The sequence below is a fragment of the Streptomyces sp. NPDC002623 genome (assembly GCF_053592635.1).
On the sequence record NZ_JBSFWB010000008.1, the window covers coordinates 171,532 to 228,353 of the forward strand.

Sequence of the window (56,822 nt, forward strand, 5' to 3'; positions counted from 1 at the left end):
CGGCGGCTCGTCGACATACCGCAGGTCGACGGCCTCGCGCGCCTCCAGGAACTTCTCGACGATCTCGGGGGCGAGATGGCCGTAGCCGCGCAGCCGCTCCTCCGAGGTGGGGAGGGTGGCCGGGTCCGGGGCGGGCGGCATGGGGGCCTGGTGCTCGAAGCCCTCCTCGTGCCGCTGGAAGGAGGCGGACAGCGCGAAGATCGGCTGTCCGTGCTGGACCGCGAGGACCCGGCGCGCGGTGAACGAACGGCCGTCGTTCATCCGGTCGACCGTGTAGACGATCGGCGCGCCCGGGTCGCCGGGGCGCAGGAAGTACGCGTGCAGGGAGTGGGCGAGACGGTCCTCGGGGACCGTCCGTCCGGCTGCGACCAGCGCCTGCGCCGCGACCTGCCCGCCGAAGACGCGCGGGACGACGGCGGAGCGGGACCGGCCGCGGAAAATGTTCTCCTCGATCTGCTCGAGGTCGAGCAGATCGAGGAGATCCTGAAGTGCCTGGCTCATGCAGCCATTTCTACTGGTCAGTAATTACCGGGACCTTACAGGCCCATGTCCTTACAGGCCCATGTCCTTCGCGATGATCGACTTCATGATCTCGCTGGTGCCGCCGTAGATGCGGTTGACGCGATTGTCCGCGTACAGGCGGGCGATCGGGTACTCGTTCATGAAACCGTACCCGCCGTGCAGCTGGAGGCAGCGGTCGATCACCCGGTGGGCGACCTCGGTGCAGAACAGCTTGGCGCTGGCGGCCTCGGCCGGGGTCAGCTCACCGGCGTCGAGCGCCTCCGTGGCACGGTCGGCGACGGCCTCGGCCGCGTCCACCTCGGCCTGGCAGGCGGCCAGCTCGAACTTGGTGTTCTGGAAGGACGCGACGGTCTGACCGAAGACGGTGCGCTCCTGCACGTACTGCTTGGCGAACCGGACGGCGGCCTTGGCCTGCGCGTACGCGCCGTAGGCGATGCCCCAGCGCTCGGAGGCGAGGTTGTGGCCGAGGTAGTAGAAGCCCTTGTTCTCCTCGCCGAGGAGGTCCTCGACGGGCACCTTGACGTCGACGAACGCCAGCTCGGCGGTGTCGGAGGTCTTCAGGCCGAGCTTGTCCAGCTTGCGGCCGACGGAGTAGCCCTCGGCCTTGGTGTCCACGACGAAGAGGGAGATGCCGTGGCGGCGGTCCTCGGCGGTGGGCGCGGAGGTGCGGGCGCAGACGATCATGCGGTCGGCGTGCACGCCGCCGGTGATGAAGGTCTTGGAGCCGTTGAGGACGTAGTGCGTGCCGTCCTCGGAGAGCTTGGCGGTGGACTTCATGCCCGCGAGGTCGGAGCCGGTGCCCGGCTCGGTCATCGCGATCGCCCACATCTCCTCGCCGGAGACGAACTTCGGCAGGAAGCGCTTCTTCTGCTCGTCGGTGGCGAGCAGCTTGATGTAGGGCAGACCGAGCAGCACGTGCACGCCGGAGCCGCCGAAGGAGACGCCCGCGCGGGCGGTCTCCTCGTAGAGGACGGCCTCGAACTTGTAGGAGTCGATGCCGGCGCCGCCGTGCTCCTCGTCGACGCGGATGCCGAAGACGCCCAGCTCGGCGAGCTTGTAGTAGAAGTCGCGCGGCGCCTGGCCGGCCGCGAACCACTCGTCGTAGACCGGGACGACCTCGGCCTCGATGAAGGCCCGCAGGGTCTCCCGGAACGCCTCGTGATCCTCGTTGAACACCGTACGGCGCACCGCCGCCACCTCCACCTGGCTCAAGGGTCCATATCTAAGCGCTTGCTCAGAGTTTCACCGTACCGGCGGGTAGGGAGGGGCGTCCAGAGGGATCGGTCCGTAACGCTCGTCACTCCCCGGCCGCCGCGAAGGCCCCCCGCGCCATCCGGTGCAGCAGTCGGGCGGTGGCCGCACGGCCCGGCAGGGAACCCGGTCGGCCGAGGTGCGGGGTGGAGTTCAGCAGGCCGAAGACGGAGTGCACCGCGGAGCGGGCCGCGGGCTCGGCGAGGCCCGGGTAGACGGCGCGCAGGGCCTCCACCCACAGCTCGACGTACTGCCGCTGGAGCTGGCGGACCAGCTTGCGGTCGCTCTCGCGCAGGCGGTCCAGCTCGCGGTCGTGCAGGGTGATCAGGGGACGGTCGTCGAGCGCGAAGTCGATGTGCCCCTCGATGAGCGAGTCGAGGACCGCCGCCGCAGGCCCCCCGTCGGCCTCCGCCAGACGGCGCTTCGCGCCCGTCAGGAGCTGGCCGCTGATGCCGACCAGCAGCTCCGCGAGCATCGCGTCCTTGCCCGGGAAGTGCCGGTAGAGCCCGGGGCCGCTGATGCCGACCGCGGCTCCTATCTCGTCGACCCCGACCCCGTGGAACCCGCGCTCGGCGAAGAGCCGCGCGGCCTCCTTGAGGATCTGCTCGCGGCGGGTGGGGGCGTCGGTTCTCGTGGCCATGGGGGCAATTCTAGACAGGGGCGTTAGCGGTCGTTAACCTGGAGGAAATGGTTAACGCTCATTAACAGGCGATCACTGGGTGAGGGGACCGCGAGGATGGAAGAGGCACCGGAGCTGACGAGTGCGGCAGATCCCGCCTCGGGGGCCTGGCGGGCCAACGAGCAGGCGCACCGCGCGCTCGTCGACGAGCTGCACGGCAAGCTCGCCGCGGCCCGGCTGGGCGGCGGGGAGAAGGCGCGGGCGCGGCACACCGCGCGCGGCAAGCTGCTGCCCCGGGACCGCGTCGACACCGTGCTGGACCCCGGATCGCCGTTCCTGGAGCTCGCCCCGCTCGCCGCCGACGGGATGTACGAGGACCAGGCCCCGGCCGCCGGGGTCATCGCGGGGATCGGGCGGGTCGCCGGCCGCGAGTGCGTGGTCGTCGCCAACGACGCCACCGTCAAGGGCGGCACCTACTACCCGATGACGGTGAAGAAGCATCTGCGGGCCCAGGAGGTCGCCCTGGAGAACCGGCTGCCGTGCCTCTACCTGGTCGACTCCGGAGGCGCCTTCCTGCCCATGCAGGACGAGGTGTTCCCGGACCGGGAGCACTTCGGGCGGATCTTCTACAACCAGGCCCGGATGTCCGGGGCCGGCATCCCGCAGATCGCCGCCGTGCTGGGCTCGTGCACGGCCGGCGGCGCCTACGTCCCGGCCATGAGCGACGAGGCGGTCATCGTCCGCGGCCAGGGCACGATCTTCCTGGGCGGGCCCCCGCTGGTGAAGGCCGCCACCGGCGAGGTCGTCACGGCGGAGGAACTGGGCGGCGGCGAGGTGCACGCACGCGTGTCGGGCGTGACCGACCATCTGGCGGAGGACGACGCGCACGCGCTGCGCATCGTCCGGAACATCGTCGCCACGCTCCCCGCGCGCGGGCCGCTCCCCTGGGCGGTCCGGCCGGCCGTCGAGCCCAAGGTCGACCCCTACGGGCTCTACGGCGCCGTCCCCGTCGACTCCCGTACCCCCTACGACGTACGGGAGGTCATCGCGCGCGTGGTCGACGGCTCCCGGTTCGCGGAGTTCAAGGCCGAGTTCGGGCAGACCCTGGTCACCGGCTTCGCCCGGATCCACGGCCACCCGGTCGGCATCGTCGCCAACAACGGCATCCTGTTCTCCGAGTCCGCCCAGAAGGGCGCCCACTTCATCGAGCTGTGCGACCAGCGCGGGATCCCGCTGGTGTTCCTGCAGAACATCTCCGGGTTCATGGTCGGCCGGGACTACGAGGCCGGGGGCATCGCCAAGCACGGCGCCAAGATGGTGACGGCCGTGGCGTGCACGCGCGTGCCGAAGCTGACGGTCGTGGTCGGCGGTTCGTACGGCGCCGGGAACTACTCGATGTGCGGCCGGGCCTACTCGCCCCGGTTCCTGTGGATGTGGCCGGGCGCGAAGATCTCGGTCATGGGCGGCGAGCAGGCCGCGTCGGTCCTCGCGACCGTCAAGCGGGACCAGCTGGAGGGGCGCGGCGAGGAGTGGCCGGCCGAGGCGGAGGAGTCCTTCAAGGCTCCGATCCGCGCCCAGTACGAGCGCCAGGGGAACGCCTACTACGCCACGGCCCGGCTCTGGGACGACGGTGTGATCGACCCGCTGGAGACCCGGCAGGTGCTGGGCCTGGCCCTGACCGCCTGCGCCAACGCGCCACTGGGCGACCCCCAGTTCGGCGTCTTCCGGATGTGAGGACCCATGTTCGAAACGGTGTTGGTGGCCAACCGGGGCGAGATCGCCGTCCGGGTCATCCGCACGCTCCGGGCGCTCGGCGTGCGCTCGGCAGCCGTCTTCTCCGACGCCGACGCGGACGCCCGGCACGTCCGGGAGGCCGACACGGCGGTCCGGATCGGACCGGCGCCCGCGGCGCAGAGCTATCTGTCGGCCGAGCGGCTGTTGGAGGCGGCGGCCCGCACCGGCGCGCAGGCCGTCCACCCCGGGTACGGCTTCCTCGCGGAGAACGCGGCCTTCGCACGCGCCTGCGAGGAGGCGGGGCTGGTCTTCGTCGGACCGCCCGCCGACGCGATCGCCCTGATGGGCGACAAGATCCGCGCCAAGGAGACCGTGCAGGCCGCCGGGGTGCCGGTGGTCCCCGGCGGGCGTGACCCGGACCTGGCCGCCGCCGCCCGCGAGCTGGGCGCGCCCGTGCTGCTCAAGCCGTCGGCCGGCGGGGGCGGCAAGGGCATGCGTCTGGTGCGGGATCTGACCGTGCTGGACGAGGAGATCGCCGCCGCCCGCCGCGAGGCCCGCGCCTCCTTCGGCGACGACACGCTCCTCGTCGAGCGCTGGGTGGACCGCCCCCGGCACATCGAGATCCAGATCCTGGCCGACGGCCACGGGAACGTCGTCCACCTCGGCGAGCGCGAGTGCTCGTTGCAGCGGCGGCACCAGAAGGTCGTCGAGGAGGCGCCGAGCGTGCTGCTCGACGAGCGGACCCGGGCCGCGATGGGCGAGGCGGCGGTCCAGGCGGCCCGCTCCTGCGGGTACCGGGGCGCGGGCACGGTGGAGTTCATCGTGCCGGGCGTCGACCCGTCGTCCTACCACTTCATGGAGATGAACACCCGCCTCCAGGTGGAGCATCCGGTGACGGAGCTGGTCACCGGGCTCGATCTGGTGGAGTGGCAGCTGCGGGTGGCGGCCGGCGAGCCCCTGTCCTTCGGACAGGAGGACGTCCGGCTGACCGGGCACGCGGTCGAGGCGCGGATCTGCGCCGAGACCGTGTCCGTCAAAGAGGGCGCGCGCGGGTTCCTCCCCTCCGGCGGGACGGTCCTGCGGCTGCGCGAGCCCCAGGGCGACGGCGTCCGCACCGACTCCGGGCTCAGCGAGGGCACGGAGGTCGGCAGCCTGTACGACCCGATGCTGTCCAAGGTGATCGCCTACGGCCCCGACCGGGAGACCGCGCTCAGAAAACTCCGGGCGGCCCTCGCGGAGACGGTCACGCTGGGCGTGCCGACCAACGCGGGCTTCCTGCGCCGGCTGCTGGCCCATCCGGCGGTCGTGGCGGGCGAGTTGGACACCGGGCTGGTGGAGCGGGTGGTGGACGAGCTGGTCGCCTCGGAGGTGCCGGGGGAGGTCTACGCGGCGGCAGCGCTGCTGCGCCACGCCGCGCTCACCCCGGTGCCCGACGCCGGCTGGGCGGACCCCTTCTCGGCCGCGGACGGCTGGCGTCTGGGGGGCGAGCGGGCCTGGACGGCACACCATCTGCAGGTGCCGGGGCACGACCCGGTGACTGTCCGCGTCCGCGGCACGGCCGACGGCGGGGCCGAGGTGCTGGTGGCCGGGGAGGCCGCCCCGCGCCGGGGTTCCGGGGGCCTGCCCCCGCGGCCCGGCGGGGACGCCCGGTTCACCTGTCTGCTCGACGGCGTCACGCACACCTTCACCGCGCTCCCGGACGGCACCTGGCTCGGCCGGGACGGCGACGCCTGGCAGGTGCGCGACCACGACCCCGTCGCCGCCTCCCTCACCCGCGGGGCCCACGCGGGCGCGGACTCGCTCACCGCGCCCATGCCCGGCACCGTCACGGTCGTCAAGGTGGCGGTGGGGGACGAAGTGGCCGCGGGGCAGAGTCTGCTGGTCGTCGAGGCGATGAAGATGGAGCACGTCATCTCCGCCCCGCACGCCGGCACGGTCGCCGAACTCGACGTGACCCCGGGCACGACGGTCGCCATGGACCAGGTGCTGGCCGTGATCACCCCGGCGGAGGAGGACCAGTGACACTGCCCATGGTCGTACCGGCCCCGGAGCTGCCCGCGCGGGTGCGCATCCACGAGGTCGGCCCACGCGACGGCCTGCAGAACGAGAAGTCGACCGTGCCGACGGCCGTCAAGGCGGAGTTCGTCCACCGCCTCGCCGAAGCCGGCCTCAGCACCATCGAGGCCACCAGCTTCGTCCACCCCGAGTGGGTGCCCCAACTCGCCGACGCCGAGCAGCTGTTCCCGCTGGTGTCCGAACTGCCGGTGGCACTGCCGGTCCTCGTGCCGAACGAACGCGGGCTGGACCGCGCCCTCGCGCTGGGCGCACAGCGCGTCGCCGTGTTCGCCAGCGCCACCGAGTCCTTCGCGAAGGCCAACCTCAACCGCACGGTGGACGAGGCGCTGGCCATGTTCGAACCGGTGGTGGCCCGGGCGAAGGCGCAGGGCGCATGGGTGCGCGGCTATCTCTCCATGTGCTTCGGCGACCCGTGGGAGGGCGCGGTCCCGGTCGACCAGGTCGTCCGGGTCTGCCGCGCCCTGCTCGACCTGGGCTGCGACGAGTTGAGCCTGGGCGACACCATCGGCGTGGCCACCGCGGGGCACGTCCGGGCGCTGCTGACCGCGCTGAACGAACAGGGCGTCCCCACGGGCGCGTTGGCCGTGCACTTCCACGACACCTACGGCCAGGCGCTCGCCAACACCCTCGCCGCGCTCCAGCACGGCGTCACCGTCGTCGACGCCTCGGCGGGCGGTCTCGGCGGCTGCCCCTACGCCAAGTCCGCCACCGGCAATCTCGCCACCGAAGACCTCGTGTGGATGCTGCAGGGCCTCGGCATCGACACCGGGGTCGACCTCGGCCGTCTCGTCGCCACAAGCGAGTGGATGGCCGCCCGACTGGGCCGACCCAGCCCGTCCCGTACCGTCCGCGCCCTCTCCCACCAGGAGTGAACGACCATGGACCACCGTCTCTCCCCCGAGCTGGAAGAACTCCGCCGTACGGTCGAGGAGTTCGCGCACGACGTCGTCGCGCCGAAGATCGGCGACTTCTACGAGCGCCACGAGTTCCCCTACGAGATCGTCCGCGAGATGGGCCGCATGGGCCTGTTCGGGCTGCCGTTCCCGGAGGAGTACGGCGGCATGGGCGGCGACTACCTCGCGCTCGGCATCGCGCTGGAGGAACTCGCCCGCGTCGACTCCTCCGTGGCGATCACCCTGGAGGCGGGCGTCTCGCTGGGCGCCATGCCGATCCATGTCTTCGGCACGCCGGAGCAGAAGCGCGAGTGGCTGCCGCGGCTGTGCTCCGGCGAGCTGCTGGGCGCGTTCGGCCTGACCGAGCCGGACGGCGGCAGCGACGCGGGAGCCACGCGCACCACGGCCCGTCTCGACCCTGACACGGACGAGTGGGTGATCAACGGCACCAAGTGCTTCATCACCAACTCGGGCACCGACATCACCGGGTTGGTCACGGTCACGGCGGTGACCGGCCGCAAGCCGGACGGCCGGCCGCTGATCTCGGCGATCATCGTCCCGTCCGGCACCCCGGGCTTCACGGTCGCGGCCCCCTACTCGAAGGTCGGCTGGAACGCCTCCGACACCCGTGAGCTGTCCTTCTCCGAGGTCCGCGTCCCGGCGGCGAACCTGCTGGGCGAGCAGGGCCGCGGGTACGCGCAGTTCCTGCGGATCCTCGACGAGGGCCGTATCGCCATCGCGGCCCTGGCGACCGGGCTGGCGCAGGGCTGTGTGGACGAGTCGGTGAAGTACGCCAAGGAACGGGAGGCGTTCGGCCGTCCGATCGGCGCCAACCAGGCCATCCAGTTCAAGATCGCCGACATGGAGATGAAGGCGCACACCGCTCGCCTCGCCTGGCGGGACGCGGCCTCGCGGCTGGTGGCCGGCGACCCCTTCAAGAAGGAGGCCGCCCTGGCGAAGCTGTACTCGTCGACGATCGCCGTCGACAACGCCCGCGACGCGACCCAGGTCCACGGCGGCTACGGCTTCATGAACGAGTACCCGGTGGCCCGGATGTGGCGCGACTCCAAGATCCTGGAGATCGGGGAGGGCACGAGCGAGGTGCAACGGATGCTGATCGCCCGCGAGTTGGGGTTGACCGGCTGACCGCGCGGGCCCCGCGCGTCTTCGCTTCCGCGGGGCCATCGACGATCTCGTAGCTGAAACAGTCTCCCGAAACCCTCCACACCTTCAATACACAGGTATGGCACAGAGAGCGGGCACCCCCTGGACGCGAGCTGAGGTTAGGCTAACCTTCGTTCCGAATCGTCCCCGGGTGATCCACCCCGTTCGAAGGTAGCCAGACACATGTCCAACGCCAGAGCCGCTCGTCCCACCCGTCGTGGCATCCTCGCCGCCGGCGGCGCCCTCGGCCTCGGTGCCGTGCTCGCCGCCTGCGGGGACGAGGACGCGAGCAGCAGCGGCTCGGAATCGTCCTCGTCGGCGAGCGCCTCGGCCAAGTCCGGCCCCTGGACGTTCAAGGACGACCGCGGCACCACGGTGAAGCTCGACAAGATCCCCGCGAACATCGTCGCGTTCACCGGCGCCGGCGCCGCCCTCTACGACTACGGCATCCAGGTCAAGGGCGTCTTCGGCCCGACCAGGACCACCGACGGCAAGGCGGACGTCCAGGCCGGCGACATGGACGTCACCAAGGTGACGATCCTCGGCAACGTCTGGGACGAGTTCAGCGTCGAGAAGTACGCGGCCCTCGCGCCCGACGTGCTCATCTCCACGATGTTCGACAACGCCGGCACCCTCTGGTACGTCCCCGAGGCCTCCAAGGACAAGATCGCCAAGCTCGCCCCGAGCGTCGGCGTCTCCGTCTACGACCGCCAGCTGACCGCTCCGCTGGAGCGCATGTGGGAGCTGGCGGAGTCCCTCGGCGCGGACCTGACCGCGGCCGCCGCCACCGACGCCAAGAAGAAGTTCGAGGACGCGGCCGCCCGGCTGCGCGCCGCCGCGAAGGCCAAGCCCGACATCAAGGTGATGGCCGGTTCCGCGAGCGCCGACCTGTTCTACGTCTCCGGCACCAACCTCTCCATCGACCTGGAGTACTTCAAGGCCCTCGGCGTGAACTTCGTCGAGCCACCGGAGAGCGCGAAGGCGCAGGGTGGCGGCTGGTACGAGTCGCTGAGCTGGGAGAACGTCGACAAGTACGCGGCGGACATCATCATGATGGACGACCGCTCGTCGACGATCCAGCCTTCGGCGATCACCGAGGCGACGTGGAAGCAGTTGCCTGCGGTGAAGGCCGGGCAGGTCATCGCGCGGTCGCCGGAGCCGATTCTGTCGTATGCGAAGTGCGTGCCGCTGCTGGAGAACCTTGCTGAGGCTCTTGAGAACGCGAAGAAGGTTGCCTGAAGTCGGGTGAGTTGAGGTTGTGGGTTGACTGCGGGTCCGTTGTGGCTGGTCGCGCAGTTCCCCGCGCCCCTTTAAAGCCCTGCCCAGCCCCATGTTTCAGGAGTTGCCCCCCGTGAGTACCGACCCCTTCCGGTTCTTCTCCCTCCAGGTCGTCAGGGTTCGGCGGGTCGGGTCCTCGCTTGTTCGGGTCAGTTTCGCCGGGGACGATCTGCAGCACTTCTTCTCCGACGGGTTCGATCAGTCCCTGTCGTTGTTCATCCCGCCGCCGGGGCAGGTCGAGCCGCGGGTTCCCGTCGAGCTCGGGGACGGATGGTGGCAGGGATGGCGGGAACTGCCGGACGACGTACGGGCCGTGATGCGGTCGTACACCCTGCGGGCGCTGCGGCGCGATCCCGACGAGATCGACATCGACTTCGTGCTGCACACCCCCGCCGGTCCCGCCGCCGAGTGGGCCTACCGGGCCGCGGCCGGGGACCGGGTCGTCGTGCTGGGGCCGGCCGTCGCCGACAACCGGGCGATCCGGTTCCGGCCCCCCGCGGACACCGACCTGGTCGTGCTGTGGGGCGACGAGACCGCCCTGCCCGCCGTCTCGTCCATCCTGGAGTCGCTGCCCGCGGGGCTGCGGGTGCGGGCGTGGATCGAGGCCCACGACTCCGGGAACGTCCACGAGTTGGCCTCGCCGGCGGACGCCGAGGTGACCTGGCTGCACGCCGGCCGCTCCCTGGACGCGCTCCGCGCCGCCCTGCTCCCCGAAGCCGGACACCCCTACGTCTGGATCGCCGGCGAGTCGGGGTCCGTGAAGGCGCTGCGCCGGCACTTCGTCGGTGAGCGCGGGATCGACCGGCGTCGCGTCACCTTCGTCGGGTACTGGCGGCTGGGGATGAGCGAGGAAGAGCTGCGCGCGGCCGAGTAGCCGGGGCGCCTTCCCCTCCGCACCTCTCCCACGCACCTCTCCCACGCGCCTCTCCCACGCGCTTCCCCTACGTGATCACGGTCACGGCAGAGGCACGGCCTCGAACCTCTTAGTTAGGTTAGGCTTACCTAAGTTTGCATCCCGGAACCTTGGATTCCGTTCCCCGGAGGACCTCCACCATGCGCTCGCACCTGCTCAATGACACGACCGCGGAGCAGTACCGCCGCTCCGTGACCGAAGGAGTCGAGCGGGTGGCCGCAAGACTCGCCGCCACCGAACGTCCGTTCACCGGCGTCACGGTCGACGCCCTCGCCCCCCGCATCGACGAGATCGACCTCGACCAGCCGCTGGGCGACACCGCCGCCGTGCTGGACGAGCTGGAGGAGGTCTACCTCCGCGACGCGATCTACTTCCACCACCCGCGCTACCTCGCCCACCTCAACTGCCCGGTGGTGATCCCCGCCGTGCTGGGCGAGGCGGTCCTGTCCGCCGTCAACTCCTCCCTCGACACCTGGGACCAGTCGGCCGGCGGCACCCTCATCGAGCGCAAACTGATCGACTGGACGAACGAGCGCATCGGCCTCGGCCCCGCCGCCGACGGCGTGTTCACCTCCGGCGGCAGCCAGTCCAATCTGCAGGCGCTGCTGCTGGCCCGCGAGGAGGCCAAAACCGACTCGCTCGCCGAACTGCGTATCTTCGCCTCCGAGGTCAGCCACTTCAGCGTCAAGAAGTCCGCGAAACTGCTCGGCCTGGGCCAGGACTCCGTCGTGTCGATCCCCGTCGGCGCCGACAAGCGGATGCAGACCGTGGCCCTCGCCCGCGAGCTGGAGCGCTGCCGCCAGGACGGCCTCGTCCCCATGGCCGTCGTCGCCACCGCCGGCACCACCGACTTCGGCTCCATCGACCCGCTGCCCGAGATCGCCGAACTGTGCGAGCAGTACGGCGCGTGGATGCACGTCGACGCCGCCTACGGCTGCGGGCTGCTCGCCTCCGTGAAGTACCGGGACCGGATCGACGGCATCGAGCGTGCCGACTCCGTCACCGTCGACTACCACAAGTCCTTCTTCCAGCCGGTGAGTTCGTCCGCCGTGCTGGTCAAGGACGCGGCCACGCTGCGGCACGCCACCTATCACGCCGAGTACCTCAACCCGCGCCGCATGGTGCAGGAGCGCATCCCCAACCAGGTGGACAAGTCCCTGCAGACCACCCGTCGCTTCGACGCGCTCAAGCTGTGGATGACCCTGCGCACCATGGGCGCCGACGGCATCGGGCAGCTCTTCGACGAGGTCTGCGACCTGGCCGTCGAGGGCTGGAAACTGCTCGCCGCCGACCCCCGCTTCGACGTCGTCGTGGAGCCGTCTCTGTCCACCCTCGTCTTCCGCCACATCCCCGCCGCCGTCACCGACCCGGCCGAGATCGACCGCGCCAACCTCTACGCCCGCAAGGCCCTGTTCGCCTCCGGCGCCGCGGTCGTCGCGGGCACCAAGGTCGGCGCCCGCCACTACCTCAAGTTCACCCTGCTCAACCCCGAGACGACGGCCGACGACATCACGGCCGTCCTCGATCTGATCGCCGGCCATGCCGAGCAGTACCTGGGAGAGTCCCTTGACCGCGCTTCCTGAGCCCGCCCCCGTGAAAGACACCTACGACTTCGTGGGCATCGGGCTCGGCCCCTTCAACCTCGGCCTCGCCTGCCTCACCGAGCCGATCGACGCGCTCGACGGTCTCTTCCTGGAGTCCAAGCCCGACTTCGAGTGGCACTCCGGCATGTTCCTCGACGGCGCCCATCTGCAGACGCCGTTCATGTCGGACCTGGTCACGCTGGCCGACCCGACCTCACCGTACTCCTTCCTCAACTATCTGAAGGAGAAGGGCCGACTGTACTCGTTCTACATACGCGAGAACTTCTATCCGCTGCGCGTCGAGTACGACGACTACTGCCGCTGGGCCGCGAACCGGCTGCGCAGCGTGCGGTTCGGCACGACGGTCGCCGAGGTGACCTTCGACGACGAGGACGAGCTGTACGTCGTGCGGACGACCGCCGGCGAGGTGTTCCGCGCCCGTCGTCTGGTCCTCGGCACCGGCACGCCCCCGTACATCCCCGAGGCCTGCGCCGGCCTGGGCGGCGACTTCCTGCACAACTCCCGCTATCTGCAGCACAAGGCGGAGCTGCAGAAGAAGGAGTCGATCACGCTGGTCGGCAGCGGCCAGTCCGCCGCCGAGATCTACTACGACCTGCTCAGCGAGATCGACGTCCACGGCTACCGGCTGAACTGGGTCACCCGCTCCGCGCGCTTCTTCCCGCTCGAGTACACCAAGCTCACGCTGGAGATGACCTCCCCGGAGTACATCGACTACTTCCGCGAGCTGCCGGAACGGACCCGCTACCGGCTCACGGCCGAGCAGAAGGGCCTGTTCAAGGGCATCGACGGCGATCTCGTCGACGAGATCTTCGACCTGCTCTACCAGAAGAACCTCGGCGGCCCGGTCCCCACCCGGCTCATCACCAACTCCTCGCTCAACGGCGTGAGTTACGCCGACGGCTCGTACACCCTCTCCTTCCGTCAGGAGGAGCAGGAGAAGGACTACGAGCTGAGCTCACAGGGGCTGATCCTGGCCACCGGCTACAAGTACGCCGAGCCGGAGTTCCTCGCCCCGATCCGGGACCGACTGCGCTACGACTCCCACGGCAACTTCGACGTGGCCCGCAACTACGCCATCGACACCACGGGCCGGGGCGTGTTCCTGCAGAACGCCGGTGTGCACACGCACAGCGTCACCTCCCCCGACCTCGGCATGGGCGCGTACCGCAACAGCTACATCATCCGTGAGCTGCTGGGCAGCGAGTACTACCCGGTCGAGAAGTCCATCGCGTTCCAGGAGTTCACCGTATGACCTTCACCTTCCGCCCCCTGGACCCGCTGAGCGACGCGGAACTGCTGCACTCCTGGCTGACGCACCCGAAAGCCGCCTACTGGATGATGCAGGACGCCGAGCTGGTGGACGTCGAGCGCGCCTACACGGACATCGCCGCCGACCCGCACCAGCAGGCCCTGCTCGGGCTGCGGGACGGCGTTCCGGTCTTCCTGATGGAGCGGTACGACCCGGTCCACCGCGAACTGGTCGGCCTGTACGAGCCGTTGCCCGGCGACGTCGGCATGCACTTCCTCACCCCGGCGACCGGCGCCCCGGTGCACGGCTTCACCCGGGCCGTCATCACGGCCGTGATGGCGCACCTCTTCGAGGACCCGACTGTGCGGCGGGTCGTCGTCGAGCCGGATGTGTCCAACACGGCCGTCCACGCCCTGAACGAGGCCGTCGGGTTCGTGCCCGAGCGGGAGATCCAGAAGCCGGAGAAGACGGCGTTGCTGAGTTTCTGCACCCGGGAGAGCTTCCTGGCGGCGACGGCGGTGTCCGCGTGAGCCTCTCCGACGCCGTGGCCCACCTCTCCCCCGAGCGCTGGGAGAAGGCCAACCGGCTCCTCGTCCGCAAGGCCCTCGCCGAGTTCGCGCACGAGCGGCTGCTCGACCCCCAGCTCCAGGGCCAGCACTACGTCGTCCGCAGCGACGACGGGCTGACGTACTACCGCTTCACGGCCGTCCGCCGCGCCCTCGACCACTGGCAGGTGGACGCCGACTCGATCACCCGCACCCGCGACGACGTCGAACTCCCGGTCGCCGCGCTGGACTTCTTCATCGAGCTGAAGAAGACGCTGGGCCTGAGCGAGGCGATCCTGCCCGTCTATCTGGAGGAGATCTCCTCCACCCTCTCCGGCACCTGCTACAAGCTCACCAAGCCGCGGATCACGTCGGCGGAGCTGGTGGGCAGCGGCTTCCAGGCCATCGAGACCGGGATGACCGAGGGCCACCCCTGCTTCGTCGCCAACAACGGCCGGCTCGGCTTCGGCGTCCACGAGTACCTGTCGTACGCGCCGGAGACGGCGAGCCCGGTCCGGCTGGTGTGGCTGGCCGCCCACAGGTCGCGCGCCGCGTTCACGGCCGGGGTCGGCATCGAGTACGAGGCGTTCCTGCGGGAGGAGCTGGGCGAGCAGACCGTCGAGCGGTTCGCCGCCGTGCTGCGCGAGCGGCGCCTCGACCCGGACGACTTCCTGCTCATCCCCGTCCACCCCTGGCAGTGGTGGAACAAGCTCACCGTCACCTTCGCGGCCGAGATCGCGCGCGGGAACCTGGTGTGCCTGGGCGAGGGCGACGACGAGTATTTGGCCCAGCAGTCCATCCGGACGTTCTTCAACTCCTCGCACCCCGAGAAGCACTATGTGAAGACGGCCCTGTCCGTGATCAACATGGGCTTCATGCGCGGACTGTCGGCCGCCTACATGGAGGCGACCCCGGCCATCAACGACTGGCTGGCGCAGCTCATCGACAACGACCCGGTGCTGAAGTCGTCCGGTCTGTCGATCATCCGGGAGCGGGCGGCCGTCGGCTACCGGCACCTGGAGTACGAGGCGGCCACGGACCGCTACTCGCCGTACCGCAAGATGCTGGCGGCGCTGTGGCGGGAGAGCCCGGTGGCCTCCCTCGGGGAGGGCGAGTCGCTCGCGACCATGGCCTCCCTGATCCATGTGGACGACGAGGGCAGGTCGGTGGCCGGCGCGCTCGTGGAGCAGTCGGGCCTGGCCCCGACCGACTGGCTGCGCCGCTACCTCCAGGCGTACTACACGCCCCTGCTGCACAGCTTCTACGCCTACGACCTGGTCTTCATGCCGCACGGCGAGAACACGATCCTGGTGCTGAAGGACGGGGTCGTGCAGCGGGCGATCTACAAGGACATCGCCGAGGAGATCGCCGTCCTGGACCCGGACGCGGTGCTGCCGCCGGAGGTCCGGCGCATCCGCGTCGAGGTGCCCGAGGACAAGAAACTGCTGTCCCTCTTCACGGACGTCTTCGACTGCTTCTTCCGCTTCCTCGCCTCCGACCTGGCCCGCGAGGGGATCCTGGAGGAGGACGACTTCTGGCGCACGGTCGCCGACGTCACCCGCGCCTACCAGGAGGCCAACCCCGAACTGGCCGACAAGTTCCGCCAGTACGACATGTTCGCCCCCGAGTTCGCCCTGTCCTGTCTCAACCGCCTCCAGCTGCGCAACAACGAGCAGATGGTGGACCTGGCGGACCCGTCGGGCGCCCTCCAACTGATCGGAACCCTGAAGAATCCCGTCACGGGGTTCTGATCGAGACGGACGGGCTCCCCGGGTACGGTCCCCGGGGAGCCCGTCCGTCCGTGCTCAACTCGTCGGCCAGGGCACCTGGGGCGACCTGTAGTACGAGATCCCGAGCGCGTCCCAGCGCGGCCCCTGCGCCGCGAGCCGCACCTTGTAGGCGTCCCAGTCGTGCGTGGCCGCCGGCGACCAGCCGAGTTCGGCGGCGCCCGCCAGCCGCGGGAAGGCCATGTACTCGAGGTCGGCGCCGGTCACGATCGTCTCGGTCCACAGCGGCGCCTCGACGCCCCGGACGGCGGAGGCGGGCATCCCGGCAAGGTAGGCGCCCGGATCCCAGTCGTACGCCCGCTTCACCTCGACCAGACCGGCCCAGTCCTGGCCCAGCGGGGTGTCCGCGGTGTACTTCATGTCCAGGTAGATCCGGTCGGCGGGCGACAGGACGATCCCCGTTCCGTTCTGCGCGGCCTTGACGACCTGCGCCTTCTCCTCGGCGTCGGTGTCGTCCAGCCCCCAGTACTGGGCGAGCGCGCCCTTCGCGGGGGTCGCGCCGGTCAGCTGGTGCCAGCCCATGACCGTCTTGCCGTACTCGGCGACGACCGGCTGCACCCGGTCCATGAACTTCACGTAGTCCTCGTGGCTGGTGGAGTGCGCCTCGTCCCCGCCGATGTGCAGGTACTTGCCCGGCGTGAGCGCGGCCAGCTCACGGATGACGTCGTCCACGAAGTCGTACGTGACGTCCTTGTCGACGCAGAGCGAGCTGAAGCCGACGTCGGTGCCGGTGTAGAGCGGGGGCGCGACGCCGTCGCAGTTCAGTTCGGCGTACGAGGCGAGGGCGGCGTTGGTGTGGCCGGGCAGGTCGATCTCGGGGACGACCTCCAGGTAGCGCGAGGCCGCGTACCGGACGATCTGCCGGTAGTCGGCCTTGGTGTAGTGGCCGCCGGGGCCGCCGCCGACCTGGGTGGAGCCGCCGTGGGCGGCGAGCCTGGGCCAGGAGTCGATCGCGATGCGCCAGCCCTGGTCGTCGCTGAGGTGCAGATGCAGTTTGTTGACCTTGTAGAGGGCCAACTGGTCGATGTACCGCTCGACCTGGGCGACGGTGAAGAAGTGCCGCGAGACGTCGAGCATCGCGCCGCGGTAGGCATACCGGGGGGCGTCCTGGACGGTGCCGCCCGCGACGAGCCAGGGGCCGGGCTGCACCGAGTCCTTCTCGACGGCCGCGGGCAGCAGCTGACGCAGGGTCTGGACCCCGTGGAAGAGGCCCGCGGGCTCGCGGGCGGTGATCGTGACCCCGTCGCGGCCGCTGTCGAGCCGGTAGCCCTCGGCGCCGAACGGCCCCTGGGCGAGCCGGAGTCGGATGCCGCCGCGGTCGTGCGCGGTGATCGGCAGACGGTAGCCGGTGGAGGGCCGCAGGACGTCCGCGAGGTACTCGCCGATGCGGCGGACCTCCCGGGAGTCGTCCACCCGGATCTGCGTGTCCCGGGTGATGCGGTACGGGGATCCGCCCGGGGAGACCGAGGCGGGGGCCGGGACCACGCGGGCGAGCGGGGTGGCGGTCCCGGGTGCCGGGCCGGGCGCCGGTGTCGCTCCGACGGCGAAGACGCCGGCCGCCGCCACGAGCAGCAGCGAACCGAGAAGTCGGCTCGTACGGGGAGTCGTTCTGTGGTGCCGTTTCACCCTGGGCTCCCTTCGAAATGGGTATAGACCACTTTAGGTATAGACCATTCGATTCTCGTGTGGAACCGGTGGAACAATCTCCGGCATGGCGGAAATCATCCAGAAGGACGGCACCTGGGTCTTCGACGGTGACGCGCTGCGGCTGACACCGGGCCGGGACAAGGGCGTCTCGCCGCTGCGCCGGGAGCTGGGTGAACTGACCGTCCCCCTGGGGGCGTTGGCGGGGATCTCGTTCGAACAGGGCAAGAAGGCCGGGCGGCTCAGGCTGCGGCTGCGGGACGGCTCCGATCCGCTGCTGCTGGCCACCGGCGGCCGGCTGACCGAGCCGCACGACCCGTATCAGCTGACCGTGGAGTCCGACCGGTACGGGGTCGCCGAGTACGTCGTGGACGAGGTGCGCCACGCACTGACCCTGGACCAGGTGCCGGCCGGCCCGGTGGACGCCTATCTGCTGCCGGGGCCGTCCGTGCCGGTCACGGCCGCCGCGGGGGACGGCACGGCGAGCTTCGACGGCGACCGGGTCCGGCTGGAGTGGAACTGGAAGACGGAGGACGCGAAGTCCGCCGCCGGGGCCCGCACGATCGGGCTCCCGGACATCACGGGCGTCGAATGGCAGCCGGCGGTCGGCCTGGAGAACGGCCATCTGCGGTTCACCGTGCGCAATGCGCCCACCAAGGCCCCGCCGAAGTACGACCCCAACGCCGTCGAGCTGTGGGGCTTCAAGAAGGATCCGCTGATGGCGCTGGTCGCGGCGGCGGTACAGGCCCGGCTGCCGCATCCGGCCGCCGCCCCCGACGACGCCCTGCCCCTGGAACCCTCCCCCGCCGCACCCGGCGGCTCCGGGGACGACCACGACGCCCTGCTGCGCCGGCTGCGGGAACTGGGCGAGCTGCACCGGGAAGGGATCCTGACGGACGACGAGTTCGCCCTGGCCAAACAGGCGGTCCTCAAGCGCCTGTAGGGCGCGAGCGGACCGCCTGCGGGTGTCAGGAAGCGTGCGCCCCGCCTTCCGGGCGCAGCCGGGAGCTACTTCGCCTTGCGGGCCACCGTGAAGTGGTCGACCTGCTCGCCGGTCTCGGCGATGCCGCGCACCGTCAGCGTGGCCGTGCGGCCCTTCGACGCCGGGGTGACGTCGACGCGCAGGAACGAGTAGTCGAGGTAACGCACGCGCGACCAGGTGACGGTCTCGTTGACCTTGCCGTCCTTGGTGTTGATGAAGGAGGCGACCGAGTCGACCTCGTTCTCGTGGCCCTCGTAGGACAGCGGAGCGGTGAACGCGTACAGGCTGCGCCCGGCCGCGCCCGCCGTCACATAGACGACGCCCTCGGTCTCGGGGTACGCCGTGCCGCCGATCGGGAGCTTCTTGGCGACCGCGCCCGCCTTGATGACGTCGGTGCGCTCGTACTGGTGGTTGTGGCCGTTGATCACCAGGTCCACCGTGTACTTCTCGAACAGCGGCACCCACTCCTGGCGCACGCCCCCCTCCGAGGCGTGCGCGGTGGACGTGCAGTACGCGCAGTGGTGGAAGAAGATCACGATGAAGTCGACGTCCTTGGACGCCCGGAACTTCTTCAGCTGCCCTTCCAGCCACTTGGTCTGCGTGCCGCCGGAGATGCCGAGGTTGGCCGGGATCTCGAAGGAGATGTCGTTGGCGTCCAGCGAGATGATCGCCGTGTTGCCGTAGACGAAGGAGTAGACGCCCGGCAGGTTCTTCTTGTCGGGGCCGTTGTCCGGGAGGTTCCAGCGGGCTTCCTCGCCGCCGTAGCCGTTGGGCGAGTACCAGGCCTCCATGTCGTGGTTGCCGTAGGCCGGCATCCACGGGACGGACTTGGCCACGGACTCGGTCTGGGCGAGGAACTGGTCCCACACCCGCGAGTCGAAGCCGGTGTCGGCGGTCTTGCCCGCGCCGGCCGGATCGGCGTACGCGATGTCGCCGGCGTGCAGGTGGAAGGCCGGGTTCTGGCCGAGGAGGAGGCTGTTGTTGGCCAGGCCGTGGTAGCCGACGCCCTCGTCGCCGAAGGCCGTGAAGGTGAACGGCTCCTTGTGCGCGGGGGCGGTGGTGAAGGTGCCGATGGTGCCCGCGAACTGCGGCGCGGCCGGGTCGAAGCCGTCGTGGCCGACGCCGTAGTAGTACGTCTTGCCGGGCTTGAGGTGGGTGAGCTTGGCGTGCACGTAGTACTGGGTGTGGTTGCCGCTCGCGCCGACCCCGGCCGGGGTGAACAGCGAGCGCACCTCGGCCTCGATCTTGACGGAGAGGTGCGAGGCGTGGGTGCCGATCCGGACGAAGGGCTTCTTCACCAGGAGCGGGACCTGCCAGGAGATGCTGATCTCGGTGCCGGGGTCGTTGCCGAAGGCAAGGTGGCGGCCGAAGGGGGCGACGAGCGAACCGTCGACGTGCTCGGCGGCCGGGGCGGTCTTCGGGGTCTGCGTCGGTACGGCGGCCTGCGCGGCGGCGCCGGTCACGAACGCGCCACCCGTGACGGTGCCCAGGGTGACCGCACCGCCGCGGATCATCGTGCGGCGGGAGAATCTTGCGCGCAGATACTCGTGCTGCTCCGCCATGCTCATGTGCTCGGCGAGCTGCTCGGGTACGCCCATGCGAGGAGTGTCCATGACGTCTGAAACTCGTCGCCCCGGGAGACGGACCGCCAGACGCCAAATGGACGGTTCACGAACAGGCTCTCATAACACATTCAAGGTTCACCCAAGGCTTCTTAACAGGCGCCTGCCCGAAATCGGGCAGGTTTCTTGCGAAACCCGCTCGCGTCCCTCAGGATCTACCGGGTGCACGACGAACTTGTTGATCATCTGACGCGGTCCACGCCCCTCCAGCGGGGCGAGGCGCTGCGGGTGATCCAGGACGTGCTCGCCTACTTCGACGAGACGACCGAGGACTACGTCCGTCGCCGCCACCGCGAGCTCCAGGCCCAGGGCCTGGTGAACGCGGAGATCTTCGAACGGATCGAGGCGGATCTGAAATACCGGGCGGTCGCACCGCCGGAGCTCACGCTCAGGCAACTGCGCCGCATGGTCTACGGCTGATCCACGGCCGGTCTACGGCTGACCTGAAAGCTTGGGGATACCTATATATGTGCGGAATCGTCGGATACATCGGGAAGCGTGACGTGGCCCCGCTGCTGCTGGAGGGGCTCCAGCGGCTCGAGTACCGCGGGTACGACTCGGCGGGCATCGTCGTCACCTCCCCGAAGACGGCCGGCCTGAAGATGGTCAAGGCCAAGGGCCGGGTCCGTGACCTGGAGGCCAAGGTCCCGGCGCGCTTCAAGGGCACCACCGGCATCGCCCACACCCGCTGGGCCACCCACGGCGCCCCCTCCGACGTGAACGCCCACCCGCACATGTCGGCCGACCTCAAGGTCGCCGTCGTCCACAACGGCATCATCGACAACGCCTCCGACCTGCGGAAGAAGCTCGAGGCCGACGGCGTCGAGTTCCTCTCCGAGACGGACACCGAGGTCCTCGTGCACCTCGTCGCCCGCTCCCAGCAGGAGAAGCTGGAGGACAAGGTCCGCGAGGCGCTGCGCGTCGTCGAGGGCACCTACGGCATCGCCGTGATGCACGCCGACTTCAACGACCGCATCGTCGTCGCCCGCAACGGCTCGCCGGTCGTCCTCGGCATCGGCGAGAAGGAGATGTTCGTCGCCTCGGACATCGCCGCCCTGGTCGCCCACACCCGCCAGATCGTCACGCTCGACGACGGCGAGATGGCCACCCTCAAGGCCGACGACTTCCGCACCTACACCACCGAGGGCACCCGCACCACCTCGGAGCCCACCACCGTGGAGTGGGAGGCCGCCTCCTACGACATGGGCGGCCACGACACCTACATGCACAAGGAGATCCACGAGCAGGCCGACGCCGTGGACCGCGTGCTGCGCGGCCGCATCGACGACCGCTTCTCCACCGTGCACCTCGGCGGCCTCAACCTGGACGCCCGCGAGGCGCGCCAGATCCGCCGGGTCAAGATCCTCGGCTGCGGCACCTCGTACCACGCGGGCATGATCGGCGCCCAGATGATCGAGGAGCTCGCCCGCATCCCCGCCGACGCCGAGCCGGCGTCCGAGTTCCGCTACCGCAACGCGGTCGTCGACCCCGACACCCTCTACATCGCCGTCTCGCAGTCCGGTGAGACGTACGACGTGCTGGCGGCCGTCCAGGAGCTGAAGCGCAAGGGCGCGCGGGTGCTGGGCGTGGTCAACGTGGTCGGTTCGGCGATCGCCCGCGAGGCCGACGGCGGCATGTACGTGCACGCCGGCCCCGAGGTCTGCGTCGTCTCCACCAAGTGCTTCACCAACATGACGGTGGCCTTCGCGCTGCTCGCCCTGCACCTGGGCCGCACCCGCGACCTCTCCGTGCGCGACGGCAAGCGGATCATCGAGGGCCTGCGCAAGCTGCCCGCGCAGATCGCCGAGATCATGGAGCAGGAGGCGGAGATCGAGAAGCTGGCCGAGGATCTCGCCGAGGCCCGCTCGATGCTCTTCATCGGCCGCGTCCGGGGCTACCCGGTCGCCCGTGAGGCCTCCCTGAAGCTCAAGGAGGTCTCGTACATCCACGCCGAGGCCTACCCGGCCTCCGAGCTCAAGCACGGCCCGCTGGCCCTCATCGAGCCCGCGCTGCCGACGGTCGCGATCGTCCCGAACGACGACCTGCTGGAGAAGAACCGCGCGGCGCTGGAGGAGATCAAGGCCCGCAGCGGCCGGATCATCGCGGTCGCCCACCAGGACCAGGAGAAGGCCGACCAGACGATCGTCGTCCCCAAGAACGAGGACGAACTCGACCCCATCCTCATGGGCATCCCCCTCCAGCTCCTCGCCTACTACACGGCGAAGGCCCTCGGCAGGGACATCGACAAGCCGAGGAACCTCGCCAAGTCGGTGACGGTCGAGTAGAAGCCCCACCGGCCCGCAGCGGCCCGCAGCGGCCGAACAAACGGAACGGCCCCCCACGTGATGCCACCATCCACGTGGGGGGCCGCCGTTTCACCGGGGACGCCCAACTCCCCGGCACCTGCTGCCGGTCAACCCGTAGCCGTCACGCCGGGGCGGGCAGCACGCCGCGAGATCGTCGTAGGCCAGTGAGCCAATGCCGCGGTGGCCGCGTACCACGCGACCGCGCCCGCCGCGACGGCGAACCAGCCGCCGACCTTGGTCAGCCCGTCGCTGTCGGCGAACCGCGCGACGGCCATCAGCACGAGCGCCACGCAGAACAACCCGTAGGCGCCCTGACCGAGTTGGTCGCCGCCCGCGAGGGTCAGGGAGAGCGCCACGAGGGCGAACAGGAGCAGGAAGAGCCCTGCGGCGTTGTCGGAGACCTGGGTCCCGGCGGAGACCGCCCAGGTGAACCAGAACGCGCCCAGGACGGTGTAGGCGGTACCGGTGGCCGTGTCGCGCTCCCGAAGGGCGAACAGGCCGGCGACGAACAGCGCGACGCCGCCGATGTAGTGGGCGATGGATACGGCGTCCGCAGCCGTCACGCCGTCGATGAGGTCGGTGTACCCGAGCCCGAACGCCAACAGGGTGACGCCCAGGGCGAGTCGGCCGGCGATCGTGGTGGTGCTGTTTCCCGCAGAGACGTCGTTGTCCACGGCGGGCTCCCTTCATGCATGTGCAGTTGTGTGAGCGGTATATGCCCTTCACAAAGGCACAAACACTCCTACGCGCCAGTAGATTTATGCCGCGCGCGCACGGTGCACAAAAGGAGCCGGAGGTACCCAGATCTCATCTCACCTGGGAGAACGGCGAGTTACGGAATGACAACGACGGGCCGCTTCGCCCGCTTGGCGAGCCGCCCCGCGACGGACCCGAAGATCCGCCCCACGATGCCGTGCGTCGAGCCGACGACGATCGCGTCGGCCTCGTACTCCCGCCCCACTTCCTCGAGTTCATGGCAGATGTCGCCACCGCGCTCGACGAGGATCCACGGCACCTCGGCGAGGTACTCGGCACACGCGAGCTCCAGACCGAGCACCTCGGTGCGGTGGTCCGGCACATCGACGAAGACGGGCGGCTCGCAGCCGGCCCAGACCGTGGTGGGCAGCCGGTTGGCGACATGGACGATGATCAGGCCCGCGCCGGAGCGGTGGGCCATGCCGATGGCGTACGCGAGGGCGCGTTCGCTGGACGTGGAGCCGTCGAAGCCCACGACGACGCCGTGCTTGAAGGCGGGGTCGCAGGTGGGGCGTGTCTCTTCCGCCGCCAGGGGCTCGGCCGCCGTGGGGTCGGCGACGGGCCGCTTGCGGTCCGCGGGTTCGAAGAATTCGTGACCGGCCATGACTGTCTCGGCGAATCGATCCTTATACGGGTGGACGGCGGTGAGCGGCGGAGCTGTCCGGGAATCATCTTCCCAACCCCATACCCCCAAGGGTACGGCGGCACGCCTCCTGGGCCCAGAGCCCGCACGCCCTCGGTGAGGGTTCCAGGGAGCATGCACGAGCGGACGCCCGTAACGCAATGGTTGCTGCCCCGTACAGGCGGTTTGCACAGGATTCACTTACACGGAACCGACCCCGCGCCAGTGACCGTCCGTCCCAGCACGCGTTGAACCCGGTGCACCGCAGCCCTACCCCGCCGCCACCCCGCCCACGCCCCGCCCGGACCCCAGGAAGGAGCCCGCCCCGTGCCCTCGTCCCGCGTCCGTCCCGAGTCCCGCCCCGGCGACGACCGGACGACCGATCTGATCCGCTGGGCGGCCTTCAGCTGTGTCCTGGTTCCGGTGGTCCTCCTCTGGTACGGCACCTCACTGGCCGGCGCCGCCGGCACCGCCCTCGGGCTCGCGGCCGTCACGGCCGTCTGCCGGCTGCTGCTGCGCCGGTCCGAGCGCTGCGCGGCCCGGTTGCTCACCGATGAGGACGCGCCCCAGGCGCACCACCGGGGGCGCCGTCAGCGCACCGGAACGGGATCACATCGGGGCGGTCGGCACTCCGGAGGAAACTCACCGGTCGGTTGACCGGTTTTCACGCACGGACACGGTGGTTTTCAGCCAACTTCCCGCCACTGCGCATCCCTTGCCGTAACCACCCCCCACCCCCCGTTCCACCTGCACGGAAAGGGCCTCAGGGGCCCTGCGCACCCTACGGGGATTGGCCACCGCACCGAGGCGCACTTCCCTGCACGGCCCACGAGTGCAACGCTTCGTGATCGAATGCTTCACGCCAAGTTGCCATGTCGACAATCTGCCGGGTGGTGAACTGGCCACGCCGGCATCATGCGACACAGTAGATTCGATCTTGACTGTCTACGGCGGGGGACTCGTGCAGGACCGAGGGGAAACGTGCAGGAGCGACACAACCGAGGAGCCGCGACCACCGAGGGGGGCTTAGCAGGATGAGCCACGACTCCACTGCCGCGCCGGAAGCCGCGGCCCGGAAACTGTCCGGGCGACGCCGCAAGGAGATCGTCGCGGTGCTGCTGTTCAGCGGCGGCCCCATCTTCGAGAGTTCCATTCCGCTGTCGGTGTTCGGGATTGACCGCCAGGACGCCGGCGTGCCGCGCTACCGCTTGCTGGTGTGCGGCGGCGAAGAGGGCCCGCTGCGGACCACAGGGGGCCTGGAACTCACCGCGCCACATGGCCTGGAGGCGATCGCGCGGGCGGGCACGGTCGTCGTGCCGGCCTGGCGTTCGATCACCTCACCGCCACCGGAGGACGCGCTCGACGCGTTGCGCCGGGCGCACGAAGAGGGCGCCCGCATCGTGGGCCTGTGCACCGGCGCGTTCGTGCTGGCCGCCGCAGGTCTGCTGGACGGCCGGCCGGCCACCACGCACTGGATGTACGCGCCGACGCTGGCCAAGCGCTATCCGTCGGTCCATGTGGATCCACGAGAACTCTTCGTGGACGACGGCGACGTACTGACGTCGGCCGGCACCGCGGCCGGAATCGACCTATGTCTGCACATCGTGCGGACAGATCACGGTAACGAGGCGGCGGGCGCGCTGGCCCGGCGGCTGGTGGTACCGCCGCGCCGATCGGGCGGCCAGGAGCGCTATCTCGACCGGTCTTTACCGGAGGAGATCGGCGCCGACCCGCTGGCCGAGGTCGTCGCCTGGGCGCTGGAACACCTCCACGAGCAGTTCGACGTGGAGACGCTGGCGGCACGCGCCTATATGAGCCGTCGCACCTTCGACCGCCGCTGCCGGTCACTGACCGGCAGCGCGCCGCTGCAGTGGCTGATCACCCAGCGGGTGCTGCAGGCGCAGCGGCTGCTGGAGACGTCGGACTACTCGGTGGACGAAGTCGCGGGTCGCTGCGGCTTCCGCTCGCCGGTGGCCCTGCGCGGCCACTTCCGCCGTCAGCTCGGCTCGTCGCCGGCGGCGTACCGGGCGGCGTACCGAGCGCGCAGACCGCAGGGCGAACGCTCGACGGACAACGAGCCGTCGCCGCCACCGCCCCCGTCGCTGCACCCTGACGCGCCGGGGCCGGTGCCCCCGCAGCTCAGGCGTACGGCCTCGGTGGCGTCCCTGCCGTCGGAGCACGCGCGCGACGCGTACGCGACCTCGCGAGCGAGCCTGCCGGGGCAGCGCAGCGGGACGTGACCGGGGCATGACCTCAGAAAGCGCCGGACGGGTGAGGCATTTCAGCCCGTCCGGCGCTCGAGGACGAGGCCCACACGAACGCGGGGCACCTCAAAAGCCGACGTCAGCTTTAGGGTGGTCGCATGAACGATCGCATGGTGTGGATCGACTGCGAGATGACCGGCCTCTCGCTGTCCGACGACGCTCTCATCGAGGTAGCCGCCCTCGTCACCGACTCCGAGCTGAACATCCTCGGTGACGGCGTGGACATCGTCATCCGCCCGCCGGCCAAGGCACTGGAGACGATGCCGGAGGTGGTGCGGCAGATGCACACCGCGTCCGGACTGCTCGACGAGCTGGCCGGCGGGACGACGCTGGCCGAGGCCGAGCAGCAGGTCCTGACATATGTACGGGAGCATGTGAAGGAGCCGGGCAAGGCTCCCCTGTGCGGAAACTCCGTCGGCACCGACCGTGGGTTCCTGGCACGGGACATGACCGACCTGGAGAACTACCTCCACTACCGGATCGTCGACGTGTCGTCGATCAAGGAGCTCGCCCGGCGCTGGTACCCGCGGGCGTACTTCAACAGCCCGGAGAAGAACGGCAACCACCGCGCGCTCGCCGACATCCGCGAGTCCATCGCGGAGCTGCGCTACTACCGCGAGGCCGTCTTCGTGCCGCAGCCCGGACCGGACTCCGACACCGCGAAGTCGATCGCCGCGAAGCACGTCCTGCCCGCCCCGTAGGGGCGCCAGGGCGCTCCCGGAAAAGCCGTGCGCGAGCACCCCTTCGGACCCTGTACACTTTTTCTCGGCCGGTAGGGAGACCACAAAGTCCAACTGCCGGGCGTGGTGGGTGTAGCTCAGCTGGTAGAGCACCTGGTTGTGGTCCAGGATGCCGCGGGTTCGAGTCCCGTCACTCACCCTGAGTCATCAGCCGGTGACCTCCCGTAAGGGCGGTCACCGGCTGATGTGTTTCCCGGGACTGCTCATGGGAGCGATCAATGCGGTCAACGCGGTCATGGCGGTCAGGCGAAGTCATCCATGCCGAGCCGATCGGCACCGCCCGGCTCGACCTCCTCCCCCTGCGCGTCGAACATGCGGCGGAGATGGCGGTCGTCCTGGCCGACCCCGCTCTCCACACCTTCATCGGCGGCGCCCCCGACACCCCGCAGTCCCTGCGCGCCCGCTACGAACGTCTCGTCGCGGGCTCCCCGGACCCGGCCGTCTCCTGGTGCAACTGGGTTCTGCGGCTGCGCGAAGCCGACTGCCTGACCGGCACCGTCCAGGCGACGATCACTGACCGGGGCGCAGCCGCGGAGATCGCCTGGGTCGTCGGCACCCCCTGGCAGGGCCGCGGACTCGCCTCCGAGGCCGCGACGGGACTCGTCGGTTGGCTGCGGAAGCAGGGTGTGCGCACGATCGTCGCCCATGTCCACCCGGACCACCACGCGTCGGCGGCCGTGGCCCGCTCCGCCGGCCTCTCGGTCACCTCCGAGCAGCAGGACGGCGAGGTGCGGTGGCGGCTCTGAGGTCGCAGTCGGGCCGGGAAGGGGAAGGGGTCAGGACGAGGCCCGTTCCACCAGTTCGGTCGCCAGGACGACCTGGCGGCGTTCCAGGCCGCGGGAGGCCGCCGGGCGGCGGTCGGCGATCTCGGTGAGGAGCAGGTCCAGCATCCTGCGGCCCATCTCCTCGATCGGCTGGCGGACACTGGTCAGGGGCGGGTCCATGTGACGGGCGATGGCCGAGTCGTCATAGCCGACCAGGGCGACGTCCTCCGGGATGCGGCGGCCCGCCTCGCGCAGGGCCTGACGGGCGCCGGCCGCCATCACGTCGGAGCCGGCGAAGACCGCGTCGAGGGACGGGGTACGGGCGAGCAGCTCGCGCATCGCACGGTGGCCGCCCTCCTCGGTGAAGTCGCCCGGCGCGATGAGGCCTTCGTCCGCCGCGTAGCCCGCGTCGCGCAGGGCGTCGCGGTAGCCGTCGACGCGCCGTTGCGCGCCGTAGACGTCCAGACGGCCGGTGATGTGGGCGATGCGGGTGCGGCCCCGGGACAGCAGGTGCTCGACCGCCGAGCGGCCGCCGCCGTAGTTGTCGGAGTCCACGGACGGCAGCGTCTCCGCGGCGGAACGCGGGCCGCTGATCACCGACGGGATCTCCAGCTGGGCCAGCAGATCCGGCAGCGGATCATCGGCGTGGACCGAGACCAGGAGGACTCCGTCCACCCGGTGCGCCGCCAGGTACTGGGCCAGCCGGCGCCGTTCGCGGTCGCTGCCCGCGAAGATCAGCAGCAGTTGCATCTCCGTCTCGGACAGCTCCGCGCCCACGCCTCGCAGCATGTCCGAGAAGTACGGCTCCGCGAAAAACCGCGTCTCCGGCTCGGGGACGACCAGCGCGATCGCGTCCGTGCGGTTGGCGGCGAGGGCACGGGCTGCGGTGTTCGGGACATAGCCGAGCTCGGCGACCGCCGCCTCCACCGCCGCGCGGGTCGCGTCGCTGACCCGCGGCGAGCCGTTGATCACCCGGGAGACCGTGCCGCGGCCGACGCCGGCGCGTGCGGCCACCTCTTCGAGGGTCGGCCTACCACCGCTGCGCCCCCGCGTTCCGTGGCTTGCCATGGGCTCCGCCTTCCCGCCGCTTTTCGTGCTGGCCTGGAATGTAACAGTCCCGTCGGCTCGGTCACCGGCCCTGGGGCCGCCGCCCCCGGACCCCCGCTTCGGCCCCGAACGGGCCTCGCCCTGAGATGCCGGACGGGCCGAAAGGCACCGAAAGCGCTGTCTCCCCGAGTTAGCTAACAGGCAGATAACTGAACGCATCCTTCCGCGCTCCCACCCTTGACACCCCCGCTCGAACCGACGACTCTTCAACACATCACTTGTGGGAGCGCTCCCACGGTACCTGACACATACACATCCCGCACGTTCCCCGCCCGAGCCGCAGCGAGTAACTAACGGGCCCAACAATGCAGTTGGCCGGGGGGTCGGCACGTCAGGGCAACAGGAGGACGCAATGCGAGCACGTACCCGAACCGCCCGTCGGGCGGTTGTCCTCGCGGCCGTCGCGACGCTGGGCGCCGGGCTGCTGGCCGGCTGTGCCGACGATGGCGGCGACGACGCTTCCGACGGCTCCTCGTCGGACAGCGGCAAGGGCAAGACCACGATCACCATGGGGCTGTTCGGCACCATGGGCTTCAAGGAAGCCGGGCTGTACACCGAGTACGAGAAGCTCCACCCCAACATCAAGATCGCCGAGAACGTCACCGAGAAGAACGAGAACTACTACCCCGCGCTCCTCAACCACCTCACGACCAACAGCGGCCTGATGGACGTTCAGGCCATCGAGGTCGGCAACATCGCCGAGGTGGTGGCCACGCAGGCGAGCAAGTTCGAGGACATGTCGAAGGTCTCCGGCGTGGACAAGACCAAGTGGCTGGACTGGAAGTGGTCGCAGGCCACCACCAAGGACGGCCAGACGATCGGTCTCGGCACCGACATCGGCCCGATGGCCCTCTGCTACCGCAAGGACCTCTTCGAAACGGCCGGTCTGCCCACCGACCGCGAGGCGGTCGGCAAGCTGTGGGCCGGCGACTGGAACAAGTTCATCGCCACCGGCCAGCAGTACAAGAAGAAGGCCAAGGCGGGCACGTTCTTCATGGACTCCCCCGGCGGCCTGATCAACGCGATCCTCAGCAGTGAGAAGGAGAAGTTCTACAACTCCGCCGGCGAGGTCATCTACAAGACGAACCCGGCCGTGCAGACCGCCTTCAACCTGACCGCGAAGGCCGCCGAAGAGGGCCTGGTCCAGGCCCAGACGCAGTTCCAGCCGTCCTGGGACACGACGATCGCGAACAGCAAGTTCGCGACCATCGCCTGCCCGCCGTGGATGCTCGGCACGATCAAGGGCAAGGCGAAGGCCGAGGACGCCGGCAAGTGGGACGTGGCCGTCGCGCCCAAGTCCGGCAACTGGGGCGGCTCCTTCCTGGGCGTGCCGAAGAGCGGCAAGCACGTGAAGGAGGCCGAGGCGTTCATCACCTGGCTGACCGCGCCCGAGCAGCAGGCGAAGCTGTTCAAGGTGCAGGGCTCCTTCCCGAGCGCGCCGAGCGCGTACACGATGCCCGAAGTCACCGGCGCGAAGAACGACATGACCGGTGACTCGCCGATCGGCACGGTCTTCTCCGAGGCCGCCAAGACCGCCCCGGTGCAGGTGATCGGCCCGAAGGACCAGATCATCCAGCAGGGTCTGACCGACAACGGCGTCATCCTCGTGACGAAGGGCAAGTCGGCGGCGGAAGCCTGGGAGACGGCGACCAAGACCATCGACAACAACCTGGACAAGTGACCCGCATGGCCACCCGCCACGACACCGCCGCGCCCCCCGCCAAGGAGGGGGGCGCGGCCCCGGGCCGCCCGGCCGCCGTTCCCACGGAGGCGGAGCAGCGGCGTCGGGCCCGGCTGTCCCGCCGCTGGCAGCGCGACAAACGCTGGAGCCCGTACGCGTTCGTCTCGCCGTTCTTCCTGCTGTTCCTCGCGTTCGGCCTGTTCCCGCTGCTCTACACGGGCTGGGCGTCGCTGCACCAGGTGGAGCTGACCGCGCCCACCGACATGACGTGGGTGGGGATGCGCAACTACACGCGCATCTTCGACGACGACTTCTTCTGGAACGCGGCGAAGAACACCCTGACCATCGGGATCATCTCGACCGTTCCGCAGTTGCTGATGGCCATGGGCCTGGCCCACATCCTCAACTACAGGCTGCGTGCCTCGACGTTCTACCGGGTCGCGATGCTCGCGCCGTACGCGACGTCGATCGCGGCCGCCTCGCTCGTCTTCGTGCTGCTCTTCGGGCGCGACTACGGCATGATCAACTGGGCGCTGCACTTCGTCGGGATCGACGCGATCGACTGGCAGAACGACAAGTGGCCGTCGCAGATCGCGGTGTCGTCGATCGTCGTCTGGCGGTGGACGGGCTACAACGCGCTGATCTATCTGGCCGCGATGCAGGCGATCCCGCAGGACCTGTACGAGTCGGCGGCGCTGGACGGCGCGAGCCGCTGGAAGCAGTTCCTGCATGTGACGCTGCCGTCGCTGCGGCCGACGATCCTGTTCACGGTCGTCGTCTCGACGATCGGCGCGAGTCAGCTGTTCGGCGAGCCGCTGCTGTTCGACGCCAACAAGGGCGCGTCGGGCGGTGCGGAGCACCAGTTCCAGACGCTGGGCCTGTATCTGTACGAGCAGGGCTGGGTGAACCAGCACCTGGGCCGGGCCTCGGCGATCGCCTGGACGATGTTCCTGATCCTGATCGTGGTCGGCATCGTCAACTACGTCATCTCGCGCCGGCTGCGCGCCAGTAGTTAGGAGTACCGGCCGTGACGACGACGACAACGACCGCGAAGTCCGTGGCACCCGAGGACGCCGTGCCGACGGCGCGCAAGGTGCGCCGGCCGAAGTCCGCGCGGGCCGGCGGGCAGATGCACGGCGGCCCGATCGCGTACGCGATCCTGGCCGTGTTCACCATCGTCTCGCTGTTCCCACTGGTGTGGACGGCGATCGCCGCCTCGCGCGACAACAACCGGCTGGCGCAGAACCCGCCGCCGTTCGTGTTCGGCTCGAACCTCTTCCACAACCTGGACGTGGCCTGGAACGACGCCAATCTGGGCAAGGCGTTCTTCAACACGACGATCGTGGCGGGCACTTCGGCCGCGACCATCGTCTTCCTCTCCACGATCGCCGGCTTCGCCTTCGCCAAACTGCGGTTCCGCGGCCGGGGCGCGCTGATGCTGATCGTGATCGGCACGATGATGGTGCCGCCGCAGCTGAGTGTGATCCCGCTGTACATGCTGGTCGCCAAGCTGGAGTGGACGGACCAGCTGCAGGCGGTGATCCTGCCGTCGCTGGTGAGCGCGTTCGGGGTGTTCTTCATGCGGCAGTACCTGATCCAGGCGCTGCCCGACGAGATCATCGAGGCGGCCCGGGTGGACGGCGCGAGCAGCTGGCGTGTGGTGTGGCACGTGGTGTTCCCCGCGGCGCGCCCCGCGATGGCGGTGCTCGGCATGCTGATGTTCGTCCAGACGTGGAACGACTTCCTGTGGCCGTTCCTCGTGCTGAGCCAGACCGGCAACCCGACCGTGCAGGTGGCGGTCGCGGGCCTCGGCCGCGGGTACACCCCCGACCAGTCCCTGATCATGGCGGGCGCGCTGCTGGGCACGCTGCCGCTGCTGCTGGTCTTCGCGATCTTCGGCAAGCAGATCGTGGGCGGCATCATGCAGGGCGCGGTGAAGGGCTGAGTCCGCCGCCGCCCCCGTGACTTCCGGGGGCCGGGCCATCGCCGCCCCGGCCCCCGGCATCCCAGCACCCCAGCACCCCAGCACCCGATCACATCCACTGCATCCACCGCATCCACCGCATCTGATCGCCCCCTTCACACCAGTTCGCACCACTCCCCCCAACCTCCGTCGGTCTCGCCGACCATTCATGGGAGCGCTTCCATGCCTGAGCCCATTACTCCGGTGACCTTTCCTCCCGCCTTCCTCTGGGGCGCGGCGACCTCCGCCTACCAGATCGAGGGGGCGGTGCGGGAGGACGGCCGCACGCCGTCGATCTGGGACACCTTCAGCCATACGCCCGGCAGGACCGCCGGTGGTGAGACCGGTGACATCGCTGTCGACCACTACCACCGCTACCGCGACGACGTGGCGCTGATGGCGGGGCTGGGCCTCAACGCGTACCGCTTCTCGATCTCCTGGTCCCGGGTCCAGCCGACCGGCCGCGGCCCCGCGGTGCAGGTGGGCCTGGACTTCTACCGCCGTCTGGTGGACGAGCTGCTGGCGGCCGGCATCCAGCCCGCCGTCACGCTCTACCACTGGGACCTCCCCCAGGAGCTGGAGGACGCGGGCGGCTGGCCGGAGCGGGACACGGCGTACCGGTTCGCGGAGTACGCGCAGATCGTCGGGGAGGCGCTCGGCGACCGCGTGGAGAACTGGATCACGCTGAACGAGCCGTGGTGCAGCGCATTCCTGGGCTACGCCTCCGGCGTGCACGCACCGGGCCGCACCGACCCGGCGGCCTCGCTGAAGGCGGCCCACCACCTCAACCTCGCTCATGGCCTGGGCACTTCGGCGCTGCGCGCGGCGATGCCGGCCCGCAACTCGGTGGCGATCAGCCTCAACTCGTCGGTGGTGCGCCCGCTCTCGCCGGGCGACCCGGCGGACCTGGCGGCGGTCCAGAAGATCGACGACCTCGCCAACGGCGTCTTCCACGGTCCGATCCTGCGCGGCACGTACCCCGAGACGCTGCTGGCGGCCACGTCCTCGCTGACGGACTGGTCGTACGTCCTCGACGGCGACCTGCGGACCATCAACCAGCCGTTGGACGCACTGGGGTTGAACTACTACACGCCGACGCTGGTGTCGGCGGCGGACACCACGGTGAAGGGCCCGCGCTCGGACGGCCACGGCGCGAGCGAGCACTCCCCCTGGCCGGGCGCGGACGACGTCGCCTTCCACCAGACCCCGGGCGAGCGCACCGAGATGGGCTGGACGATCGACCCGACGGGCCTGCACGAACTGATCATGCGCTACACGAGCGAGGCCCCGGGCCTCCCGCTCTACGTCACCGAGAACGGCGCGGCCTACGACGACAAGCCCGACCCGGACGGCCGCGTCCACGACCCGGAGCGCATCGCCTACCTGCACGGCCATCTCTCGGCGGTCCGCCGGGCCATCGCCGACGGCGCGGACGTCCGCGGCTACTACCTCTGGTCCCTCCTCGACAACTTCGAGTGGGCGTACGGCTACGAGAAGCGGTTCGGCACGGTCTACGTCGACTACGCGACGCTGGCCCGCACCCCGAAGTCGAGCGCCCACTGGTACGGCGAGGCGGCCCGGACGGGGACGCTGCCGGCTGTCGAGACGGCCTGACCGACGGGCCACCCGGCCCACCTGACCATCTGACCCGGGGGTAGGGGAAGGGGCGCGGCACGCTGAGGGGGCGTGCCGCGCCCCACTGCCTCGGCTATACCGCGCGCGGCTCCCGTACGACCGCCGCCCCGCCCGGCGGCACGGACACCGAACCCTCCGACACCGGCCTGCCGTCGAGGAGTTCCACCGCGCCGGCGGCCACCGTCACCTGTGCTCCCCGGCCGGTGTGGTCGATGAGGAAGAGATAGTCGGCGTCGGCGCCGCGGCGTCGGACCGCCTCCACTCCGGACGGCACGCCGTCCGCCACCGGCCGCACACCCGCCTCCTCGCGGATCCGGTCCAGCAGCGCCGTCAGGGTGGCCGGGTCGGGGAGGGTCGCCAGGTACCAGGCCGTCCCGGTGCCGTGGTCGTGCCTCGTCACCGCCGGGACGTCGGTCAGGGGGCCTTCGGTGTACGAGGTCACCGCCTCCGCGCCCGCCAGGCCCACCCGCTCCGACCACAGGGACGCCGTGCCGCCGCCGGTCAGGCCGAGCGTCTCGCCCGGCAGCAGCGGGAACAGCTCGTCCGTGCGGACGCCGAGCGCCTCCCGGAACGCGCCCGGGTAACCGCCCAGCCGCACATGGCAGTTCGCGTCCACGGCCCCGCTGTGGAAGCCGACGGCCAGGGTGCCGCCGTCCTCGGCGAACGAGGTCAGGTTCGCGGCGCCCGTGTCGTCCACCAGATACAGGCTCGGGGCCAGGACCAGGCGGTACGCCGACAGGTCCGCGTCCGGGCGGACGAAGTCCACCGCGACGCCCGCCCGCCACAGCGGCTCGTACCAGGAGCGGATCAGGTCGAGGTAGCGGACCTCCTCGCTCGGCTGTGAGGGCAGTTCCAGGGCCCAACGGGCGTCCCAGTCCCAGACGATGGCCGTCTCGGCCGTGCCGACCGCCCCCCGCACCTCCGCCAGCGCCCGCAGGTCCGCGCCCAGCGCGACCACGTCCCGCCAGATGACGCTGTCGGTGCCCGCGTGCGGCAGCATCGCCGAGTGCCACTGCTCGGCGCCCGCCTTCGCCGCCCGCCACTGGAAGTAGGCGATGCCGTCCGCGCCGTGGGCCACGTGCGCGAGCGCGTTGCGGCGCAACTCCCCTGCCGCCTTGGCCCTGTTGACCGGCTGCCAGTTCACCGCGCCCGTCGAGTGCTCCATCAGCAGCCAGGGGCGGCCGCCCGCGAGCGAGCGCACCACGTCGCCGCTCATCGCGATGTCGATCTCCGACTCGGGGTCGGTCGAGCGGAGGTAGTGGTCGTTGGAGACCACGTCCAGCTCCGGTGCCCAGCGCCAGTAGTCCAGGGCGTCGAAGTTGTACATCACCATGAAGTTGGTCGTGGCGGGGAGCGTCGGGGCGGCCTCCGCGAGCACCGCCCGCTCCGCCGTGCACAGCGACAGCAACTCGTCGCTGCAGAAGCGGCGCCAGTCCAGGCGGTGGGTCGGGTTCGGGACCGCGCCGGTCGCGCGCGGCGGCAGGATCTCGTCCCAGTCGTAGTACCACTGGCTCCAGAACGTGGTGCCCCAGGCGTCGTTCAGCGCGGCCAGGTCGTCGTCGTACCTGCGGCGCAGCCAGGTCCGGAACGCCTCGGCGCTCGTGTCGCAGTAGCACTCCGCGTTGTGGCAGCCGTACTCGTTGTGGACGTGCCACATGACCACGGCCGGGTGGTCGGCGTACCGCTCCCCCAGCGCGCGGGCGATCCGCAGCGCGGCCTCCCGGTAGGCGGGGCTGCTCGGGCAGAACGTCTGACGGCTGCCGTACGACAGTCGCCGGCCGTCGCGGTCCACCGGCAGCGCCTCGGGGTGGGCCCGGAAGAACCAGGCCGGCGGCGCGGCCGTCGGGGTGGCCAGGTCGGCGGCGATGCCGTGGGCGTAGAGCATGTCGAGGACGCGGTCGAGGCGGGAGTAGTCGTAGACGCCCTCGGACGGCTCCAGCAGCGCCCAGGAGAAGATGTTGACGCTGACCATGTTCACGCCGGCCTCGACCATGAGCCGCATGTCCTCGGCCCAGACCTCCTCGGGCCACTGCTCGGGGTTGTAGTCGCCGCCGTAGGCGAGGCCCGGGACGTTCAGTTCACGGCTCATCGCTCGCCTCCCGCGAGGAGGCGGCGCGTCGTCTCCACGCCCCACCGGTCGAGCGAGAGCAGGCGGTCGCTGGAGGCGACCAGACCGCCGGTGGCCTCGACATGGGCGGCCCAGCGCTCGCGGGTCTCCACGGCCGGGCGGGCCATCAGGCAGTCGGGGTCGTTGACCCAGAGGCGGCCGTGCTGCCACTGGCGGCCGACGCCGGTGAACTCGGCCGGGTCCTGGCCGGGCTGGCTGTAGTCGTCGGCCTCGGGACGGCGGTGCGGGGCCGTGTCGGGGCTGACCCGCATCGCGTCGAACAGGCCGATGGAAGGCAGGATCGGCGCCCCGCAGCCGAGGAGGTAGGCGTCCGCGCCGATCGCCGCGCGGATCAGCTCGATCCCGGAGCGGTACGCGGTGACGGCGTCGACGTCCTGGTGGCGTACGCCGTCCAGCGCGCCCGCGTACAGGAAGTCGACCTTGAAGTAGTCGTAGCCCTCGGTGCGCAGGGTCCGGAAGACGTCCGTCAGGTAGGCCGCCGCGTCCGGGTGGGTGGTGTCCAGGACGAACAGGTCGTGGTCCCAGTTGTGGCCGGCGTGCGCGAGGCCGCCGTCGGCGGAGCGGACCAGCCAGTCGGGGTGCCGCGCGGCCAGCTCGCTGCCCGGGTCGACCAGGAAGGGCGCCGTCCAGATGCCGGCCCGGCGGCCGCGGGCGCGGATGGCGTCGGCGATGCCGGCCCGGGAGCGGAAGCGGCCGGAGAGGGTGAGCCAGTCGCCCAGGGCGCGCTGGTAGCCGTCGTCGATCTGGACGACGTCGATGGGCAGGTCGAGGACCTCCATGGCGCGGAGGTTCTCGTGGATGTCGTCCTCGGTGACCTGGGTGAAGTACTCGTACCAGGAGCACCAGACGGTGGGCGCCGGGCGGGGCGCGGGGAGCCCGAGGCCGGCGGCCCAGTCGGCCAGCACCTCCTGGATCGCCGTGCCCGTGTACTCCTTCACCGGGCCGTCGGCGCTGATCTCGGCCACCCCGTCCTGGGCGACCAGCCGGATGGACGGCGTCTCGCGCGTCGGCTCCGGCGCCGCCCACAGCCGTACCGGCGATCCGTCGCCGGGGTCGAGGGCCAGCAGCCCCTCGCCCTGGAAGGCTCCGGCGGGGACGGTGACGCCCGGGCGGTAGCAGACCGTCGCCCAGTTGTCGTTCGTCGGGCGGTACGGGCGCGCGTCGAGGGCGTATGCGCCGCTGGGGCTCCAGGACTGCCAGCCCTCCTCGTGGACGAGGGCGCGACGGGGGTCCACGGGGACGGAGGCCACCGGGGTGAAGGGGTGGGGCACGGGTGTGTCTCTTTCGCGGGGAGGGGGCCGTCAGCCCTTGTTGGCGCCCAGGGTCAGGCCGCTGACGAACTGGCGCTGGAGCACGAAGTACACGATCAGGGTGGGGATCGCGGTGAGCAGGGCGCCGGCCGCGACCAGGTTGGGGTCGGTGAAGTACTGGCCGGAGAGGTTGTTCAGGGCCGAGGTGATCGGCATGTTCTCGCCGGTGGAGATCAGGACGATGGCCCAGAAGAAGTCGTTGTAGATCCAGATGGAGAGCAGGGTCGCCAGGGCGGCCATCGCCGGCTTGCACAGGGGCAGCACGATCTGCCAGTACAGGCGCCACACGGAGGCGCCGTCGACCAGGGCGGCCTCGGTCAGCTCGTGCGGCAGCGAGCGCATGTAGTTGCTCAGCACGAAGGCGCAGAAGCCGGCCTGGAACGCCACATGGATCAGGACCAGGCCGAGCGCGGAGTCGTAGAGCTTGCCGCTGACGGTGATGCCGGGGAGGTCGACCAGCAGGTACAGGCGGTACAGCGGGGTGATGATCACCTGCTGCGGGAGCAGGTTGCCGGCCGTGAACACGAGGAGCAGGAACAGGTTGACCCGGAAGTCGAAGCGGCTGACGTAGAACGCCACGCAGGAGGAGAGGAACAGGGTCAGCAGCACCGCCGGGACCGCGATCAGCAGCGTGTTCCCGAAGTAGTGCATCATGTCCGACTGCTCGAACGCGTTGGTGAAGTTGTCGAGGCTCAGCTTGTCGGGCCAGGAGACATAGCCCTTCTCGCTGGTCTCCGCGTACGGGCGCAGGGCCGCGAACAGGGCCCAGAGCAGGGGCGCGAGCCAGGCCAGCGCCGTGCCGGCGAGGAAGACGTGCAGCAGGATCCGGGCGGGGCGCAGGGGGGTGCGCTGCTTGCCGACGAGGGTCGCGCTCATGCTCGTCGCTCCTTCCGGAAGGTCGCGATCAGGTACGGGATGATCACGGCCAGGGAGATCACCAGCAGGACGACGGCGATCGCCGAGCCGTATCCGATGCGGCTGGACTCGCCGATGATGTTGTTGGTGACCAGGATCGACAGCAGTTCCGTGCCCTGGGCGCCCTTGTTGAAGACGAAGACGAGGTCGAAGGCGCGCAGGGCCTCGATGATCGTCACGACGAGGACGACGGTGTTGGTGGGCCGCAGGGTGGGGAAGATGACGTTCTTGAACGTCTGCCACTCGTTCGCGCCGTCCAGCGCGGAGGCCTCGCGCAGGGACGGGTCGACGCCCTTCAGACCGGCCAGGTAGAGGATCATCATGTAGCCGGTGTGCCGCCAGCAGGCGGCGACCAGGACGGCCCAGAGGTTGAGGTCGGGGTCGCCGATCCAGTCGATGTAGTGGCCCGGCTGGTTGGCCCCGATGAGGCTGTTGATGAGGCCGGTGTCGGGGTTGTAGACCAGCTGCCAGACGAATCCGGTGACCGCGAGCGACACCACGACCGGCAGGAAGAAGGCCGTCTGGTAGACGCGGCTGAACCGGATCTTCTTGTCCAGCTGGATCGCCAGGAAGAGCCCGAACGGGGTCGGGATCAGGATGAGCACGACGAACCAGACGACGTTGTGCTGGACGGCGGGCCAGAACTGCGGGTTGTTGGTGAACAGCTCGCGGAAGTTGTCCAGCCCCACCCACTTGATCGAGTCGAAGCCGATGCCGTCCCAGGTGGTGAAGGCGAGGGCGATGGAGGCCAGGGCGGTGAGCCAGACGAGGGCCACGTGCAGGATCGTCGGCACGCCCGCCATCAGGGCGAGCGTGAACCGGTCGCGGCGGGTCAGCAGGCGTCGGTGGCCCTGCGGAACCCGCTTCTTCGAAGGCGCGGGGCCCGGAGGCGGCACGGCGGCCGCCTCCGGGTTCTGGGTGCTGATCGGCGTGGTCATGAGGACGCGAAGATCGTCTTCTTCTGGCGCTCGATCGAGGTGAGCAGGCTGTCGACGCCCTTGGGGTCGCGGACGAACTTCTGCAGCGCGGGCTGCATCACCGTCGAGGTGAAGTCCGGCCGGCTGTCGCGGTCCATGAACTGCGTGAGGTGCTTGGCGCCGGAGATCATCTCGTACGCCTTCTTCTGCAGCGCCGTGTACGAGGAGGTGTCGGCCTTGCTGGAGGCGGCGACGACGTTCGGGTCGGCCTTGAGGTAGATCGACTCGGCCTCCGGGGTGCCCAGGTACTCCAGGAGCTTGACGGCGGCGTCCTTGCTCTTCGGGGCCTTGGAGAGCATGAAGCCGTCGGTGGGCGCCTCGACGGTGTCCTGGCCGTAGGCCGGGTCGATCTCCGGGAAGGCGAAGAAGTCCAGGTCGTCGGCGTCGGCCTGGTTGGTGAACTGCTGGCCCACGAAGGTGCCCAGCAGGTACATGCCCGCCTTCTTGGAGACGAGGGTCTGGGCGGCGTCCTGCCAGGTGCGGCCGACGGCGCCGTCCTGGTGGTAGGGGAGGATCTCGGCCCAGTTGTCGAAGGTCTTGCGGACCTTGGCGTCGGTCCAGGAGGCCTTGCCGGCCATCAGCTCGACGTGGAAGTCGTAGCCGTTGGTGCGGAAGTTGATCTGGTCGAAGGTGCCGAGCGCGGGCCAGGCGTCCTTGTCGCCGAAGGCGATCGGGACGAGCCCGTCCTTCTTCATCTGCTTGCAGAGCGCGACCAGCTGGTCCCAGGTGGTGGGGACGGTGTAGCCGTACTTCTGGAAGACGCTCTTGCGGTAGAACAGCGCCCACGGGTACGTGTACAGCGGCACAAAGTAGTACTTGCCGTCCGCGCCCTTGCTGAGCGCCTTCATCGCGTCGGGGAAGTTGCCGCCGATCTTGTCCCAGACCTCGTCGATCGGGGTGGCGAGCTTCTTGGCCGCGAAGAACTGCATGCGGTAGCCGGCGAACCAGTTGAACACGTCGTCCGGGGTGCCCTGGAGGTAGGAGTTGATCTGCTCCTGGAACGTGTTGTGGTCCTTGGTGTTCACGTCGACCGTGATCCCGGACTGCTTCTTGAAGGCGGCGTAGATCTCCGCGAAGGCCTTCTTCGGGACGGCGTCGGAGGCGTTGGAGCCGAGGGTGACGGCCTTCGGGTCGGCCGCGGTGCCGCTGCCGCCGCAGGCGGACAGCAGGGGTATACCGGCGCCCAGAACGGCCGCGCCGCCTATGCCGCGCAGCAGCGTGCGTCGGCTCGGGGAGGGGAGAGCGATGCGGCCGGAGGGGGAGGTGTGGTGCATGAACGGCTCCTGACGCGAGGTTCGGCCACGCAGTGTGGCTGAAAGCTGATCGCAATCGACCAGAAATCAACTTGACCGAACACGGGGTGGCGCAATAACAGCCGTATGTCCGGTCATGCGTCAAGAGCCGCTGGCTTCATTTGTCGAAACGTAATCGACACACCTTGATCATCTTTTGTCTGATTCCATGATCAACAGGCGCTGGAGCAGGGCAGGGCAGGGCGGGGCAGGGCTGGGCTGGGCGGGGCAGGTGGCAGCGGTCGGCAGGCAGCGAGCCTGTCACCTGAGCGCGGTGCGTCCCCGTCGGCGCATGGAACCCCGGTGGCCCCTTCGTACGGGGTCTCTTCCGGCCAGTTGTATCCACACGCGTATTTCCGTGCCGCCCAGTACCGACGAGCCGATGCGCACATCGCCGCCGGTGGACTCCGCGAGGCGGCGGACTATGTCCAGGCCGAGGCCGGTCGAGCCGGGGGCTCCGGAGCCCCGGCCACGGGCCATCGCCGTCTCGGGGTCGGGGATGCCCGGCCCGGCGTCCGACACGAGGACGATCACCGCGTCCTCGCCGTTGTGGACGTCGACCGCGAAGGCGGTGCCCTCGGGGGTGTGGCGGAAGACATTGCCGAGGAGGGCGTCCAGGGCGGCGGCCAGGTCGGTGCGGGCCACGGGCACGCGCACCGGGCGGTCGACGCCGGCGGTGCGCACCTTGCGGCCCTCGTCCTCGGCGAGCGCCGACCAGAACGCCATCCGCTCCCGGACGACCGCCGCCGCGTCGCATCCGGCGCCGGGACCGGGGGCCGTCGTCTGCGGCTTCGCCTCCCGGGCCGTGCGGATGATCGTGTCGACCTCGCGCTCCAGCTGGGCGACGGCGGTCCTCGTCTGCTCCGCCGCCGGGGAGTCGCCGAGGGAGGCCGCGTTGAGGCGGAGCACGGTGAGCGGGGTGCGCAGCCGGTGGGAGAGATCTGCCGCCAACTCCCTTTCATTGGCCAGGAGTTGGACCACCTGGTCCGCCATCGAGTTGAACGCGACCGCCGCGAGCCGCAGCTCGCTCGGCCCCTCCTCCGGCACCCTCGACCCGAGCTTCCCCTCCCCCAGCTCGTGCGCGCCCTCCACCAGCCGGCGGGCCGGCCGCACCATCCGTACGCCCAGCCGGTCGGCGACGGCCACCGAGCCGACGACCAGCGCCGCCCCGACCGCCGCCAGCACCGCCCACGCCGTGCCGACGCCGTTGCTCACCTCCGACTCGGGCACATACACCTCGATCACCGCGGTCCCCAGGCTCAGCGCCACGGGCTGCAGCAGCGCCGATCCCCCGGGCACCTCGGTGGTGGAGGCGCGGCCCAGTCTCCGCACGGCCGCGATGTCCGCGTCGGCGGCGCGCTGCCGGCCGAGGTCGACGGCGGTCCGGCCGTCGCCCGCCGGCAGGTGCACCGCCATGCCGTCGTCGGAGCCCGCCGAGGCCACGACCCGCTCCAGCTGGTCCCGGTCGGTCGTGATGGACAACGCCGGCACCACGACCGCGGCCTCCCGCTCCGCGTTGGAGAACGCGCGGTCACGGGCCATCTCCTTGACGACGAGCCCGAGCGGGACCGCGAAGGCGACCACGACCATCGTGGTGACCGCCAGACACACCCTGACCAGCGCCCACCTCATCGCACCGGCCCCACTTCCCCCGGCGGTTCGAGCTTCACCCCGACGCCCCGCAGGGTGTGCAGATAGCGCGGCCGCGCCGCCGTCTCGCCCAGTTTGCGCCGCAGCCAGGACAGATGGACGTCGATGGTCTGGTCGTCCCCGTAGGACTGCTGCCACACCTCGGCCAGCAGCTCCCGGCGCGCAACCACGACTCCCGGCCGGCCCGCGAGAAAGGCCAGCAGGTCGAACTCACGGCGGGTGAGGTCGAGCCGGACGCCGTCCAACTCGGCCTGCCGGCGCAGCGGGTCGACGGTCAGACCGCCGACGTGCAGCACGGGCGAGGACGGCGGTGCGTCCCCGGCGCCGGGCCGTCGGGACCGTCGCAGGACCGCCGCCATCCGTGCCGACAGGTGCTCCGCCGAGAACGGCTTGGTCAGGTAGTCGTCCGCGCCCGCGTTCAGCAGCCGGACGATCTCCGACTCGTCGTCGCGCGCGGTGGCGATGATGACCGGTACGTCCGTGATGCCGCGCAGCATCTTCAGCGCCTCGGAGCCGTCCAGATCGGGCAGTCCGAGGTCCAGGACGACCACGTCGAAGCGGAAATGGGCGACCTCGCGCAGCGCCTCCAGCGCCGTGCCGACGCTGCGCACCAGGTGCGAGGCGTCGGTCAGCTGCCGGATGAGCGCCGAGCGCACGAACTGGTCGTCCTCGACCACGAGCACACTTGCCATGCGCCGCAACCTACGCCATGCGACCGAGCCCGGCCGGGGCCTGTGGACAACTCCCCCGCTGTGGACGAACGGTGGCCCCTCGGGGGGACACCTGTGAGGCGGGTGAGGCAGGATGGCGCGCTATGCGGAGCGCACTCCTACACGTACTGGCCTGGACGCTGGCCACGGGCGCGGCGGTCACACTGTCGTGGTGGGGTGTCCACACGGTCATGGCGGGCACCGTCTACGACCCGCCGCGCGCCCTTCCGCTGGCGGTGGGCGACGCCGAGGCCGACTCGGCGACCCAGGAGGCCGAGCCGCCGCCCTCGCCGAGCCCGTCCCGGACAGCCTCGAAGACTCCGGCGACGCCCTCGGCGGCCGCGACCTCCGCGCCCGCCGAGTCCCCGACGCCGAGCCGTACGCCCGTCGCCTCCACCCCGTCCGGCAACGGATCCGCCGGCGGGTCCGGCACGGTCAAGAGCTACGACACCGACGGCGGCCGGGTCGTCCTCGACCTGACCGAGACGTACGCGACGCTCGTGTCGGCCACCCCGGGCGCGAACTGGTCGGTGCAGGTGTGGAAGACGGAGTCCTGGATCCGGGTGGACTTCGCCTCCGGCGCGGACCGGGTGACGGTGTTCTGCACCTGGCACGACGGCCCGCCACGGGTCGACGTACAGAACTACTGAACCGCTGACGGCGGTTCTGCCGAAGGCGGTTCCGCTACCGGAACACCGAGGGCGGCGGCGCCGGTGAGGCCACCGCCGACGCGTCCGCGACCGGTGCCGCTCCGCCGCTGAAGTCGGTGAGCGCGCGGCCGTGCTCGACCCGGCCCGGGTGCGGGTCGGAGGCGGCCCGGCGGGTCAGTTCGGCGATCGGCAGGGGCAGGTCGGAGGCGACGAGCACGGCGTTGCCGAACCGTTTGCCCCGCAGCACGGTGGGGTCGGCGACCAGCGCGAGATGCGGGAAACGGGCCGCCGCGGTGGCGATCTGGCCGCGCAGATACGCGAGCGGCGGGCCGTCGGCGAGGTTGGCGGCGTAGCTCCCGCCGGGCTTCAGCGCCCTGCGGACCTCGTCGAGGAACTCGGCCGAGGTGAGGTGGGCGGGGGTGCGGGCGCCGCTGAACACATCGGCCACGACGAGATCCGCCCAGCCGTCCGGCACCTTGGCGAGACCTTCCCGGGCGTCGACGGACCTCACCCTGATCCGCGCCCCCGGGTCCAACGGCAGCTCCCGGCGCACCAGCTGGACGAGAGCCGCGTCCCGTTCGACGATCTGCTGGGTGGAGCGGGGCCGGGTCGCGGCGACATAGCGCGCGAGGGTGAAGGCGCCGCCGCCGAGGTGCACGACCTGGAGAGGCTTGCCGGGTGGGGCGGTGAGGTCGATGACATGACCGAGGCGCCGCTGGTACTCGAAGGAGAGAAAGGCGGGGTCGTCGAGGTCGACGTGCGACTGCGGGGCTCCGTCGATGAGCAGCGTCCAGGCCCGCGCCCGGTCCCGGTCGGGCAGGAGCTGGGCGAGGCCGCCGTCGACCGTCTCGACGACGGCGGCGTCGGCGTCCCGCTCGCGCCGGGTGTTCCTGGACTTTGCCATGACAGCATTTTCGCAGGCCTCGAGCGCTCCCCGCGCGCTCGGTCGATCCCGGTGACGAGGCAGGTCACGGACACCGGCTCAACGGCAGCTGTCCGCCGCCTCGATCAGCCGGGCCGCCTCGCCCAACGCCCGGCGCAGCACCGCCGGATCCGTCGCGAGGTCCGCCTCGCCGGGGGGCACCAGCCAGTCCGAGCCCTCGTTCGGGGGCTCGGGGACGAGTCTCAGTCCCCGGCCGTCGGTCTCCGTGCAGGTGCTGCCCGGCACGTCCCAGGCCGCCGCCGTCCCGGCCGGCACGACGAAGCCGAGGGTGTCGTCGCCGTCGTCGTGCAGAACGGGCCCCACTCCGTCCCCCGCCGACGCTCTCCGCAGGATGTCGACCGCCTCCAGCCCTTGACGGGTGGGCACCGTCACTAGGTCGCACGCCGCCACCGACGGCATACAAGGATCGTTGCTCTGGCTGGTCTCCATCCCGGCCTCCACCGCGCAGCCCGTCCGACAGGACCTGTCCGGGTCCACAAGGCTCAACGCCCCGGCGCGTCAAGGGCTACGGCGGAAGTCCGCCGCAAAGGATGGCAGTTCATGGCAGATCGCGGATGAGATATCCGGTTTGTAGCCAAACACCGCATGGCGGCCCGACCACAGCAGGTACGTTCTTGCCCGCCGGGAACAAGGGTGCCACACGGACAAGTCACCCAGAATCCGGCATGGTTCGACGGTTCGCACGAGAGGACCCGGCCATGGCGTCGTCAACGGTGACCCCACCTCGGCCCGACCGGCCACCACGGCCCAACCTCGCCTTCCGGCACCTGCGCGGACAGCGCTCGCCGGCCGAGTTCGCCGCGCTCGTACGGCGGGCCGCTCGTGAGATCGGCGAGCTGGTCAGCTGTGACGCGCGTTACATCGGGCGGGTCGAGGCGGGCGAGATCCGCTGCCCCAACTACGCGTACGAGCGGGTGTTCCTGCACATGTTCCCCGGTCGCACGCTCGTCGACCTGGGGTTCGCGCCCCGCGCGTCCGTTCGCGGACGAGGGGCGCGCACAGCTGAGGACGCGCCCTGCACGCACACCACAGGACCGGAGCGCACTACCAGTGACGAGCGGGACACGGGTGAGACGGGTGGGGCGCATGAGCCGTATGACACGCAGGACCCGTACGACAAGCACCACAACCACGAGGAGAGCGACGTGCTGCGTCGCGCATTCATGACCGGCGGAGGCGCCACCATGGCCGCCGCCACTCTGGGCCCCCTGAGGCTCGCCCCCGACGCGTCGGCGGCGGAACGTCCCGTGCGCCGCGTGGGGACGAGCGAGGCGGGCGCCCTGGAAGAAGCGGTCCGCAGGATCAGACTGCTGGACGACCGGCACGGGGCCGACGGCCTCTACCGGCGCGCGGCCGCCCCGCTGCGCGCCGCCTACGCGCTGCTGGACGCCGGGACGACCCGCCAGACGACCGCCGACCGGCTGCACTCCGGCGCCGGTGAGCTCGCCATCTCCGTCGGCTGGCTGGCGCACGACTCGGGCCGCTTCGACGACGCCCGCTCGCACTACGCCGAGGCCCTGGCCACCGCCCGGATGACCGGGGACCAGGCGCTGGAGGCGCACGCCTTCTGCAACACGGCGTTCCTCGCGCGGGACGCCGGACGGCCCCGCGAGGCCGTCCGCGCCGCCCAGGCCGCCCAGCGCGTCGCCCGCCCGCTGGGCTCGCCCCGGCTGATGTCACTGCTCGCGCTGCGCGAGGCGGGCGGCTGGGCGGGGCTCACCGACCGCACCGGCTGTGAGCAGGCTCTCGTCCGCGCGCAGGCCCTCTACGACCGCGGGCCCTGCGACAACGACCCCGAGTGGATGAGCTTCTACGGCGAGGCCGAGCTGGAGGGGCTCAAGGCGCAGTGCTGGTCCACGCTGGGCGACTGGCCGCGCGCCGCCCGGCACGCACGACGGGCGGCGGACCTCCAGGACCCGCACTTCACCCGGAACATCGCGCTGTACACGGCCGAGCTGGCGGACGACCTCGCGCGCGGCGGCCGTCCCGACGAGGCCGCGGTGGCCGGGATCCGGGTCCTCGACCTGCTGGACCAGGTCCAGTCGTCCCGGATCCAGACGATGCTGGCGGGAACGGCGCGGGTGCTGCTGCCGCACCGCAGGGCGGGCGGCGTCTCGACCTTCCTGGAGCGGCACGCCTCGACGCCGCGGAAGGCCTGAGCCCCGCACGGCACCGAGCCTCGCGGGGAGCCCTACGCGAGGTGCCCGAGGTCGTTCCAGCTCTCGATCGCCGGTTCGCCGTAGGCCCAGCCCAGGACCGACAGGGACGTCGGGTTCAAGCGTATTCGGGCCGCGAAGTCCAGCGGCAGACCCAGCCAGCGTGCCCCGATGGAACGAAGGATGTGACCGTGGGCGAAGACCAGGACGTCCCGGTCGGCCGAGCGGGCCCAGGCGACGACCTCGTCGGCGCGGGCGGTCACCTCGGCGAGGGTCTCGCCCTCGGGGACGCCGTCGCGCCAGATGAGCCAGCCGGGCCGGACGGCCTGGATCTCGGCGGGGGTCAGGCCCTCGTAGGCGCCGTAGTGCCACTCCATGAGGGTGTCCCAGCGCGTCGCCCGCTCGCCGAAGCCGGCGAGTTCGCACGTCTCACGCGCGCGTGCCAGCGGGCTGGTGCGTATCTCGACGTCGGCGAGACCGTCGAAGGGCGCCCGGTGCAGCCGCTCGCCGAGCAGTTTCGCGCCCCGGCGGCCCTCCTCCAGGAGGGGCACGTCGGTCCTGCCGGTGTGTCTGCCGGACAGCGACCACTCCGTCTGCCCGTGCCGGGCCAGCAGAATGCGCGGTGCCATGGGGGACCTTTCCGGGGAAACCCCGGCCGGAGCCAGGGGAGAAATCAGAGGCGGGACCACTCCATCATCGCTCACCCTGAACAGGGGCAACCCGGTGGGCGATCTCAGCGTCTTTGAGAGCCGGGGCGCTCATTCCGAGCGCGAACATACGCCGTAAAGTGGCCCGTCCCGCGCCAGAGGCGCCGCAGCGACGACACAGCGACAAGAAGGGGGAGGCGATCGGATGCCGCAGACCGAGACACCAGGCACCGAGGCGGCTCCGCGGACAAGGCTGCGCTGGTGGACCGAGCTGCCCCTGATCCTGCTGGTGTACGCCTGCTACTCGGGGGGGCGACTGCTCGCGCGGGGCGATGTGACGACCGCCGTCGACCACGGCCTGGCGATCCTGCGCATCGAGAAGTTCCTCCACATCAACGCCGAGCACCCGCTGAACCGGCTGTTCAGGAGCGAGGCGTGGATCGGCGTGCCGGCCGACTTCTGGTACGCCTCGCTGCACTACCTGGTGACGCCCGCGATCCTGATCTGGCTGTTCCGGTCCCGGTCCCTGCACTACCGGGCGGCCCGCACCTGGCTGATGACGTCCACGTTCATGGGCCTCATCGGCTTCACCCTGCTGCCCACCTGCCCGCCCCGGCTGCTGTCGGCGAGCTACGGCTTCGTGGACACGATGGCCCAGTACAGCTCGTACGGCTGGTGGGGCGGCGAGGCGAGCGCACCGCGCGGCATGGGCGGCATGACCAACCAGTACGCGGCCATGCCGAGTCTGCACGTGGGCTGGGCCCTGTGGTGCGGAGTGATCCTGTGGCGATACGGCGGCACCCGCCTGGCGAAGACGGCGGCCGTCGTCTACCCGCTGGTCACGACCATCGTGGTGATGGGCACCGCCAACCACTACTTCCTCGACGCGGCCGCGGGCGCGGCCGTGATGGGCGTGGGGCTGCTGCTGACGCCGTTGGTGATGCGCAGCGCGAACCGCGCCCGGGTGTGGTTCGCGGACCGGGTCCCGCTGGTCCCGGCGGACTCTCAGGGCGCTTCGGCCTCGATTGTCAGTGGCGGATGCCAGACTTCCCCGGGTGAGCGAATTCCACGGCAGCGCGAGCAACGGCTTCGACCCGGAGCCGAGCCGAGTGCCTCTCCCTCGGACGCGGGGGACGGCGCTCCGGCAGCGGCTCGCTGAGCTGCGCGGCCCGGACGTACCGGCCAAGGCGCTGGACGCCCGGGCCCTCGCGGCGCTGGCCTCGAACCCTGGCTGCAAGCGGCGCGCGATCCTCGACGGCGCCGGGGTGAACAAGGCTGCGCTGGCGGGCGCGCTGGGCTCGCCGTCGGCCTTCGGGCAGTCCCAGTTCGCCCTCACGCGCGGCAACGCGTTCGAGGCGAAGGTGAAGGCGGACGGCGGCGCGGAACTGCTGCGGCTGGTGCACGAGCGGCTGGACCCGGCCGCCGCGCCGCCCGTCGCCGCCGCCGTGCCCGACCTGTCCGCGATCGGCCCCGAGGGCCGCACCGCCCGCACCGCGCTGGCGCTGCGCGAGGCCACCGAGGCGACCGGCACGTGGACGCTCCTGGACCACCCGATGATCGCGCTCGACGTCGCCGGCTCCCCCGCCTTCCTGGAGCCGGACGCGGTGGTGGTGCACCCGGACGGCAGTTGGACGGTCGTGGAGATCAAGTCCTTCCCCCTGCTGGACGGTTCGGCGGACCCCGCGAAGGTCGGCGCGGCCGCCCGCCAGGCCGCGGTCTACGTGCTCGCCCTCGAGCAGGTCGCCGCCCGCCTCGACCCGGCCCCGCGCGTACGCCACCGCGTGCTGCTGGTCTGCCCCAAGGACTTCTCCAACCTGCCCACCGCCTCCGCCGTGGACGTACGCAAGCAGCGCGCGGTCACCAGCCGCCAGTTGGCCCGCCTCACCCGCATCCAGGACATCGCCGACGCCCTCCCCGAAGGCACCTGCTTCTCCCCCGAGCTGCCCGCCGAGCAGCTCACGGCGGCCGTCGAGGCCGTCCCGGCGACGTACGCGCCCGAGTGCCTGGCCGCCTGCGAGCTGGCGTTCCACTGCCGCGACCGCTCCCGCGCGGCCGGCGCCGTCACCTCGCTGGGCCGGTCGGTGCGTGCCGAACTGGGCGGGCTGACGACCGTCGACGCCGTCCTGGCGGCGGCCCGCGGGGAGGCCGGGGATCCGGACGATCCGGCGGTGGCCGCGCTGCGCAGAGCGGCCGAGCTGCGCACCGAAGCCCTGAGCGAAGCCCTGGGGGCGATGTGTCGCTGATCGCCGCCCTCGCCCGGCTGGAGGCCGTCAGCAGCGGCCGCGCCCAGCCCACCGCCACCGCCCTGCACCGACGGCTGTCCGACCGGCCGCTGGTCTTCGTGCCGCTGACCACCGCCGGTGAGGCCGGCGCCCCGCTGGGCGCGCTGGTCGGCACCGACCGGGCCGCGCCGCGGCTGCTCGTCGTACCGCAGCCGCGCGACCGCGACCTGCGGTTCGCGTTCCTCGCCGAGCTGGCCGACGTCGTCCTGCCGTACATCGACTCCTACGCCGAGGCCGTGGAGGCCGCCGAGCGCAGCGAGACCGACCCGGAGACCGGCAAGCGCGTCAAGGTCGAGGTCGAGCTGTGCGCCGACGCACCCCAGCTGATCGTCCCGAGCCGCGCGGGCGTCGACCTCGTCCGTCTGCTGGGCCGTTCCATGCGCTTCAGGCGGACGGCGGAGCAGGATCCGGAGACGCCGTATCCCGCGCCCCCGCGCGTGCCGCTGCTCGGGCGGTGGCTGACCCACTTCGGGGAGCGGTCCCGGGTGCCCGGATCCTCGCTGCTGGTGGCGCTCACCGAGCTGCTGGGCCGGCACTGGGCGACCGGACAGTCCAGCCTGGAGGACCAGCACCTGGGGGCGCTGCTCGCCTGGATCGCCCCGCCGGACGGCGAGACGGGCGCCGAGGCGGCGCTGCGGGCGGAGCTCGCCCGGGACGCGGACGGGCAGTTGCTGTGCCCGCCGGCCGGCCCGGCGACCGATCCCGCGTTCGACAACAGGCTGCTCGCCCCGGCCATCGAGCGCTACGACCGCGCCCGCACCGCCCTGGCCGCCGCCGAGGACGGGCTGCAGGCCGACGACCGGCTGGGCGCGCTCACCGCCGCCGAGCGGGAGATCCACGAGCTGGTGCGGAGCCGGACGCTGCCCACCTGGGACAGGGTGTGGGAGGGCCTCGACCTGCTGCGGGCGCTCCCCGAGGGCGCGCATGTCGAGGAGCGGTGGACCCGCGACCGCTGGTCGTTCACCGGCCACCGCGACCGGGTCGTGGCGGGCGAGCCCCCGCAGCCGCGCCGGGACGACGCGGTGACCGCCGCCAACAAGCTCGCCACGCGCGAGCGCGAACAGGCCCGTCTGGAGGCCCAGGAGGCGCTGGACGACCCGCTGGTCATGGCGGGACGGCGGCTGAGCGGGGAAGCGTTCGCGGGCGAGGTCGTCGATGTCGTCATGGCGTACAGCGAGGGGAAGCGGCCGAGCCCGCGCCCGCTGGTCACCGTGCGGACTGACGACCGGCCGCAGCTCGCGGAGCGGGCGAAGGCGTACCGGTCGCTGGGCGGGAAGCCGCAGGCGGCGGAGTTCGTGCAGCAGGAGGACGAAGGCCTCTTGGTGCTGCGGATCGTCGACAAGATGGGCCGCGGCAAGGAACCCGAGCAGGGGTCGGTGCCGGAGAAGGGCGATCTGCTCTGCTTCACGCTCTTCGAGCACGAACAGCGCGGCGGCGCGAAGCTGCCCGACCCGGAGGACACGCCGTGGACGCACGGCGGGCCGCCCGGGGAGCAGGCGCCCGAAGCCCCTGATTCCGTCACCCCGGAGGATGTCCTGTGACCACCGAGGCCGCTTTCGACCCCGGTGCCGCCGCCGGCCGCGCCACCGACGCGATCCTGCGGGACACGTTGCACGGCACCGCGCGCGGGGTGGTCGTCGACTCCCCGCCGGGGGCCGGAAAGTCCACGCTGGTGGTCCGCGCAGCGCTCGAACTCGCGGACGCGGGGCGATCGTTGATGGTGGTCGCGCAGACCAACGCCCAGGTCGACGACCTGGTGGTGCGGCTCGCCGAGAAGAACCCCGAGCTGGCCGTGGGCCGGCTGCACAGCAGTGACGCCGACCCGTACGACAAGGCGCTGGAAGAACTGCCGAACGTCAGGAAGTCGGCGAAGGCGGCCGAGCTGGCCGGGCTGCCGGTGGTGATCTCCACCGCCGCGAAGTGGGCGCATGTGAAGGTCGACGAGCCGTGGCGGCACGCGATCGTCGACGAGGCCTACCAGATGCGGTCGGACGGGCTGCTGGCGGTGGCCGGGCTGTTCGAACGGGCGCTGTTCGTGGGCGACCCGGGGCAGCTGGACCCGTTCTCGATCGTGGGCGGCGAGCAGTGGGCGGGCCTGTCGTACGACCCGTCGGCCTCGGCGGTGAGCACGCTGCTCGCGCACAACCCCGAGCTGCCGCAGCACCGGCTGCCGGTCTCCTGGCGGCTCCCGGCGTCGGCCGCGCCGCTCGTCTCCGACGCGTTCTACCCGTACACCCGGTTCCGCAGCGGCACCGGGCACGGCGACCGGCGGCTGTCCTTCGCGGTCGCGTCGGACGGCTCCGGCGCCGACCGGGTGATCGACGAGGCGGCGGAGTCGGGCTGGGGCCTGCTGGAGCTGCCCGCCCGGCACACGCCCCGCACCGACCCGGAGGCGGTGCGGGCGGTCGCGTCGGTGGTCCGGCGTCTGCTGGACCGAGGCGGCGCGGCCACCTCGGAGCGCTCCCCCGACCCGACCCCGCTGACCGCCGCCCGGGTCGCCGTCGGCACCGCCCACCGCGACCAGGCGGCAGCGGTACGGGCGGCACTGGCGGAGCTGGGCGTCGTGGACGTCACCGTGGACACGGCGAACCGGCTCCAGGGCATGGAGTTCGACGTCACGGTCATCCTGCACCCGCTCTCCGGGCGCCCCGACGCCACCGCCTTCCACCTGGAGACGGGCCGCCTGTGCGTCCTGGCCTCCCGGCACCGCCACGCGTGCGTGGTCGTCTGCCGAGCAGGCGTCGGCGACCTCCTGGACGAATACCCCTCGACGGAACCCGTCCAGCTGGGAACCCTCGTGAAGTTCCCGGACGGCTGGGAAGCCAACCACGCGGTCCTGGCCCACCTGGCGGAACACCGAGTGCGCTGGACACCGTGACCGGCCCGCCCCACCCCGCCGACGGGGCCGACCGCAGCGCCGCCCCCTCGCCGGACGGAGTCCGGCACGCCGCCGGAGGCGGCCGAAGAACACAGCCCGGACGGCTGGGAAGCCAACCACGCGGTGCTGGCCCACCTGGCGGAACACCGAGTGCGCTGGACGCCGTGACCGGTCTGCCGGTCGGGAACATCGTGTCGCTCGGGAAGCTTGAGAGTTCGGGGCCGAGTGCCTCTTGCGCCACCGGGGGACAATGGAAGGTGGTCCGCATCCGAACCGCACGAGGAGGACAAGACATGGCGGAGCCCACGCCGCGTCGGAACGAACCGCGGCTACGCCCCGCGCCCCTGCTCTTCGAGCCCGCGGAGGCAGCCGGTGACCCGGAGCACTTCTTCGACCTCGAGTCGATAGACGACCCGGGGGCGCTGCTGACCCGCGCGACGGAGCTGACGCTCGCGTTCCGCGCGGCGGCCGACCGGGCGGTGGAGTTCCAGGCCATGGCGGCCGCGCAGCTCGCCGATCCGCGCCGCTTCGACCGGCTGACGGCGGCGGACATCGCCGAGCGCGCCGAGTGGACCGAGGACTACGCGAAGAAGATGGTCGAGTTCGGCCGCGATCTGCTGCGGGGCGACGCCGAGGGACGGGGGCACGTCGACCCGGTCTGAGGCCCGTCCGGGGCCTGCCCAGGGCCGTTCCAGGGCCGGTTCTGGACGCCTGGACGGCACCTATGGCATATGCCGGGTGGGCAAGATACTCCTTTCCTCCCGCTCCCGTCCCGGTTTCTCGCAACCCTGTGAAATCGACTGCTCACCGCCGGTAGACCTGTACGTATGAGCCGCGCATACGACGAACCCATCGGCGTCACCCCGGACGGCGCCGCCTGGCTGGCCTCCGCCGGAACGTATCCGCGCAGCACGCTCGCCCTCTGGGAGGAGCGGCCGCAGGCGCCGGTGGTCCTGCCCTGCGGCTCGGTGTTCGACATCGTCAGCGCGCCGGCGATGTTCGGCCGGCTGATGCTCGACCGGCTCTGGGGCGACGGGCCGGGCTCCGGGCCGGTGGCCGCGTTCCGTGCGCGGACGCTGCTGTTCGCGGCGCCGGGCACGGCCCAGCGGCTGCCCTCGCTGCTGGAGTGGGAGGAGTGGAGCGCCGACGGCCGCCGGGACGGCCGTACCGGAAGCGTGCCGCCGCTGCTGTGCCACGGCACCGGCGACGCGGTGACGGTACCCGCGCTCAGCCCCGCCGGGACGGGCTCCGCCACCCGCTGGATGGTCGCCCCGGACACCCGTCACCCATGGCTTCCGGGGCCGGAGATCCTGCTCTGGGCGGCCGTCCGGGCGGCCCGCGCGGCCGTGCGGATATCGATTTTTCCTCCCGCCGATCAGGATGCTAAGGTCTACGACGTCAGCAGGCGCCGCTAGCTCAGTTGGTTAGAGCAGCTGACTCTTAATCAGCGGGTCCGGGGTTCGAGTCCCTGGCGGCGCACGACATCGATAGCGAGACTTGTTCGCAGAAAGCGCGAACCAGTCTCGCTATCGTCATTTCTGCGCGGCTGCGCCGCGCGTTGTGGGGGCTCCGCCACCCACACCCCCCAGGCAAAGGCCCCTCGCGAAAGCGAGGGGCCTTCTGCATGCCGTCGGAATCCCGCCGGAACGCCGTCGGCATGCAGTCAGAGCTTTGTGCCCGGGGTGATCTTCACCGTCCACTCGCCCGAGTCCGTGCGGCCCTCGACGTCCACCCGGACGCTGTTGTCCGGCACGGTGAAGTGCTCGCCGAGGGCGACCGGGGCGTCCGCGAGGGGCGGGTAGACGGAGTTCTCCCAGCAGGCTTCGGTGCGCGGGTGGGCGTCGACGACCTCGACCGGTCCGCGGCCGGAGCGGGCGCCGCTGCTGACGCGGTAGACGAGGATGCCAGCGCGACAGGCCTCCCGGTCGACGCCCACCGGGCCGCGGGCCTCGAAGGCGAGCACACTGTCCGTGCCGGTGCGCACCACCGCGAGTTTCGCGCCGCCGCCGAGGCCGAAGGCCGGCGCTCCGGAGGCGCGGGTGACCGGCACGTCCGGTCCGGCGGCCAGCGGTTCCAGGGTGAGCCGGGTCGGGCCGGGGCCCAGTACGCACAGCACCTGGCGTGGTTCCAGCCAGCCCAGCTTCCACTTGTGCCAGGCGAACAGTTCCGGGGCGAGCCCGAACTGGCTGCCCATCAGGTCCCAGTCGCCGACGTAGGTGTCCCAGTCGCCCTTGCCGTCGACGGGGCGGTGGTAGAGGTCGGGCAGGTCGAAGACATGGCCGGTCTCGTGGGCGAGGACGAGCCGGTCCGGGGGATGCTTCTCGAACACGGTGACGACGCGGCGGATGTCCGTGCCGTCGGCGCGCAGCGGGGTTTCGAGGTTGACGACCTTCGTGGCGTCCGAGTCGACGCCGGGCGCGTCCGGGTCGGCCACGAAGTAGACGAGGTCGTAGCGGGAGAAGTCGACGTGCGGGTCGGCTGCGGCCAGCGCGTCGTGCAGGTAGGCGGCCCGGCCCTCGGGGCTCCAGTCGCGCTGTATGGCGTAGGCGGTGGACGGCTTCGGCATGCGGATCCAGCGCTGCAGCGGATGCGGGCGCAGGGTGAACCTGCCGTAGGACGCCTCCTGGAAGAAGCGGCTGGTGGCCGGGAAGTGGTCGGCGGCCAGTTCGGCGGGCGTGGTCATGGGGGCCCGGTCCGGGAAGGACAGGAAGACCATCACGGCGTCGAGGGAGCGACTCGGGCGGGGATAGGCGCTGTTCCAGGTGTCCACGCCCTCCGAGTGGTGGGCGGCGGTGCGGGTCAGGGCGCAGGGGGCGGTGGAGAAGGGGTCCGCGACCGAGGGGCCGCTGACCAGGGAGTTCGCGGCGAACGCCGAGAGGGTGGTGAACAGGGCCGCGGTACTGCGCAGTCGGGGGCGCTGCAGAAGTCGCAAGGGCTGCGACGGTCGCAAGGGTCGCGGCAGTCGCAGGAGTCGCGGCAGTCGCGGCACAGGGACCTCCGGGGCGGTTCACGGGACACCGCCACCCAGCCTGTGTGAATTTGTAGTACTACGCCCTGTTTGTCTGCCCCAGACGAGTGAGGCGGCCGAAAGCGGGCATCACCCCGACACCCCCGGAATTCTCACGGAACGTCACAAGCGGTCGCCCGACCGCAGAACCGGGCCAGGTGCGGGCAGAAACGATCTGTCAGAAGAGTGGGTTGTTCCGGGACACTGGGCAGTGGCTGCGCGGATCCTGGGGCAGCCTCTATGATCGGCAGACTTTCCTGCACGGACAGAGATCGAGTGCACTGCGGGAGCGAGCGGTGAGCGGAACGTCCGAAGGGCCGACGCCCGCGGCAGACCTCGACTGGTCAGCCGTCACAGAGAGTGACATCGACAGTACGGACAGCGGGCCACCGGCCTACCGCTCCGTCTTTGCGGCAGCGCCCCTGGCCATGGCGGTGGTCGACCGCCAGGGGCTCGTCGTCGACGCCAACGAAGCGCTCGGCGAGCTGCTCGGCGGCGGAGTGACGGGCCTGGTCGGGCGGGTCGCCTCCGACCTGCTGGACCTGGCGTCCGACGCCCGGACCTGGCACGCCTACCGCGAGGTGCTGCGCGGCCGGCAGGCGAAGCTGCGCTGCACGCGGCGGCTGAAGCAGCCCGACGGGCGCTCGCTGTGGGCGCAGGTCACCGTCTCCCCGCTGGACGCGGACACGCCCGGCGTGCTGCTGTCCGTAGCCGACGTCAGCGCCCACCGCGACCTCCAGGCGAGGCTGCGGCACCTCCAGATGCACGACCCGGTGACCCGGCTGCCCAACCGCACCCTGTTCTTCGAGCGGGTGTCGGCCGCACTGGAGGCGGAGGCCTACGAGCAGAGCGGGACCGGCCGGATCGGCCTGTGCTACCTGGACCTGGACGGCTTCAAGGCGGTCAACGACACCCTCGGTCACCGGGTGGGCGACCGGTTGCTGGCCGCCGTCGCCGAACGGCTGACCGAGTGCGCCGAGGAGGCCGGGCGGACCCGGCCGAGCGTGCCGCTGGTGGCCCGGCTCGGCGGGGACGAGTTCGCGCTGCTGGTCGAGGACTCCACCGGCACCGAACAGCTCGCCGACCTCGCCGAGTCCGTGCTCAAGGCGCTGCAGGCCCCCTTCGACCTGGCCGGACACCGGCTGAACATGTCGGCGTCGATCGGCGTCGTGGAGCGGCACGCGGCCGGCACCACCGCGACCGGTCTGATGCAGGCCGCCGACACGACGCTGTACTGGGCGAAGACCGACGGCAAGGACCGCTGGACGCTGTTCGACCCCGAGCGCAACGCCCATCTGATGACCCGGCAGGCCCTGGCGTCCACGCTCCGTCCGGCCATCGAGCGCGGCGAGTTCCGGCTCGACTACCAGCCGCTGGTCGGGATGTCGGACGGCCGGCTGCGCGGGGTGGAGGCGCTGGTGCGCTGGGACCACCCCCGGTTCGGGCTGCTGCCGCCGAATCGGTTCGTCGCGCTGGCCGAGGAGGACGGTTCGATCGTGCCGCTCGGGCGATGGGTTCTGGCCACCGCCTGCCGGCAGGCCCGCCGGTGGCAGCTG

49 protein-coding genes and 2 tRNA genes (2 of these 51 only partly in view) are annotated in these 56,822 nt (G+C 71.0%); 32 read left to right on the forward strand and 19 right to left on the reverse strand.

All coding sequences use genetic code 11. The features are described 5' to 3' along the window. The 3 genes from ACWD4O_RS16990 to ACWD4O_RS17000 all read right to left on the reverse strand — a co-directional run. Positions 1–501 carry the 5' portion of an acyl-CoA thioesterase gene (locus ACWD4O_RS16990; RefSeq protein ID WP_451280541.1) on the reverse strand. It extends 366 nt beyond the left edge of the window, so the window shows 501 of its 867 coding nt (coding positions 1–501); the start codon lies at positions 499–501; its stop codon lies off the left edge, out of view. Between the two features lie 51 nt (positions 502–552). Further along, positions 553–1,710: an acyl-CoA dehydrogenase family protein gene (locus ACWD4O_RS16995; RefSeq protein WP_351906638.1), complete on the reverse strand. Its 1,158-nt coding sequence runs from the start codon at positions 1,708–1,710 to the stop codon at positions 553–555. A 109-nt stretch (positions 1,711–1,819) separates the two neighbouring features. Next, complete coding sequence (locus tag ACWD4O_RS17000; protein WP_450945746.1) at positions 1,820–2,413, reverse strand: SACE_7040 family transcriptional regulator; 594 nt, start codon at positions 2,411–2,413, stop codon at positions 1,820–1,822. A gap of 96 nt (positions 2,414–2,509) precedes the next feature. Between ACWD4O_RS17000 and ACWD4O_RS17005 the strand changes: the two genes are divergently transcribed. The 10 genes from ACWD4O_RS17005 (at position 2,510) to ACWD4O_RS17050 (ending at position 15,599) form a co-directional block, all read left to right on the forward strand. Further along, positions 2,510–4,126 carry a carboxyl transferase domain-containing protein gene (locus tag ACWD4O_RS17005; RefSeq protein ID WP_451280543.1) on the forward strand — a complete coding sequence of 539 codons (1,617 nt, stop codon included), beginning with the start codon at positions 2,510–2,512 and terminating at the stop codon, positions 4,124–4,126. Positions 4,127–4,132: 6 nt separating this feature from the next. Further along, the gene (locus ACWD4O_RS17010; RefSeq protein ID WP_451280545.1) at positions 4,133–6,148 is read left to right on the forward strand and encodes an acetyl/propionyl/methylcrotonyl-CoA carboxylase subunit alpha; all 2,016 of its coding nucleotides are present in this window, start codon (positions 4,133–4,135) and stop codon (positions 6,146–6,148) included. Between the two features lie 8 nt (positions 6,149–6,156). Then, complete coding sequence (locus ACWD4O_RS17015; protein WP_451280863.1) at positions 6,157–7,074, forward strand: hydroxymethylglutaryl-CoA lyase; 918 nt, start codon at positions 6,157–6,159, stop codon at positions 7,072–7,074. Between the two features lie 6 nt (positions 7,075–7,080). Beyond that, positions 7,081–8,241, forward strand: coding sequence for an acyl-CoA dehydrogenase family protein (locus ACWD4O_RS17020; protein ID WP_451280546.1), 1,161 nt, complete (start codon positions 7,081–7,083; stop codon positions 8,239–8,241). A 201-nt stretch (positions 8,242–8,442) separates the two neighbouring features. After that, a complete protein-coding gene (locus ACWD4O_RS17025; RefSeq protein WP_451280547.1) occupies positions 8,443–9,498 on the forward strand; it encodes an ABC transporter substrate-binding protein in 1,056 nt (351 codons plus the stop codon). Between the two features lie 112 nt (positions 9,499–9,610). Continuing rightward, positions 9,611–10,411 (forward strand): siderophore-interacting protein, encoded by an 801-nt coding sequence (locus ACWD4O_RS17030; protein ID WP_451280549.1) that lies wholly within the window; start codon positions 9,611–9,613, stop codon positions 10,409–10,411. A gap of 179 nt (positions 10,412–10,590) precedes the next feature. After that, positions 10,591–12,033, forward strand: coding sequence for a lysine decarboxylase DesA (gene desA / locus ACWD4O_RS17035; RefSeq protein WP_451280551.1), 1,443 nt, complete (start codon positions 10,591–10,593; stop codon positions 12,031–12,033). Further along, complete coding sequence (locus ACWD4O_RS17040) at positions 12,017–13,306, forward strand: lysine N(6)-hydroxylase/L-ornithine N(5)-oxygenase family protein (protein WP_451280553.1); 1,290 nt, start codon at positions 12,017–12,019, stop codon at positions 13,304–13,306. Before desA ends, ACWD4O_RS17040 begins: the two co-directional genes overlap by 17 nt. Then, complete coding sequence (locus tag ACWD4O_RS17045; protein WP_451280555.1) at positions 13,303–13,833, forward strand: GNAT family N-acetyltransferase; 531 nt, start codon at positions 13,303–13,305, stop codon at positions 13,831–13,833. The genes ACWD4O_RS17040 and ACWD4O_RS17045 overlap by 4 nt, the downstream gene beginning before the upstream one ends. Then, a complete protein-coding gene (locus ACWD4O_RS17050; protein WP_451280557.1) occupies positions 13,830–15,599 on the forward strand; it encodes an IucA/IucC family protein in 1,770 nt (589 codons plus the stop codon). Before ACWD4O_RS17045 ends, ACWD4O_RS17050 begins: the two co-directional genes overlap by 4 nt. Before the next feature lie 54 nt (positions 15,600–15,653). On the opposite strand, the gene ACWD4O_RS17055 is transcribed toward ACWD4O_RS17050, so the two are convergent. After that, positions 15,654–17,261, reverse strand: coding sequence for a beta-N-acetylhexosaminidase (locus tag ACWD4O_RS17055; RefSeq protein WP_451280558.1), 1,608 nt, complete (start codon positions 17,259–17,261; stop codon positions 15,654–15,656). Between the two features lie 85 nt (positions 17,262–17,346). On the opposite strand from ACWD4O_RS17055, the gene ACWD4O_RS17060 reads away from it, so the two are divergent. Beyond that, positions 17,347–18,222, forward strand: a complete 876-nt coding sequence (locus ACWD4O_RS17060; protein ID WP_451280560.1) for a DUF4429 domain-containing protein — start codon at positions 17,347–17,349, stop codon at positions 18,220–18,222. Positions 18,223–18,287: 65 nt separating this feature from the next. Here ACWD4O_RS17060 and ACWD4O_RS17065 read toward each other — a convergent pair whose 3' ends face one another. Beyond that, positions 18,288–19,859 carry a purple acid phosphatase family protein gene (locus tag ACWD4O_RS17065; protein ID WP_451280562.1) on the reverse strand — a complete coding sequence of 524 codons (1,572 nt, stop codon included), beginning with the start codon at positions 19,857–19,859 and terminating at the stop codon, positions 18,288–18,290. Positions 19,860–20,045: 186 nt separating this feature from the next. Here ACWD4O_RS17065 and ACWD4O_RS17070 point away from each other — a divergent pair, with 186 nt between their 5' ends. Beyond that, positions 20,046–20,303: a hypothetical protein gene (locus tag ACWD4O_RS17070; protein WP_351906680.1), complete on the forward strand. Its 258-nt coding sequence runs from the start codon at positions 20,046–20,048 to the stop codon at positions 20,301–20,303. Positions 20,304–20,350: 47 nt separating this feature from the next. Further along, on the forward strand, positions 20,351–22,168 hold the full coding sequence (gene glmS, locus ACWD4O_RS17075) for a glutamine--fructose-6-phosphate transaminase (isomerizing) (RefSeq protein ID WP_351906683.1): 1,818 nt from the start codon (positions 20,351–20,353) through the stop codon (positions 22,166–22,168). A gap of 128 nt (positions 22,169–22,296) precedes the next feature. On the opposite strand, the gene ACWD4O_RS17080 is transcribed toward glmS, so the two are convergent. Then, complete coding sequence (locus tag ACWD4O_RS17080) at positions 22,297–22,863, reverse strand: GPR1/FUN34/YaaH family transporter (RefSeq protein ID WP_451280564.1); 567 nt, start codon at positions 22,861–22,863, stop codon at positions 22,297–22,299. Positions 22,864–23,021: 158 nt separating this feature from the next. Next, a complete protein-coding gene (locus ACWD4O_RS17085; protein WP_351906689.1) occupies positions 23,022–23,549 on the reverse strand; it encodes a universal stress protein in 528 nt (175 codons plus the stop codon). Between the two features lie 345 nt (positions 23,550–23,894). Here ACWD4O_RS17085 and ACWD4O_RS17090 point away from each other — a divergent pair, with 345 nt between their 5' ends. The 5 genes from ACWD4O_RS17090 to ACWD4O_RS17110 all read left to right on the forward strand — a co-directional run bounded on the left by ACWD4O_RS17090 (position 23,895) and on the right by ACWD4O_RS17110 (position 27,317). Continuing rightward, a complete protein-coding gene (locus tag ACWD4O_RS17090; RefSeq protein ID WP_451280565.1) occupies positions 23,895–24,224 on the forward strand; it encodes a hypothetical protein in 330 nt (109 codons plus the stop codon). A gap of 377 nt (positions 24,225–24,601) precedes the next feature. Then, entirely contained in the window at positions 24,602–25,807 is a 1,206-nt protein-coding gene (locus ACWD4O_RS17095) for a helix-turn-helix domain-containing protein (protein ID WP_451280567.1), read from the forward strand. 122 nt (positions 25,808–25,929) lie between these two features. Next, entirely contained in the window at positions 25,930–26,532 is a 603-nt protein-coding gene (gene orn, locus ACWD4O_RS17100; protein ID WP_451280569.1) for an oligoribonuclease, read from the forward strand. A 105-nt stretch (positions 26,533–26,637) separates the two neighbouring features. Then, positions 26,638–26,710 (forward strand) — tRNA-His (locus ACWD4O_RS17105). A gap of 79 nt (positions 26,711–26,789) precedes the next feature. Then, the gene (locus ACWD4O_RS17110) at positions 26,790–27,317 is read left to right on the forward strand and encodes a GNAT family N-acetyltransferase (protein WP_451280571.1); all 528 of its coding nucleotides are present in this window, start codon (positions 26,790–26,792) and stop codon (positions 27,315–27,317) included. Positions 27,318–27,347: 30 nt separating this feature from the next. On the opposite strand, the gene ACWD4O_RS17115 is transcribed toward ACWD4O_RS17110, so the two are convergent. Continuing rightward, positions 27,348–28,403 (reverse strand): LacI family DNA-binding transcriptional regulator, encoded by a 1,056-nt coding sequence (locus tag ACWD4O_RS17115; RefSeq protein WP_451280573.1) that lies wholly within the window; start codon positions 28,401–28,403, stop codon positions 27,348–27,350. Between the two features lie 391 nt (positions 28,404–28,794). On the opposite strand from ACWD4O_RS17115, the gene ACWD4O_RS17120 reads away from it, so the two are divergent. The 4 genes from ACWD4O_RS17120 to ACWD4O_RS17135 all read left to right on the forward strand — a co-directional run bounded on the left by ACWD4O_RS17120 (position 28,795) and on the right by ACWD4O_RS17135 (position 33,700). Then, positions 28,795–30,123 carry an ABC transporter substrate-binding protein gene (locus tag ACWD4O_RS17120; RefSeq protein ID WP_451280575.1) on the forward strand — a complete coding sequence of 443 codons (1,329 nt, stop codon included), beginning with the start codon at positions 28,795–28,797 and terminating at the stop codon, positions 30,121–30,123. A gap of 5 nt (positions 30,124–30,128) precedes the next feature. Then, positions 30,129–31,139, forward strand: a complete 1,011-nt coding sequence (locus ACWD4O_RS17125; protein ID WP_451280864.1) for a carbohydrate ABC transporter permease — start codon at positions 30,129–30,131, stop codon at positions 31,137–31,139. A 41-nt stretch (positions 31,140–31,180) separates the two neighbouring features. After that, complete coding sequence (locus tag ACWD4O_RS17130) at positions 31,181–32,068, forward strand: carbohydrate ABC transporter permease (protein WP_451280866.1); 888 nt, start codon at positions 31,181–31,183, stop codon at positions 32,066–32,068. Positions 32,069–32,269: 201 nt separating this feature from the next. Beyond that, a complete protein-coding gene (locus tag ACWD4O_RS17135; RefSeq protein WP_451280577.1) occupies positions 32,270–33,700 on the forward strand; it encodes a GH1 family beta-glucosidase in 1,431 nt (476 codons plus the stop codon). A gap of 94 nt (positions 33,701–33,794) precedes the next feature. On the opposite strand, the gene ACWD4O_RS17140 is transcribed toward ACWD4O_RS17135, so the two are convergent. The 7 genes from ACWD4O_RS17140 to ACWD4O_RS17170 all read right to left on the reverse strand — a co-directional run bounded on the left by ACWD4O_RS17140 (position 33,795) and on the right by ACWD4O_RS17170 (position 42,685). Beyond that, positions 33,795–35,810 (reverse strand): beta-galactosidase, encoded by a 2,016-nt coding sequence (locus tag ACWD4O_RS17140; RefSeq protein ID WP_451280578.1) that lies wholly within the window; start codon positions 35,808–35,810, stop codon positions 33,795–33,797. Beyond that, positions 35,807–37,120 carry a glycoside hydrolase family 36 protein gene (locus tag ACWD4O_RS17145; protein WP_451280580.1) on the reverse strand — a complete coding sequence of 438 codons (1,314 nt, stop codon included), beginning with the start codon at positions 37,118–37,120 and terminating at the stop codon, positions 35,807–35,809. The genes ACWD4O_RS17140 and ACWD4O_RS17145 overlap by 4 nt, the downstream gene beginning before the upstream one ends. 30 nt (positions 37,121–37,150) lie before the next feature. Continuing rightward, the gene (locus tag ACWD4O_RS17150; RefSeq protein WP_351906724.1) at positions 37,151–38,035 is read right to left on the reverse strand and encodes a carbohydrate ABC transporter permease; all 885 of its coding nucleotides are present in this window, start codon (positions 38,033–38,035) and stop codon (positions 37,151–37,153) included. Further along, positions 38,032–39,012 carry a carbohydrate ABC transporter permease gene (locus tag ACWD4O_RS17155; RefSeq protein WP_451280583.1) on the reverse strand — a complete coding sequence of 327 codons (981 nt, stop codon included), beginning with the start codon at positions 39,010–39,012 and terminating at the stop codon, positions 38,032–38,034. Before ACWD4O_RS17155 ends, ACWD4O_RS17150 begins: the two co-directional genes overlap by 4 nt. Next, positions 39,009–40,325, reverse strand: a complete 1,317-nt coding sequence (locus ACWD4O_RS17160) for an ABC transporter substrate-binding protein (RefSeq protein WP_451280584.1) — start codon at positions 40,323–40,325, stop codon at positions 39,009–39,011. Before ACWD4O_RS17160 ends, ACWD4O_RS17155 begins: the two co-directional genes overlap by 4 nt. A 279-nt stretch (positions 40,326–40,604) precedes the next feature. Next, complete coding sequence (locus ACWD4O_RS17165; RefSeq protein ID WP_451280586.1) at positions 40,605–41,975, reverse strand: ATP-binding protein; 1,371 nt, start codon at positions 41,973–41,975, stop codon at positions 40,605–40,607. Further along, a complete protein-coding gene (locus ACWD4O_RS17170; RefSeq protein WP_451280588.1) occupies positions 41,972–42,685 on the reverse strand; it encodes a response regulator transcription factor in 714 nt (237 codons plus the stop codon). Before ACWD4O_RS17170 ends, ACWD4O_RS17165 begins: the two co-directional genes overlap by 4 nt. Before the next feature lie 122 nt (positions 42,686–42,807). Between ACWD4O_RS17170 and ACWD4O_RS17175 the strand changes: the two genes are divergently transcribed. Continuing rightward, a complete protein-coding gene (locus ACWD4O_RS17175; RefSeq protein ID WP_451280590.1) occupies positions 42,808–43,353 on the forward strand; it encodes a hypothetical protein in 546 nt (181 codons plus the stop codon). A gap of 34 nt (positions 43,354–43,387) precedes the next feature. Here the strand turns inward: ACWD4O_RS17175 and ACWD4O_RS17180 are convergent, their stop codons facing one another. Together ACWD4O_RS17180 and ACWD4O_RS17185 are read right to left on the reverse strand one after the other, a co-directional pair. Beyond that, positions 43,388–44,257 carry a spermidine synthase gene (locus ACWD4O_RS17180; protein ID WP_451280592.1) on the reverse strand — a complete coding sequence of 290 codons (870 nt, stop codon included), beginning with the start codon at positions 44,255–44,257 and terminating at the stop codon, positions 43,388–43,390. A gap of 78 nt (positions 44,258–44,335) precedes the next feature. After that, entirely contained in the window at positions 44,336–44,725 is a 390-nt protein-coding gene (locus tag ACWD4O_RS17185; RefSeq protein WP_450945710.1) for a hypothetical protein, read from the reverse strand. Positions 44,726–44,994: 269 nt separating this feature from the next. Between ACWD4O_RS17185 and ACWD4O_RS17190 the strand changes: the two genes are divergently transcribed. Then, the gene (locus tag ACWD4O_RS17190) at positions 44,995–46,455 is read left to right on the forward strand and encodes a hypothetical protein (protein WP_451280594.1); all 1,461 of its coding nucleotides are present in this window, start codon (positions 44,995–44,997) and stop codon (positions 46,453–46,455) included. Between the two features lie 32 nt (positions 46,456–46,487). Here ACWD4O_RS17190 and ACWD4O_RS17195 read toward each other — a convergent pair whose 3' ends face one another. Next, positions 46,488–47,081 (reverse strand): histidine phosphatase family protein, encoded by a 594-nt coding sequence (locus ACWD4O_RS17195; protein ID WP_451280596.1) that lies wholly within the window; start codon positions 47,079–47,081, stop codon positions 46,488–46,490. A gap of 223 nt (positions 47,082–47,304) precedes the next feature. On the opposite strand from ACWD4O_RS17195, the gene ACWD4O_RS17200 reads away from it, so the two are divergent. From ACWD4O_RS17200 to ACWD4O_RS17230, 7 genes are all read left to right on the forward strand, one after another. Next, positions 47,305–48,258, forward strand: coding sequence for a phosphatase PAP2 family protein (locus ACWD4O_RS17200; RefSeq protein WP_451280597.1), 954 nt, complete (start codon positions 47,305–47,307; stop codon positions 48,256–48,258). Continuing rightward, complete coding sequence (locus tag ACWD4O_RS17205; RefSeq protein WP_451280868.1) at positions 48,209–49,342, forward strand: hypothetical protein; 1,134 nt, start codon at positions 48,209–48,211, stop codon at positions 49,340–49,342. Before ACWD4O_RS17200 ends, ACWD4O_RS17205 begins: the two co-directional genes overlap by 50 nt. Then, positions 49,333–50,922: a hypothetical protein gene (locus tag ACWD4O_RS17210; protein ID WP_451280599.1), complete on the forward strand. Its 1,590-nt coding sequence runs from the start codon at positions 49,333–49,335 to the stop codon at positions 50,920–50,922. The genes ACWD4O_RS17205 and ACWD4O_RS17210 overlap by 10 nt, the downstream gene beginning before the upstream one ends. After that, on the forward strand, positions 50,919–52,259 hold the full coding sequence (locus ACWD4O_RS17215) for an AAA family ATPase (RefSeq protein ID WP_451280600.1): 1,341 nt from the start codon (positions 50,919–50,921) through the stop codon (positions 52,257–52,259). Before ACWD4O_RS17210 ends, ACWD4O_RS17215 begins: the two co-directional genes overlap by 4 nt. 293 nt (positions 52,260–52,552) lie before the next feature. Then, positions 52,553–52,921: a hypothetical protein gene (locus ACWD4O_RS17220; RefSeq protein ID WP_351906759.1), complete on the forward strand. Its 369-nt coding sequence runs from the start codon at positions 52,553–52,555 to the stop codon at positions 52,919–52,921. A 165-nt stretch (positions 52,922–53,086) separates the two neighbouring features. After that, positions 53,087–53,674, forward strand: coding sequence for a bifunctional DNA primase/polymerase (locus ACWD4O_RS17225; RefSeq protein ID WP_450945702.1), 588 nt, complete (start codon positions 53,087–53,089; stop codon positions 53,672–53,674). Next, positions 53,665–53,738, forward strand: a tRNA-Lys gene (locus ACWD4O_RS17230). The genes ACWD4O_RS17225 and ACWD4O_RS17230 overlap by 10 nt, the downstream gene beginning before the upstream one ends. Positions 53,739–53,922: 184 nt before the next feature. On the opposite strand, the gene ACWD4O_RS17235 is transcribed toward ACWD4O_RS17230, so the two are convergent. Next, a complete protein-coding gene (locus ACWD4O_RS17235; RefSeq protein WP_451280602.1) occupies positions 53,923–55,191 on the reverse strand; it encodes a M6 family metalloprotease domain-containing protein in 1,269 nt (422 codons plus the stop codon). Between the two features lie 371 nt (positions 55,192–55,562). Between ACWD4O_RS17235 and ACWD4O_RS17240 the strand changes: the two genes are divergently transcribed. Beyond that, on the forward strand, positions 55,563–56,822 hold the 5' portion of the coding sequence (locus ACWD4O_RS17240; protein WP_451280604.1) for a putative bifunctional diguanylate cyclase/phosphodiesterase. The gene runs 576 nt beyond the window's last position; only the first 1,260 of its 1,836 coding nucleotides appear in the window; its start codon is at positions 55,563–55,565; its stop codon lies beyond the right edge, outside the window.

Coding starts and splice junctions, on each gene's coding strand:
- ACWD4O_RS17140 (WP_451280578.1), bottom strand. CDS start 35,810: ATGAGCCGTGAACTGAACGTCCCGGGCCTCGCCTACGGCGGCGACTAC.
- orn (WP_451280569.1), top strand. CDS start 25,930: ATGAACGATCGCATGGTGTGGATCGACTGCGAGATGACCGGCCTCTCG.
- ACWD4O_RS17165 (WP_451280586.1), bottom strand. CDS start 41,975: ATGAGGTGGGCGCTGGTCAGGGTGTGTCTGGCGGTCACCACGATGGTC.
- ACWD4O_RS17225 (WP_450945702.1), top strand. CDS start 53,087: ATGAGCCGCGCATACGACGAACCCATCGGCGTCACCCCGGACGGCGCC.
- ACWD4O_RS17195 (WP_451280596.1), bottom strand. CDS start 47,081: ATGGCACCGCGCATTCTGCTGGCCCGGCACGGGCAGACGGAGTGGTCG.
- ACWD4O_RS17020 (WP_451280546.1), top strand. CDS start 7,081: ATGGACCACCGTCTCTCCCCCGAGCTGGAAGAACTCCGCCGTACGGTC.
- ACWD4O_RS17200 (WP_451280597.1), top strand. CDS start 47,305: ATGCCGCAGACCGAGACACCAGGCACCGAGGCGGCTCCGCGGACAAGG.
- ACWD4O_RS17190 (WP_451280594.1), top strand. CDS start 44,995: ATGGCGTCGTCAACGGTGACCCCACCTCGGCCCGACCGGCCACCACGG.
- ACWD4O_RS17180 (WP_451280592.1), bottom strand. CDS start 44,257: ATGGCAAAGTCCAGGAACACCCGGCGCGAGCGGGACGCCGACGCCGCC.
- ACWD4O_RS17010 (WP_451280545.1), top strand. CDS start 4,133: ATGTTCGAAACGGTGTTGGTGGCCAACCGGGGCGAGATCGCCGTCCGG.
- ACWD4O_RS17015 (WP_451280863.1), top strand. CDS start 6,157: ATGGTCGTACCGGCCCCGGAGCTGCCCGCGCGGGTGCGCATCCACGAG.
- ACWD4O_RS17135 (WP_451280577.1), top strand. CDS start 32,270: ATGCCTGAGCCCATTACTCCGGTGACCTTTCCTCCCGCCTTCCTCTGG.
- ACWD4O_RS17110 (WP_451280571.1), top strand. CDS start 26,790: ATGCGGTCAACGCGGTCATGGCGGTCAGGCGAAGTCATCCATGCCGAG.
- ACWD4O_RS17120 (WP_451280575.1), top strand. CDS start 28,795: ATGCGAGCACGTACCCGAACCGCCCGTCGGGCGGTTGTCCTCGCGGCC.
- ACWD4O_RS17220 (WP_351906759.1), top strand. CDS start 52,553: ATGGCGGAGCCCACGCCGCGTCGGAACGAACCGCGGCTACGCCCCGCG.
- desA (WP_451280551.1), top strand. CDS start 10,591: ATGCGCTCGCACCTGCTCAATGACACGACCGCGGAGCAGTACCGCCGC.
- ACWD4O_RS17085 (WP_351906689.1), bottom strand. CDS start 23,549: ATGGCCGGTCACGAATTCTTCGAACCCGCGGACCGCAAGCGGCCCGTC.
- ACWD4O_RS17170 (WP_451280588.1), bottom strand. CDS start 42,685: ATGGCAAGTGTGCTCGTGGTCGAGGACGACCAGTTCGTGCGCTCGGCG.
- glmS (WP_351906683.1), top strand. CDS start 20,351: ATGTGCGGAATCGTCGGATACATCGGGAAGCGTGACGTGGCCCCGCTG.
- ACWD4O_RS17125 (WP_451280864.1), top strand. CDS start 30,129: ATGGCCACCCGCCACGACACCGCCGCGCCCCCCGCCAAGGAGGGGGGC.
- ACWD4O_RS17095 (WP_451280567.1), top strand. CDS start 24,602: ATGAGCCACGACTCCACTGCCGCGCCGGAAGCCGCGGCCCGGAAACTG.
- ACWD4O_RS17175 (WP_451280590.1), top strand. CDS start 42,808: ATGCGGAGCGCACTCCTACACGTACTGGCCTGGACGCTGGCCACGGGC.
- ACWD4O_RS17045 (WP_451280555.1), top strand. CDS start 13,303: ATGACCTTCACCTTCCGCCCCCTGGACCCGCTGAGCGACGCGGAACTG.
- ACWD4O_RS17060 (WP_451280560.1), top strand. CDS start 17,347: ATGGCGGAAATCATCCAGAAGGACGGCACCTGGGTCTTCGACGGTGAC.
- ACWD4O_RS17155 (WP_451280583.1), bottom strand. CDS start 39,012: ATGACCACGCCGATCAGCACCCAGAACCCGGAGGCGGCCGCCGTGCCG.
- ACWD4O_RS17115 (WP_451280573.1), bottom strand. CDS start 28,403: ATGGCAAGCCACGGAACGCGGGGGCGCAGCGGTGGTAGGCCGACCCTC.
- ACWD4O_RS17000 (WP_450945746.1), bottom strand. CDS start 2,413: ATGGCCACGAGAACCGACGCCCCCACCCGCCGCGAGCAGATCCTCAAG.
- ACWD4O_RS17185 (WP_450945710.1), bottom strand. CDS start 44,725: ATGGAGACCAGCCAGAGCAACGATCCTTGTATGCCGTCGGTGGCGGCG.
- ACWD4O_RS17025 (WP_451280547.1), top strand. CDS start 8,443: ATGTCCAACGCCAGAGCCGCTCGTCCCACCCGTCGTGGCATCCTCGCC.
- ACWD4O_RS17150 (WP_351906724.1), bottom strand. CDS start 38,035: ATGAGCGCGACCCTCGTCGGCAAGCAGCGCACCCCCCTGCGCCCCGCC.
- ACWD4O_RS17005 (WP_451280543.1), top strand. CDS start 2,510: ATGGAAGAGGCACCGGAGCTGACGAGTGCGGCAGATCCCGCCTCGGGG.
- ACWD4O_RS17160 (WP_451280584.1), bottom strand. CDS start 40,325: ATGCACCACACCTCCCCCTCCGGCCGCATCGCTCTCCCCTCCCCGAGC.
- ACWD4O_RS17065 (WP_451280562.1), bottom strand. CDS start 19,859: ATGGGCGTACCCGAGCAGCTCGCCGAGCACATGAGCATGGCGGAGCAG.